The 56,857-nt window shown below is 70.0% G+C and carries 51 protein-coding genes, 1 rRNA gene and 1 other RNA gene (1 of these 53 cut by a window edge); 32 read left to right on the top strand and 21 right to left on the bottom strand.

Annotated features, from left to right (window positions below):
- On the bottom strand, positions 1–316 hold the beginning of the coding sequence (locus EV659_RS02715; protein WP_165878669.1) for a methyl-accepting chemotaxis protein. Its footprint begins 977 nt before the window's first position; 316 of the gene's 1,293 nt are visible here — the first part of the coding sequence; its start codon is at positions 314–316; the stop codon falls past the left edge of the window.
- Between the two features lie 287 nt (positions 317–603).
- Here EV659_RS02715 and EV659_RS02710 point away from each other — a divergent pair, with 287 nt between their 5' ends.
- Entirely contained in the window at positions 604–1,833 is a 1,230-nt protein-coding gene (locus EV659_RS02710; RefSeq protein WP_132707238.1) for an aminotransferase class V-fold PLP-dependent enzyme, read from the top strand.
- Between the two features lie 110 nt (positions 1,834–1,943).
- Here EV659_RS02710 and hemH read toward each other — a convergent pair whose 3' ends face one another.
- Complete coding sequence (gene hemH, locus EV659_RS02705) at positions 1,944–3,041, bottom strand: ferrochelatase (RefSeq protein ID WP_132707236.1); 1,098 nt, start codon at positions 3,039–3,041, stop codon at positions 1,944–1,946.
- A gap of 237 nt (positions 3,042–3,278) precedes the next feature.
- On the opposite strand from hemH, the gene EV659_RS02700 reads away from it, so the two are divergent.
- The 6 genes from EV659_RS02700 (at position 3,279) to eda (ending at position 10,396) form a co-directional block, all read left to right on the top strand.
- Complete coding sequence (locus EV659_RS02700) at positions 3,279–4,340, top strand: LacI family DNA-binding transcriptional regulator (RefSeq protein ID WP_132707234.1); 1,062 nt, start codon at positions 3,279–3,281, stop codon at positions 4,338–4,340.
- Between the two features lie 173 nt (positions 4,341–4,513).
- Positions 4,514–5,992 carry a glucose-6-phosphate dehydrogenase gene (gene zwf / locus EV659_RS02695; RefSeq protein ID WP_132707232.1) on the top strand — a complete coding sequence of 493 codons (1,479 nt, stop codon included), beginning with the start codon at positions 4,514–4,516 and terminating at the stop codon, positions 5,990–5,992.
- A gap of 62 nt (positions 5,993–6,054) precedes the next feature.
- Complete coding sequence (gene pgl, locus EV659_RS02690) at positions 6,055–6,765, top strand: 6-phosphogluconolactonase (RefSeq protein ID WP_132707230.1); 711 nt, start codon at positions 6,055–6,057, stop codon at positions 6,763–6,765.
- Between the two features lie 47 nt (positions 6,766–6,812).
- Positions 6,813–8,639, top strand: coding sequence for a phosphogluconate dehydratase (gene edd / locus EV659_RS02685; protein ID WP_132707228.1), 1,827 nt, complete (start codon positions 6,813–6,815; stop codon positions 8,637–8,639).
- Between the two features lie 17 nt (positions 8,640–8,656).
- Positions 8,657–9,652 (top strand): glucokinase, encoded by a 996-nt coding sequence (glk, locus tag EV659_RS02680; protein ID WP_132707226.1) that lies wholly within the window; start codon positions 8,657–8,659, stop codon positions 9,650–9,652.
- 48 nt (positions 9,653–9,700) lie between these two features.
- Positions 9,701–10,396, top strand: a complete 696-nt coding sequence (gene eda, locus EV659_RS02675; protein ID WP_132707225.1) for a bifunctional 4-hydroxy-2-oxoglutarate aldolase/2-dehydro-3-deoxy-phosphogluconate aldolase — start codon at positions 9,701–9,703, stop codon at positions 10,394–10,396.
- A 102-nt stretch (positions 10,397–10,498) separates the two neighbouring features.
- Here the strand turns inward: eda and EV659_RS02670 are convergent, their stop codons facing one another.
- From EV659_RS02670 to tkt, 3 genes are all read right to left on the bottom strand, one after another.
- The gene (locus tag EV659_RS02670; protein WP_132707223.1) at positions 10,499–11,686 is read right to left on the bottom strand and encodes a phosphoglycerate kinase; all 1,188 of its coding nucleotides are present in this window, start codon (positions 11,684–11,686) and stop codon (positions 10,499–10,501) included.
- An 8-nt stretch (positions 11,687–11,694) separates the two neighbouring features.
- Positions 11,695–12,702 carry a type I glyceraldehyde-3-phosphate dehydrogenase gene (gene gap / locus EV659_RS02665; protein WP_132707221.1) on the bottom strand — a complete coding sequence of 336 codons (1,008 nt, stop codon included), beginning with the start codon at positions 12,700–12,702 and terminating at the stop codon, positions 11,695–11,697.
- A 99-nt stretch (positions 12,703–12,801) separates the two neighbouring features.
- The gene (gene tkt, locus EV659_RS02660) at positions 12,802–14,799 is read right to left on the bottom strand and encodes a transketolase (protein WP_132707219.1); all 1,998 of its coding nucleotides are present in this window, start codon (positions 14,797–14,799) and stop codon (positions 12,802–12,804) included.
- A 275-nt stretch (positions 14,800–15,074) separates the two neighbouring features.
- Between tkt and EV659_RS14625 the strand changes: the two genes are divergently transcribed.
- From EV659_RS14625 to EV659_RS02615, 11 genes are all read left to right on the top strand, one after another.
- The gene (locus EV659_RS14625; protein ID WP_165878667.1) at positions 15,075–15,623 is read left to right on the top strand and encodes a hypothetical protein; all 549 of its coding nucleotides are present in this window, start codon (positions 15,075–15,077) and stop codon (positions 15,621–15,623) included.
- A complete protein-coding gene (locus EV659_RS02655; protein WP_165878666.1) occupies positions 15,598–15,900 on the top strand; it encodes a cell division protein ZapA in 303 nt (100 codons plus the stop codon). Before EV659_RS14625 ends, EV659_RS02655 begins: the two co-directional genes overlap by 26 nt.
- Positions 15,901–15,913: 13 nt before the next feature.
- Positions 15,914–16,073: non-coding RNA, 6S RNA (gene ssrS / locus EV659_RS15190), on the top strand.
- Between the two features lie 164 nt (positions 16,074–16,237).
- Positions 16,238–16,888, top strand: coding sequence for a 5-formyltetrahydrofolate cyclo-ligase (locus tag EV659_RS02650; RefSeq protein ID WP_132707217.1), 651 nt, complete (start codon positions 16,238–16,240; stop codon positions 16,886–16,888).
- Between the two features lie 40 nt (positions 16,889–16,928).
- Positions 16,929–17,744, top strand: coding sequence for a TIGR00282 family metallophosphoesterase (locus EV659_RS02645; protein ID WP_132707215.1), 816 nt, complete (start codon positions 16,929–16,931; stop codon positions 17,742–17,744).
- A gap of 333 nt (positions 17,745–18,077) precedes the next feature.
- The gene (locus tag EV659_RS02640; RefSeq protein WP_132707214.1) at positions 18,078–18,830 is read left to right on the top strand and encodes a YebC/PmpR family DNA-binding transcriptional regulator; all 753 of its coding nucleotides are present in this window, start codon (positions 18,078–18,080) and stop codon (positions 18,828–18,830) included.
- 86 nt (positions 18,831–18,916) lie between these two features.
- Positions 18,917–19,735, top strand: a complete 819-nt coding sequence (locus EV659_RS02635) for a DUF4336 domain-containing protein (protein WP_132707213.1) — start codon at positions 18,917–18,919, stop codon at positions 19,733–19,735.
- A 7-nt stretch (positions 19,736–19,742) separates the two neighbouring features.
- Positions 19,743–20,249 carry a crossover junction endodeoxyribonuclease RuvC gene (ruvC, locus tag EV659_RS02630; RefSeq protein ID WP_132707212.1) on the top strand — a complete coding sequence of 169 codons (507 nt, stop codon included), beginning with the start codon at positions 19,743–19,745 and terminating at the stop codon, positions 20,247–20,249.
- A complete protein-coding gene (gene ruvA / locus EV659_RS02625) occupies positions 20,246–20,887 on the top strand; it encodes a Holliday junction branch migration protein RuvA (protein ID WP_132707210.1) in 642 nt (213 codons plus the stop codon). The genes ruvC and ruvA overlap by 4 nt, the downstream gene beginning before the upstream one ends.
- Before the next feature lie 274 nt (positions 20,888–21,161).
- The gene (locus tag EV659_RS02620) at positions 21,162–22,235 is read left to right on the top strand and encodes a diacylglycerol/lipid kinase family protein (RefSeq protein WP_132707209.1); all 1,074 of its coding nucleotides are present in this window, start codon (positions 21,162–21,164) and stop codon (positions 22,233–22,235) included.
- Positions 22,232–23,155 carry a hypothetical protein gene (locus EV659_RS02615; protein ID WP_132707207.1) on the top strand — a complete coding sequence of 308 codons (924 nt, stop codon included), beginning with the start codon at positions 22,232–22,234 and terminating at the stop codon, positions 23,153–23,155. Before EV659_RS02620 ends, EV659_RS02615 begins: the two co-directional genes overlap by 4 nt.
- On the opposite strand, the gene spt is transcribed toward EV659_RS02615, so the two are convergent.
- The 5 genes from spt to EV659_RS02590 form a co-directional block, all read right to left on the bottom strand.
- The gene (gene spt / locus EV659_RS02610; protein ID WP_184409785.1) at positions 23,121–24,362 is read right to left on the bottom strand and encodes a serine palmitoyltransferase; all 1,242 of its coding nucleotides are present in this window, start codon (positions 24,360–24,362) and stop codon (positions 23,121–23,123) included. The two genes, EV659_RS02615 and spt, sit on opposite strands and share 35 nt — an antisense overlap.
- The gene (locus tag EV659_RS02605) at positions 24,359–24,646 is read right to left on the bottom strand and encodes an acyl carrier protein (protein WP_132707661.1); all 288 of its coding nucleotides are present in this window, start codon (positions 24,644–24,646) and stop codon (positions 24,359–24,361) included. The genes spt and EV659_RS02605 overlap by 4 nt, the downstream gene beginning before the upstream one ends.
- 163 nt (positions 24,647–24,809) lie before the next feature.
- Positions 24,810–25,754, bottom strand: a complete 945-nt coding sequence (locus EV659_RS02600; RefSeq protein ID WP_165878665.1) for an NAD-dependent epimerase/dehydratase family protein — start codon at positions 25,752–25,754, stop codon at positions 24,810–24,812.
- Positions 25,755–25,863: 109 nt separating this feature from the next.
- The gene (locus EV659_RS02595; RefSeq protein WP_132707204.1) at positions 25,864–27,717 is read right to left on the bottom strand and encodes an AMP-binding protein; all 1,854 of its coding nucleotides are present in this window, start codon (positions 27,715–27,717) and stop codon (positions 25,864–25,866) included.
- A 364-nt stretch (positions 27,718–28,081) separates the two neighbouring features.
- Positions 28,082–28,987 (bottom strand): DMT family transporter, encoded by a 906-nt coding sequence (locus tag EV659_RS02590; RefSeq protein ID WP_165878664.1) that lies wholly within the window; start codon positions 28,985–28,987, stop codon positions 28,082–28,084.
- A 177-nt stretch (positions 28,988–29,164) separates the two neighbouring features.
- Between EV659_RS02590 and EV659_RS02585 the strand changes: the two genes are divergently transcribed.
- The 8 genes from EV659_RS02585 to EV659_RS02550 all read left to right on the top strand — a co-directional run bounded on the left by EV659_RS02585 (position 29,165) and on the right by EV659_RS02550 (position 36,338).
- Positions 29,165–29,815: a regulatory protein RecX gene (locus EV659_RS02585; RefSeq protein ID WP_132707201.1), complete on the top strand. Its 651-nt coding sequence runs from the start codon at positions 29,165–29,167 to the stop codon at positions 29,813–29,815.
- A 73-nt stretch (positions 29,816–29,888) separates the two neighbouring features.
- A complete protein-coding gene (locus tag EV659_RS02580; protein WP_132707200.1) occupies positions 29,889–30,911 on the top strand; it encodes a zinc-dependent alcohol dehydrogenase family protein in 1,023 nt (340 codons plus the stop codon).
- A gap of 365 nt (positions 30,912–31,276) precedes the next feature.
- Complete coding sequence (nhaB, locus tag EV659_RS02575) at positions 31,277–32,872, top strand: sodium/proton antiporter NhaB (RefSeq protein WP_132707198.1); 1,596 nt, start codon at positions 31,277–31,279, stop codon at positions 32,870–32,872.
- 250 nt (positions 32,873–33,122) lie between these two features.
- Positions 33,123–33,671, top strand: coding sequence for a cold-shock protein (locus tag EV659_RS02570; RefSeq protein WP_242463617.1), 549 nt, complete (start codon positions 33,123–33,125; stop codon positions 33,669–33,671).
- Positions 33,672–34,090: 419 nt separating this feature from the next.
- Positions 34,091–34,609, top strand: coding sequence for a DUF192 domain-containing protein (locus EV659_RS02565; protein WP_132707196.1), 519 nt, complete (start codon positions 34,091–34,093; stop codon positions 34,607–34,609).
- Positions 34,602–35,102, top strand: a complete 501-nt coding sequence (locus EV659_RS02560; RefSeq protein WP_165878663.1) for a PaaI family thioesterase — start codon at positions 34,602–34,604, stop codon at positions 35,100–35,102. The genes EV659_RS02565 and EV659_RS02560 overlap by 8 nt, the downstream gene beginning before the upstream one ends.
- 32 nt (positions 35,103–35,134) lie before the next feature.
- A complete protein-coding gene (gene folE, locus EV659_RS02555) occupies positions 35,135–35,758 on the top strand; it encodes a GTP cyclohydrolase I FolE (RefSeq protein WP_132707194.1) in 624 nt (207 codons plus the stop codon).
- A 109-nt stretch (positions 35,759–35,867) separates the two neighbouring features.
- Positions 35,868–36,338 (top strand): DUF4174 domain-containing protein, encoded by a 471-nt coding sequence (locus EV659_RS02550; protein WP_165878662.1) that lies wholly within the window; start codon positions 35,868–35,870, stop codon positions 36,336–36,338.
- Here EV659_RS02550 and EV659_RS14810 read toward each other — a convergent pair.
- The 5 genes from EV659_RS14810 to EV659_RS02525 all read right to left on the bottom strand — a co-directional run bounded on the left by EV659_RS14810 (position 36,281) and on the right by EV659_RS02525 (position 42,062).
- A complete protein-coding gene (locus EV659_RS14810; RefSeq protein ID WP_242463618.1) occupies positions 36,281–37,105 on the bottom strand; it encodes a GNAT family N-acetyltransferase in 825 nt (274 codons plus the stop codon). The genes EV659_RS02550 and EV659_RS14810 overlap by 58 nt on opposite strands.
- Positions 37,106–37,274: 169 nt before the next feature.
- Complete coding sequence (locus EV659_RS02540) at positions 37,275–39,872, bottom strand: zinc-dependent metalloprotease (protein ID WP_132707191.1); 2,598 nt, start codon at positions 39,870–39,872, stop codon at positions 37,275–37,277.
- A gap of 272 nt (positions 39,873–40,144) precedes the next feature.
- Positions 40,145–40,774, bottom strand: a complete 630-nt coding sequence (locus EV659_RS02535) for a YceI family protein (protein WP_132707189.1) — start codon at positions 40,772–40,774, stop codon at positions 40,145–40,147.
- 50 nt (positions 40,775–40,824) lie between these two features.
- The gene (locus EV659_RS02530; protein WP_132707188.1) at positions 40,825–41,382 is read right to left on the bottom strand and encodes a cytochrome b; all 558 of its coding nucleotides are present in this window, start codon (positions 41,380–41,382) and stop codon (positions 40,825–40,827) included.
- 50 nt (positions 41,383–41,432) lie between these two features.
- Positions 41,433–42,062 (bottom strand): YceI family protein, encoded by a 630-nt coding sequence (locus EV659_RS02525; protein WP_165878661.1) that lies wholly within the window; start codon positions 42,060–42,062, stop codon positions 41,433–41,435.
- A 263-nt stretch (positions 42,063–42,325) separates the two neighbouring features.
- On the opposite strand from EV659_RS02525, the gene EV659_RS02520 reads away from it, so the two are divergent.
- Positions 42,326–43,738 (top strand): amidohydrolase, encoded by a 1,413-nt coding sequence (locus tag EV659_RS02520; RefSeq protein ID WP_132707185.1) that lies wholly within the window; start codon positions 42,326–42,328, stop codon positions 43,736–43,738.
- 93 nt (positions 43,739–43,831) lie between these two features.
- On the opposite strand, the gene EV659_RS02515 is transcribed toward EV659_RS02520, so the two are convergent.
- A complete protein-coding gene (locus tag EV659_RS02515; RefSeq protein WP_132707184.1) occupies positions 43,832–44,596 on the bottom strand; it encodes a crotonase/enoyl-CoA hydratase family protein in 765 nt (254 codons plus the stop codon).
- Between the two features lie 362 nt (positions 44,597–44,958).
- Here EV659_RS02515 and EV659_RS02510 point away from each other — a divergent pair, with 362 nt between their 5' ends.
- The 3 genes from EV659_RS02510 to EV659_RS02500 all read left to right on the top strand — a co-directional run bounded on the left by EV659_RS02510 (position 44,959) and on the right by EV659_RS02500 (position 50,462).
- Positions 44,959–47,181, top strand: coding sequence for a TonB-dependent receptor (locus tag EV659_RS02510; RefSeq protein ID WP_165878660.1), 2,223 nt, complete (start codon positions 44,959–44,961; stop codon positions 47,179–47,181).
- A gap of 85 nt (positions 47,182–47,266) precedes the next feature.
- The gene (locus EV659_RS02505) at positions 47,267–47,755 is read left to right on the top strand and encodes a Fur family transcriptional regulator (protein WP_132707181.1); all 489 of its coding nucleotides are present in this window, start codon (positions 47,267–47,269) and stop codon (positions 47,753–47,755) included.
- 43 nt (positions 47,756–47,798) lie between these two features.
- Positions 47,799–50,462 (top strand): M20/M25/M40 family metallo-hydrolase, encoded by a 2,664-nt coding sequence (locus tag EV659_RS02500; RefSeq protein WP_132707179.1) that lies wholly within the window; start codon positions 47,799–47,801, stop codon positions 50,460–50,462.
- Positions 50,463–50,753: 291 nt separating this feature from the next.
- On the opposite strand, the gene EV659_RS02495 is transcribed toward EV659_RS02500, so the two are convergent.
- From EV659_RS02495 to EV659_RS02475, 5 genes are all read right to left on the bottom strand, one after another.
- Positions 50,754–52,358, bottom strand: a complete 1,605-nt coding sequence (locus tag EV659_RS02495) for a methyl-accepting chemotaxis protein (protein WP_132707177.1) — start codon at positions 52,356–52,358, stop codon at positions 50,754–50,756.
- A 400-nt stretch (positions 52,359–52,758) separates the two neighbouring features.
- Positions 52,759–53,160, bottom strand: a complete 402-nt coding sequence (locus EV659_RS02490) for an acyl-CoA thioesterase (RefSeq protein ID WP_132707175.1) — start codon at positions 53,158–53,160, stop codon at positions 52,759–52,761.
- A 45-nt stretch (positions 53,161–53,205) separates the two neighbouring features.
- Positions 53,206–54,471: a mechanosensitive ion channel family protein gene (locus EV659_RS02485; protein WP_200288143.1), complete on the bottom strand. Its 1,266-nt coding sequence runs from the start codon at positions 54,469–54,471 to the stop codon at positions 53,206–53,208.
- Positions 54,471–54,698, bottom strand: coding sequence for a hypothetical protein (locus tag EV659_RS02480; RefSeq protein WP_132707174.1), 228 nt, complete (start codon positions 54,696–54,698; stop codon positions 54,471–54,473). The genes EV659_RS02485 and EV659_RS02480 overlap by 1 nt, the downstream gene beginning before the upstream one ends.
- Complete coding sequence (locus EV659_RS02475; protein ID WP_132707172.1) at positions 54,695–55,486, bottom strand: DUF1499 domain-containing protein; 792 nt, start codon at positions 55,484–55,486, stop codon at positions 54,695–54,697. The genes EV659_RS02480 and EV659_RS02475 overlap by 4 nt, the downstream gene beginning before the upstream one ends.
- A gap of 146 nt (positions 55,487–55,632) precedes the next feature.
- Here EV659_RS02475 and EV659_RS02470 point away from each other — a divergent pair, with 146 nt between their 5' ends.
- Both EV659_RS02470 and EV659_RS02465 read left to right on the top strand, forming a co-directional pair.
- On the top strand, positions 55,633–56,061 hold the full coding sequence (locus tag EV659_RS02470) for a CBS domain-containing protein (RefSeq protein ID WP_132707170.1): 429 nt from the start codon (positions 55,633–55,635) through the stop codon (positions 56,059–56,061).
- Between the two features lie 583 nt (positions 56,062–56,644).
- A 16S ribosomal RNA gene (locus EV659_RS02465) occupies positions 56,645–56,857 on the top strand; the annotation flags it as partial.

Genomic DNA, 56,857 nt, shown 5'->3' with positions numbered 1-56,857 from the left:
CGACGCTTTCGGCCACCTGATCGGCAGTGCGGCACGCGGCGTCGGAGGAGTCTGCGATGGCACCGACCGAGCGCGACATGGCCGCCACCTGGTCCACCACATCCTCGGCGCGCTTGCCGGCATCGCCAACCAAGCTCACCATTTCGGCGATTTCGGTCACCCCGGTATTGGCGGTGTTGGACAGCGCAATGGTGCGCTCCAGCTGCCACCGTCGGCGGCTCGCCAGTTGTTCGGCCAAGGCAGCCAGCTTGCGGGTGAGCGGGTCGTGCCCGTCCGGGACGTCCTGGTAGCGCTCGGCCAGCAGGAGATCGAGCATCGCCTCAGCGTCGCTCGATGCTGAAGCCGGAGATGCGCCCGTCGGGGCGGAGCGATCAGTTGCCATGCTACTCTCGTCGATAAAGGAAAGGGCTTGCAGAAAAAACCGGGCTTGGCCAATTTTTACGGAGAGGATGAGTAATATTTTCGGAAATTGTTGCTATTCAGTGAACAATTTCGAAGCCGCACCACATGCCGTCCGGTCCGTGTGCGCCGGTCAGATGGCCTTCGTGCCCCGGGCCGTGTTATCGTGTCGACCACACGTTTCGTTGACCGAAAGCCGTTGCTATGCCGCAGTTTGAGCCGCCCGCTGGCGTGTCGACAGCGGCGCCGGCGACCGCCGACCACGCGCCGGCGGACGCTGACGCGGGCGTTGCGTGGGCTGATGGTGCCTGGGCGCGCGACCGGTTTCCGATCTTCGAACACAGCGTCTATCTCAACAGTTGCTCGGGCGGCGCGTTGTCGGTGGACGTGGCGGCGGCCTATCACGCCTATCTGAGCGGTCGCCATGACCGCGGCGCCGACTGGCCGGCCTGGCTTGAGGTCTATGAGGATGTGCGCGGCCGGCTCGCCCGGCTGGTCGGCGCGGCGCCGGATGAGGTCGCGCTCGGCGGCTCGGCCTCGGCGGTGCTCGGGCCGTTGGCCAGCGCGCTGGAGCCGACGCTGGCGCGCGACCGCATCGTGGTCACCGATCTGGACTTTCCCACCACCGCGCATATCTGGCGCGCCCAGGCGGCCCGCGGCTTCGAGGTGGTGACCGCCGAGGCGCCGGGCGGCCGGCTGTCGCTCGACCGTCTGACCCGGCTGATCGACCGGCGCACCCGGCTCGTGTCGTTGCCGCTGGTCTGCTATCGCAACGGCGCGCTATCGGACGTGGCGGCGGTGGCCGATCTGGCGCGCGCCGCCGGGGCCTGGGTGCTGGTGGACGCCTATCAGGCACTCGGCGCCGTGCCGGTGGACCTTGGCAAACTCGGCGCCGACTTTCTGCTCGGCGGGACCGCCAAGTATCTGCTCGGCAGCGCAGGTCTGGGGTTTCTGGTCGTGCGCCGCGATCTGGTCGCCGGCTTGACGCCCACCCAGACCGGCTGGTTCGGCCAGGACGACATCTTCGCCATGGACCATCGACACCACCGCCCCGCCGCCACCGCCCGGCGCTTCGAGACCGGCACGCCGCCGGTGCCGAGCCTTTATGCCGCCCAGGCCGGCCTTGGTTTGATGGATCGGGTGGGCGTGGCGCGGACGTGGGCCCATGTGGCGACGTTGACCGAGCGGCTGAAGGCCGGTGCCGCCGCGTTGGGGGCCACGCTGGCGACCCCGGCCGCAGCCGATGGCCATGGCGCGCTGATCGCGATCCGTGCGGTGGACGACGCGGCCCTGGTGGCGCGACTGGCGGCGCGCGGGGTGATCACCTCGTCGCGCGACGGCAATGTCCGGGTCTCGCCGCACTTCTACAACAATGCCGACGACATCGACGCCTGTCTGGATGCCCTGGCGGCGGAGCGGGCGCTGCTGGCGTGAGCGCATGGGCCGGCGCCGGTGGGCGGCATGCGGGCGGCGTGCCTGTATTGACCACCGATGGGAGCCGTGCGGGCTGTGTGTGTGGGGGGCGACCGGTGGGACGGCGGCGACTATTCCGCGGCGTGGCGGTGCAGCACGGGTTCGGGCCGGCGTGCCTCGCGTTCGGCCTGGACCTCGGACCAGCCCGACAGTTCGCGCGCGACGATATCGGCAATCATCGCCACATGGTCGGGCCGGGTGTTCAGGCACGGCACCATGGAATAGCGCTCGCCGCCGGCATCTTCGAAGATCTCCTTGCCTTCAAGGGCGATTTCTTCGAGTGTTTCCAGGCAATCTGCGGCGAAGCCGGGGGTGATCGTCATCACCCGCTTGATGCCCCGCTCGGGCAGGGCGGCGATGGTTTCGTCGAAATAAGGCTTGAGCCATTCCTGCGGGCCGAAGCGCGACTGGAAGGTGACCAGGAACCGGTCTTCGGCCCAGCCCAATTCCTCGCGCAACAGCCGCGCGGTCTTGTGGCAGGTGCAGTGATAGGGATCGCCCTTGTCCAGATATTTTTGCGGCAGGCCGTGGAAGCTGGCCACCAGCATATCGGGCTCCCAGCCCTGGGCGTCGATATGGTCGCGCACGCTGTCGGCCAGGGCGCTGATATAGGCCGGCTCGTCGTGATAGGCGGGCGCGGTGCGCAGATAGGGCTGCCAGCGCATGTTCATCAATGACCGGAACGCTTCGTCATAGACGGTCGCGGTGGTGGTGGCGCTGTATTGCGGGTAGAGCCCGAACACCAGAATCCGGTCGCAGCCGGCCTGGCGCAGCGCTTCGAGTTTGTCGGGGATCGACGGCGAGCCGTAGCGCATGGCCCAGTCGACGATCAGCCCGGGCACCTGGCCCGACAAGGTCTTGGCCACCTGGGTCGCCTGTTCGCGGGTGATCGTGCGCAGCGGGCTTTCGTTGAGTTCGTGGTTCCAGATCTTGGCATAGGCGCGGCCGGTGGCGAACGGCCGGCGCGGCAGGATGAACAGATTGAGGATCACGCGCCAGATCGCCGGCGGGATCTCGATCACCCGCTGATCGGACAGGAATTGCTTCAGGTAGCGGCGCACCGACCGATAATCGGTCCCATCGGGTGTGCCCAGATTGACCAGCAGCACGCCGATCTTGGGGGCAGCCAGCATCGGGTGTTGGGCGGGCGGCGTAAAAGCTCGCTTCATCGCAATCGCTCCTTCACATGCGCCCCTTGTACGCACCGGAGTATCATTTGGTCTACCTGCGCGGATAATGGAAGGCCTGAATACCATTTAACCGGACGAAAGATGTCGCAATTGCGAGGCAATGGCGTCAACCGTCAAGACTGGGAAACCCCGCCAGCGCGACGGTTTGCCTGACCCCGGCTGGAGCGGTAAGGTGGCCCGAGGGAGCCGATCGGCGGCCCCGGGACGAGTGGCGCCATGGCCGACGAACCGAAACCGACAACCGAGGCCCCGCCGCCGGCACCGTCCGCCGGCCGCTCGCCGACCATGGCAGACATCGCGCGCGCCGCGGGGGTGTCGGAATCCACCGTCTCGCGCGCGCTTGCCGGCAGCAACCTGGTCAGCGCCAAGACCCGCGACAAGGTGCGCCGGATCGCCGCCGCCCATCACTATCGCATCAATGAGCGCGCGCGCAGCTTCCGCTTGCGGAAAAGCTCGACGGTGGCGCTGGTCACCTGCGGGGTGCGGCGCGGCACCTTGAGCCTGCCGGCCTCATTCCTGATCGACCTGGTGGCCGAATTGGCTGAACGGGCCGGCGGCGCGGGCTATGACCTGTTGATTTCGCGCGATATCCACGAAGACCGCGCGCTGATGTCCGACCTGATCGGCGCCCAGCGCGCTGGCGGTGTGATCGTGCTGGGGCAGGGCGGCCATCATCATCTGCTGAATGCCCTGGCCGACGAGGGCTGGCCGTTCGTGGTCTGGGGCGCCCAGCGTCCCGATCAGCGCTATATCACGGTTGGCAGCGACAATGTGTGCGGCGGCGCCATGGCGGTGGGGCACCTTCTGGCGCTTGGCCGGCGGCGTATCCTGTTTCTCGGCGACCCCGACCAGATCGAGGCCGGCGACCGCTATCAAGGCTATTGCCAGGCCCACGCCGCCGCCGGCGTGGCCGTCGACCCGGCGCTGGTGTTGCGTCACCACAATGCGGGGCTGTTGAACAAGGCGCGGTTACAGGCCCTGCTGGCCGCCGGCCCGGCGTTCGACGCGGTGATGGCGACCAGCGACCTGTTGGCTCTCGGCGCCATTCAGGCCCTCGACACCGCCGGCGTCCGGGTGCCGGGCGATGTGGCCGTGGCCGGCTTCGACGATATCCACAGCGCGCGCCACGCCACGCCGCCGCTCACCACCGTGCGCCAGGACGTCAAGGGCGGCGCGGCGTATCTTTTCGATGCATTGATCCGCCGCATAGCCGGCGATCGCCCGGCCTCGGTGGTGTTGGAAGCTCGGCTGATCCGACGCGCGTCGTGCGGGGCCTAGCCGGCAGCGTCGGGCGGGCTGGGCGGAAGCGCGGGGGGCTATGGGTTTGCAGACCGTGCCACCCTGGCATATGCGCGACGATGGCCCATATCCGCAAACGGGCCCGATGCCCGCGCCATGACCGGTTGCGCCCGCCGCCCGGCCGTCCCCGGGCCGCCAGCCAAGGAGCGCCAATGCCGTTCGACCTTCCCCGCGCCTGCTGCCTGATCCTGTTCGGCGCCACCGGCGATCTGGCCCGGCGGATGCTGTTTCCCGCCCTCTATCACCTGCACCGCGACGGCTTTCTGCCCGACGATCTGACGGTCATGGCCAGCGCGCGCTCGGAGATGGATGCGGCCGGTTTTCGGGCCCGGGTGTCCGAGGCGCTGCACGCGTTTCTGCCCGATGACGACTTTGACCCGGCGGTCGAGGCGGCGTTTTTGGCGCGCGTCCACTACACGCCCGTGGACGTGGGCGACCGGGCGGCGTTCGCGCGCCTGGCGCGTGGGGTGGCGGCCCTGGCGCCGCGCGACAAGGTGGTGTTCTTGTCCACCGGGCCGGCGCTTTATGGCTCGATCTGCCAGCATCTGGGCGCGGCCGGGCTGGTCGACGCCCGCACCCGGGTGATCCTGGAAAAGCCCATCGGTCACGATCTGGAAAGCTGCCACACGGTCAACCGGCAGGTCGGCGCGGTGTTCCGCGAACCCGATATCTTCCGGGTCGACCATTATCTGGGCAAGGAGACGGTGCAGAACCTGTTGGCGCTGCGCTTCGCCAACGCGTTGTTCGAGCCGCTGTGGAACGGCACCCATATCGACCATGTGCAGATCACCGTGGCCGAGACCGTGGGCGTCGAGGGCCGGGCGTCCTATTATGACGGCGCCGGCGCGCTGCGCGACATGGTGCAGAACCATATGCTGCAATTGCTGACCCTGGTCGCCATGGAGCCGCCGTCGGACCTGGACGCCGACGCGGTGCGCAACGAAAAGGTCAAGGTGCTGCGTTCGCTGCGGCCGCTGACCCATGGCGATGTGGGCGCCAAGACGGTGCGCGGTCAGTACGCCGCCGGCGCCATCGACGGCGCGCCGGTGCCCGGCTATCGCGACGAGGGCGAGCGCCAAGGCTCCGACACCGAGACCTTCGTGGCCCTGCGCGCCGATATCGACAATTGGCGCTGGAAGGGCGTGCCCTTCTATCTGCGCACCGGCAAGCGGCTGCCCCGGCGCTACAGCGAAATCTTCATCCAGTTTCGCGCCGTGCCGCATTCGATCTTCGCCAGCCAGGGCAGCGACCCGCTGCTGCCCAACCAGTTGGTGATCCGCCTGCAACCCGAAGAGACGATCCGGCTGCAGATCATGAACAAGATCCCGGGTCTGGACCACGACCGCGCCATGCGGCTACGGTCATTGCCGTTGGATCTGTCGCTGAGCGCCGAGTTTCCGGGCCAGCGGCGTCGCATCGCCTATGAACGCCTGCTTCTGGACGCGATCAAGCATAACACCACGCTGTTCGTCCGGCGCGACGAGGTGGAACAGGCCTGGGCCTGGGTGGACGGCATTCTGGACGGATGGGCCCGGGCAGGCGAGGGCCCGGCGCCCTATGCCGCCGGCACCTGGGGGCCGTCGGCCGCCATCGCCTTGACCGAGCGCGACGGTCGCACCTGGCATGACTAGCCGGGCGGCGGCGGTCCGGTCGGCGGCGCGCTTGGCACGGGCGGGGCACGAACGAGGAGCCGATGGCAGCAGCAAGACGGCAATTCGCCAGCCGCAAGGACCTGTTTCAAACCCTGCGCGAGACGGTGCTCGACCGTTTGCGCCACCGGCTCGACGCCGACGGCCGGGCGTCGCTGGTGTGCGCCGGCGGGTCGACGCCGCGCATGCTCTACCCCAAGCTGTCGGACGCCAAGATCGACTGGGCCAATGTCTGGGTCACGGTGTCGGACGAGCGGCTGGTGCCGGCGCACCACGACGCCTCGAACGAGAAGATGGTGCGCCTGCGGCTGCTCCAGGACCGGGCGTCGGAGGCCCAGTTCGTGCCGCTGATCTCTACCGAGCGCCACCCGCGCGACGCCGAACAGGCGGTCGAGGCGGGCTTGGCGACCATGCCGCAGCCGTTCGCCGTGACCTTGCTGGGCATGGGCACCGACGGTCATACGGCGTCGCTGTTTCCCGGCGACCCCGACCTCAAGCGCGGCCTCGACCCCGAGACCGAGCACAATGTCAAGGCGGTGATCCTGAAGACCCCGCCGGCCGACGCGCCGTTCCCGCGCATCACCATGACCGCGCGGGCGTTGCTCAATTCCGACCTGGTGATCGTGTTGATCGTCGGCGAGGACAAGCGCGCGGTGATCGACCGGGCAATCGCCGGCGAGGCGGTCGACGAGATGCCGATCCGCGCCATCCTGCATCAGAACCGGGCCAATGTGGAGGTGTTCTGGGCGCCTTGACCCGGCGTGCACGCGCGCACCGCGTGCCTGGATAGGGGAGCGAGACCATGCATCCGACCGTCGTCCAGGTGACCGAGCGTATCGAGCGCCGTTCCAGCCCCGACCGGCGCGCCTATCTCGACCGGCTGGAGGCGGCGCGGGCGGCCGGGCCGGGGCGTGGCCGCCTGTCGTGCGGCAACCTGGCCCACGGCTTCGCCGCCTCGCCCGACACCGACAAGCTCCGGCTCAAGGTGGAGGAACGGCCCAACCTGGCCATCGTCTCGGCCTATAACGACATGCTGTCGGCGCACCAGCCGTTCGCCCGCTTTCCCGACCTGATCAAGGCGGCGGCGCGCGAGATGACCGCCACCGCCCAGGTCGCCGGCGGCGTGCCGGCCATGTGCGACGGCGTCACCCAGGGCCAGCCGGGCATGGAACTCTCGCTGTTCAGCCGCGACACCATCGCCATGGCCACCGCCGTCGCGCTCAGCCACAACATGTTCGACGCCGCCCTGTGCCTCGGCGTGTGCGACAAGATCGTGCCCGGCTTGTTGATCGGCGCGCTCGCCTTCGGCCACCTGCCGGTGATCTTCGTGCCCGCCGGTCCCATGCCCTCGGGCCTGCCCAATGCGGAAAAGGCGCGGATTCGCAAGCTGTTCGCCCAGGGGCAGGTGAGCCGCGACCAGTTGCTGGAGGCCGAAAGCCGATCCTATCACGCGCCCGGCACCTGCACCTTCTACGGCACCGCCAATTCCAACCAGATGATCATGGAGGTGATGGGCCTGCACCTGCCGGGCAGCGCCTTCGTCAACCCCAACACGCCGCTGCGCGACGCCCTGACCGCCGAGGCGGCGCGCCAGGCGTGCCGGATCACCGACCGCTGGGGCGACGATTATCGCCCGCTGGGCCGGGTGGTCGACGCGCGCGCCATCGTCAACGCCATCGTCGGCCTGCTGGCCACCGGCGGGTCGACCAACCACACCATGCACCTGACCGCCATCGCGCGCGCCGCCGGCCTGCGCATCACCCTTGACGACTTTCGCGACCTGTCGGCGGTGACGCCGTCGCTGGCCCGCATCTATCCCAATGGCGAGGCGGACGTGAACCATTTCCACGCCGCCGGCGGCATGGGCTTCCTGGTTCGCGAACTGCTCGACGCCCGGCTGTTGCACCGCGACAAGCTGGTGGTCATGGGCGAGGATCTGGGCGCCTACACGCGCGAACCGGGGCTCGACGGCGACCGGGCGGAACTGGTCTGGCGCGCCGCCCCGGCGCACAGCGGCGACCCGGACGTGCTGCGCCCGACAGCGCAACCGTTCCAGCCCACCGGCGGCTTGCAGGTGATGGCGGGCAATCTGGGCCGCGGCATCATGAAGGTGTCGGCGGTGGCGCCCGAACATCGGGTGGTCGAGGCACCGGCGCGGGTGTTCGCCACCCAAGGCGATTTCGAGGCGGCGTTCAAGGCCGGCGCGCTCGACGGGCCGATGGTCGCGGTGATCCGCTTCCAGGGCCCGCGCGCCAACGGCATGCCCGAACTGCACAAGCTGACCCCGCATCTGAGCGTGTTGCAGGACCGGGGCTGCCCGGTTGCCCTGGTCACCGACGGGCGCATGTCGGGTGCCTCGGGGCGCGTGCCGGCGGCGATCCATGTGACGCCCGAGGCCGCCGCCGGCGGGCCGCTGGCGCGGGTGCGCGACGGCGATCCCATGCGCGTCGACGGCGAGACCGGCCGGCTCGACGTGCTGGTGCCGGCGCAGGAGTTGGCCCGGCGCGCCGATGCCGAGCCGGACCTGGCCGCCAACGGCTTCGGCCTGGGGCGGGAACTGTTCGCCGGCATGCGGCGCACGGTGTCGGACGCCGAGGCCGGTGCCAGCGTGCTGTTCCCGGACGGATAGGGGAGAGGGAGACGGCGATGACCGCGCCCGCCTTGATCGCCGACATCGGCGGCACCCATGCGCGCTTTGCGCTGGCCCAGGCTCAAGACGCCGGCACCGCCCGGTGCCACCGGGTGGCGACGTTTCGATGTGCCGATTTTCCCGGCATCGCGGCGGCGGTGCGCGCCTATTACGACCATGCGGGCGTGACCGAGCGGCCACGGGCTGCGGTGCTGGCGGCGGCCGGGCCGGTGCACGACGGGGTCATCGACCTGACCAACCATGTCTGGCGCGACAGCCTCGACCATATCGCCGCCGTACTGGATATGGACCGGGTGATCGCGATCAACGATTTCGAGGCCGTGGCCCATGCCGCCGCCGTGCTGCCCGACGCCGCCTTCGTCGACCTGGGCCAGGTGTCGCCGCCGGCCCAGGCGTCGCGCAAGCGGGTGTTCGCGGTCACCGGGCCGGGCACCGGGCTCGGCGTGGCGATCCTGGTTACCGGGCTTGGCGAGCCGGTGGTGGTGGCGACCGAGGGCGGCCATACCAGCTTTGCGCCGCAAACCGAGCGCCAGCGCGAGATCGCGCGTTTTCTGGCCCACGATTATGCCCGGCTGAGCGTCGAGCGGCTGCTGTCCGGGCCGGGGCTGGTCAACATCCACCGCGCGCTGTCGGCGCTGCACGACCAGGACGCGCCCGACCTGCGCCCCGACGACGTCACCCGGCTGGCGTTCGAGGGCGACGATCTGTGCCGCGCGGCGCTCGACGAATTCTACGCCATCTTAGGCTGCTTCGCCGGCGATCTGGCGTTGATGACCGGCGCGCGTGCGGGCGTGGTGTTGGCCGGCGGCATCCTGCCGCCCCTGGCGCGCGACCTGGCGGCCAGCGGCTTTCGCCGGGCGTTCGAGGACAAGGGCCGGTTTTCCGCCTATACCCGCGCCGTGCCGACCCGGCTGATCGTCGACCCGCAGCCGGGGCTTGCCGGCGTCGCCGCGGTGGCGCAGCGCTATCTGGCCGCCCATGATCCGGCCTGAGCCGCGCCGGTCCTCTGCCGTCGCCCCTCGCTCGCAAGGAGAAGCCCGATGCCCGCCCCCGCCCCGCCGCCCAAGCCCGCCCTGAAGCTGTCGGCCGGCGAGGTGCTCAATCGCTGCCCGGTGATCCCGGTGCTGACCGTCGAGCGCACGGCCGATGCGGCGCCCTTGGCCCGGGCGCTGGTCGCCGGCGGCTTGAGCGTGCTGGAGGTGACCCTGCGCACGCCGGTGGCTGAACGCGCGATCACCGCCATGCGCGCCGCCGTGCCCGACGCCCTGGTCGGCGCCGGCACCGTGCTGACCCCGGCCGACCTGGACCGCGCCCAGCGCGCCGGCGCGCAGTTCGTGGTGTCGCCGGGGCTGACGCCGGCGCTCGAAGCGGCCGCGCGCACGGCGCCCGTGGCGCTGATCCCCGGCGTCGCCACGGCGGGCGAGATGATGAAGGCGGCGGACGCCGGGTTTGCCCATCTGAAATTCTTTCCCGCCGCCGCGGCGGGCGGGGTCGCGGCCTTGCAGGCGCTGGCCGGGCCGTTGCCGGGCGTGCGCCTGTGTCCCACCGGCGGCATCGGGCCCGACAGCCTGGCCGACTATCTGAGCGTCGCCACGGTGGCGTGCGTGGGCGGCTCGTGGATGGTGCCCAAGGCGGCGCTCGACGCCGGCGATTTCCAGCGCATCACCGCGCTTGCCGCCGATGCGGTGGCGCGCGCCGAGGCGGCGCCGGGCCCGGGACGGCGCCGCCCCACATAGAGGCCCCAACGGCACGGGGCGGCGGCGCGACATCCCCAAGGGGTCGCACCGCCGCCCCGTCCTGGTCTCAGCGATGGCTGAGGGTCCGGCGCGCCCGGTGTCTCAGAGCCGGATCGCCGCCACGCCGGGCAGGGTGCGGCCTTCCATCCACTCCAGGAACGCGCCGCCGGCGGTCGACACATGGCTGAACGCGGTCTTGACCCCGGCGTGGGCGAGCGCCGCCACGGTGTCGCCACCGCCGGCCACCGACAACAGCGAGCCGGCTTCGGTGCGCGCGGCGGCGGCTTGCGCGACCGCGTTGGTGGCGGCGTCGAACGGCGGCACCTCGAAGGCGCCCAGGGGGCCGTTCCAGACCAGCGTGCGGATTTCGGCCAGCACGGCGGTCAGGGCGGCGACGCTGGTCGGCCCGATGTCGAGGATCATCTCGCCGTCGTCCAGGGCGTCCACCGGCACCGTGCGGGTGTCCGCATGGGCCTTGAACGCGCGCGCCACCACCGCGTCGACCGGCAGGTGCAGCGTGCAGCCCGCAGCCTCGGCCGCGCGCTCGATGGCGCGGGCGGTGTCCAGCAGGTCGTGCTCGCACAGCGACGCCTTCACGTCGATGCCGCGCGCGGCCAGGAAGGTGTTGGCCATGCCGCCGCCGATGATCAGATGGTCGACCTTGTCCACCAGATGTTCGAGCACGGCGAGCTTGGTCGACACCTTGGCGCCGCCGACCAGCGCGCCGACCGGGCGTTCGGGTGCGGTGAGCGCCTTTTCCAGCGCCGCCACATCGGCTTCCATGCCGAGCCCGGCGGCCGCCGGCAGATGGTCGGCGATGCCGGCGATCGAGGCGTGCGCCCGGTGCGAGGCCGAGAAGGCGTCGTTGACGAACGCGTGGCCCAAGCCCGCCAGCGCCTGGGCGAAGGCGGCGTCATTGGCCTCTTCGCCCGGATGGAAGCGGACATTTTCCAGCAGCACCACCTGGGCGCCGTTGGCCAGGGCGCGCTCGGCCGGTTCGCCGACACAGTCGTCGGCGAAGGTCACCGTCTCGCCCAAAAGCCGGGCCAGGGGCTCGGCCAGGGGCTTCAGGCTCATCTCGGGCACCCGACGGCCCTTGGGGCGGTCGAAGTGCGACAGCACGGCGACCCGGGCGCCCTTGGCGCGCAGGCTGCGGATCGAGTCCGCCGCCTGGCGCAGCCGGGTGTCGTCGGTCACCCGGCCGTCGCTCATCGGCGCATTGAGGTCGGTGCGCAGCAGCACGGTCTTGCCGTCCAGCGCGCCCAGATCCTTGATGGTGCGAAAGCTCATCGCCGCCCTCACGCCTTGGCCAGGGCCACCGCGGTGTCGGCCATGCGGTTGGAAAAGCCCCATTCATTGTCATACCAGCTCATCACCCGCACCAGGCGGCCATCCATCACCTGCGTCTGGGTGATGTCGACGGTGGAGCTGGCCGGGTCGTGGTTGAAGTCCACCGACACGTTGGGCTGGTCCTCATAGCACAGGATGCCCTTGAGCGGGCCGTCCGACGCCGCCTTGACGATCGCGTCGTTGATTTCTTCGACGGTGACGTCGCGCGGCGTGTTCACCTTCAGGTCGACCATGGAGACGTTGGGCGTCGGCACCCGGATCGCCGTGCCGTCGAGCTTGCCGGCCAGTTCCGGCAGCACCAGACCGACCGCCTTGGCCGCCCCGGTCGAGGTCGGGATCATGCTCAACGCGGCGGCGCGGGCCCGGCGCTGGTCCTTGTGCAACGCATCCAGAATGCGCTGGTCGCCCGTATAGGCATGAATAGTGGTCATGTAACCGCGCTCGATGCCAACCGCCTGATTGATCACATGGGCCACCGGGGCCAGGCAGTTGGTGGTGCACGACGCGTTGGAGACGATCTTGTGGTCGGGGCTGATCTGCTGGTGGTTGACGCCATAGACCACGGTCAGGTCGGCATTCTTGCCCGGCGCCGAGATCAACACCTTCTTGGCGCCCGCGTCCAGGTGCAGGGCGGCCTTGTCGCGATCGGTGAACAGGCCGGTGCACTCCATCGCCACGTCGACGCCCAAGTCGCCCCAGGGCAGCTTGGCCGGGTCGCGCTCGGCGGTGATGCGGATCGCCTTGCCGTTGACCACGATGGTGTCGCCCTCGGCGGTGACGGTGCCGGGGAAACGGCCGTGCACGGAATCCCGGCGCAGCAGATAGGCGTTCATGTCCGCGTCGCCCAGGTCGTTGATGCCGACCACCTCGATATCGGTGCGGCCCGATTCCACAATGCCGCGCAGCACCAACCGGCCGATCCGACCGAAGCCGTTGATGGCAACCTTCACCGTCATGTTCTCGTCTCCTTGACCACAAATAAGGGGGGCGGAGGCCCCGGGATCGCCCATCTTTCCCGGGGCCTTTGGTCCGCTGCCGGGGGTTCGGCTTCGCTTCTACAGCCGGGCCGTCACCGCCTCAACCACCGCGTCGGGGGTGAGGCCGAAGTGGCGGTAGAGGTCTTTGTAGGGGCCCGACGCGCCGAAGCTGTCGATGCCGATGGTCAGGCCGTGGACGCCCACATAGCGTTCCCAGCCCTGGGTGCTGCCGGCCTCGATCGACACATAGAGCCGTGCGTCGTGACCCAGCACCTCGCCGCGATAGGCGCCGTCCTGGGCGTCGAAGCGCTCGGTGCACGGCATCGAAACGACCCGCGTACCGACGCCCTTGTCCTCCAGGATGGCGGCGGCGTCCATGGCGATCTCCACTTCCGAGCCGGTGGCGATCAGGGTCACCACATGGGTCGTCGTCTCCTCGCGCAGCACATAGCCGCCGCGCGCCGACAGATTGTCGTCGGTGTGGATGCAGCGTTGCGGCGTCAGGCCCTGGCGGGTCAGCGCCAGCACCGACGGCCCGTCGGTGCGTTCCAGCGCCGCCTGCCAGCATTCCGCCGTCTCGACCGCGTCGGCGGGGCGGAACACATGGCAGTTGGGCAGCACGCGCAGGCTCATCAACTGCTCGATCGGCTGGTGGGTGGGGCCGTCTTCGCCGAGGCCGATGGAATCATGGGTCAGCACATAGACCACCCGCTGGCCCATCAACGCCGACAGCCGGATCGCCGGCCGGGCATAGTCCGAAAAGACCAGGAACGTGCCGCCATAGGGGATGAACCCGCCATGCAGCGCAATGCCGTTCATGGCCGCCGCCATGGCGAATTCGCGCACACCATAATGGATGTAGCGGCCGGAGAAATCGTCGGGCGTCACCGGGGCCAGCGCGCCGGTCTTGGTGTTGTTCGACCCGGTCAGGTCGGCCGACCCGCCGATGGTCAGGTCGAGCGCCTGGTTGATCACTTCAAGCACCGCCTGGCTCGCCTTGCGGGTCGCCACCTTCTCAGGGGTCTCCGCCTGGGCGCGCTTGTAGCCGGCGATGGCGTCGGCGAGGGCCGCGCCGGTCTCGCCGGTCTGCCGGCGCTCGAAATCGGCGCGGGCGTCCTGGGGCAGGGCTTCCAGGCGCTCCGACCAGGCCCGCGACAGGGCAGCACCGCGTGCGCCCACCGCGCACCAGGCGTCGCGGATCGCATCGGGGATCTCGAACGGCGGATGGTCCCAGCCGAGCTTGGCGCGGGCATGGGCGATCTCGGCCTCGCCGAGCGGCGCGCCGTGGGCGGCGGCGGTGCCGGCCTTCTTGTCGGCGCCGAAGCCGATGGTGGTCTTGCAGGCGATGATCGACGGCCGCGGGTCGGCCTTGGCGGCGGTCAAGGCCCGGTCGATGGCGTCCGGGTCGTGGCCGTCGATCGCCTGGGTGTGCCAGCCATAGGCGGCGAAGCGCGCCATCTGGTCGTCGGAGACCGCCAGATCGGTGGCGCCGTCGATGGAGATGCCATTGTCGTCGAACAGCACCACCAGCTTGGACAGCTTCATATGCCCGGCCATCGACGCGGCTTCGTGGCTGATGCCTTCCATCAGACAGCCGTCGCCGGCGATCACATAGGTGTGGTGGTCGGCGATGGCGTCGCCGGTGCGCGCGGCTTCCAGCCGTTCGGCCATGGCCATGCCGACGGCGGTGGCGAGCCCCTGGCCGAGCGGGCCGGTGGTGGTCTCGACGCCCGGCGGCTCATGGGCCTCGGGGTGGCCGGCGCACGGGCTGCCCAACTGGCGGAAATTCTTGATGTCGTCCAGCGTCGGCCGCTCATAGCCGGTCAGGTGCAGCAGCGCATAGAGCAGCATCGAGCCATGGCCCGCCGACAGCACGAAGCGGTCGCGGTCGGGCCATTGCGGCCAGGCCGGGTCGAATTTCAGGTGACGGGTGAACAGCACCGTGGCCACGTCGGCCATGCCCATCGGCATGCCCGGATGGCCGGATTGGGCGCGTTCGACCGCATCCATGGACAGGGCTCGGATCGCGTTGGCCAGATCCGCGTGGCTGACGCCGGCGGGCAGTGTGTCGGTCATGAAAAATATACCCAAGGTCTGCGAGAAGGGCTGTCAAGATGGCGAGACGCGCCGGGACCGTCAAGCGACCGCCCGGCCCGGGCACCCCACCATAGGCCCGGGTTGAAAAATCGCGACGCCCCGCCCCGATCCGCGCGCTCAGCGCGGCGATGCGGCGACGGCCGACGGTTGTGCCGTTCGGTAACTGTGCGCGGCGATGCCGAATCGGCGCCATTGACCGGAGCGCGGGCGCGACCATAGGGTGCGCGCAGTCAGGTTTGTTTTAAGGTGTGGGGATGGCGGACGAAGACGTTGAACGCTTCGGCGCGGCGACCGACCGGTTGCGCGCCGCGCTGTCGGCTTTGGAAGGGCTGGTCGAGGCGACCGCCGAGCGGCTGGCCCGCGAGGCCGGCTTGCGCGCCCGGGTCGACGAGTTGGAGGCGGCGGCGGCGAGCCTGGAGGCCGAGCGCGACGGCGTGCGCGCCGAGCGGGATCGGTTGGCCGGCGAGCGCGACGATCTGCGCCGGCAACTGGCCGATCAGGGCCGCGAAGTGGGCCGCTTGACCGCCGAGAAGGCCGCCCTCGACCGCAGCCGGGCGGCGGCCGAACAGCGCCTCGACGCGGTGATCGCGCGGCTGGAGGACAGTCTGGGCGAAGCCGCGGCGGCCGAGGCACGCGCAGCCCCCGATGCGGTGTCCGAGGCCGATGGCGAACCCGAGGCTGCGCCCCAGACGGCCGCCGAGGAGACCTCCGAGACGGCGCCTGAGCCCACGGCCGGGTCCGAGCCTGCGTCAACCCCGGTGCTGGAGGAAGAGGGTCATGGGACAGATCACACTGCACGTTAACAACCGGCCCTACACGCTCGCCTGTCGCGACGGCGAGGAGGCGCAACTGGTCTATCTGGCGGCCTATGTGGACGACCGGATCAACGAGTTGATCCAGAAGGTGGGCCAGGTGGGCGAGGAGCGGCTGTTGTTGATGACCGCGCTGTTGCTGGCCGACGAGATGCAGGAGATGCAGCGCGGCTATGGCGTGGTCAATGCCGACGATGCGGCCGACAAAGTGACCGATGCCGCAAGATCGGTCGAGGCGCTGGTTGAACGGCTGCGCCAGGCATCCTAGGTAGAGGGCTCGGCGGGTGCTGCCCGGTGCGTGACGGCAGCTTGGTCCCCGGGGCTATACGCTCTCCGAGGGAGCTGTCCCTGCGCCGGCTCGTGGGCCGGAACAAACGGCGCCCACCTGACTTGTCAGGTTCCGGAGGACAACAGAGTCCGCACGGCCATGGCGGCCCCGCCACCGCCCATTCCGCCGCCTCAGCCCCCGCGCCTTGGGGGCCGGGCCGGTACCGCGCGACGGCGACGCTGTTTCCAGCGGCGGTGCCGCTGTCTCAAGTTGTTTCGTCCGAGACGATATTTTGATTGTCCGAGACGAGATCCTGTCGAAAGTTTGGCCGTCGCCCATGACCGCGCCGTCTTCTCACCAGATCGCCGAGGCCAAGGCGGCCCTGCGGCCGTTCGCCCGGGCTCAGCGCCAGGGGGCGGCCGACGCCGCCGGGGCCGATGCCGCCGACCGCATGACCGGCCACGCCTTGGCGTTCCTGGGGCGCATCGGGCGGCTCGCCGACCCGCCGTCGGCGGCGGCCGCGCCGGTGGTCGCCGGCTATTGGCCGACCCGGGGCGAGATCGACCCGCGGCTGTTGCTGCGCGACCTGGACCGGCGCGGCGTTGCCACCGCCCTGCCGGTGGTGGTCGGGCGCGGGCAGCCGCTGGTGTTCCGCCGCTGGGCGCCCGGCGACCCGGTCGAGCCCGGCACGTTCAAGGTGCCGGTGCCGCCCGCCGACGCGCCCGAGGTGCGGCCCGACGTGCTGTTGGTGCCGCTGTTGGCGTTCGACACGCGCGGCTATCGGCTGGGCTATGGCGGCGGCTTTTACGACCGCACGCTGGCGGCGCTGGCCGACGACGGGCGCGCGTCCAAGCCATTGGCGCTCGGCCTGGCGTTCGCCGCCCAGGAGGCGACCAGCGTGCCCCACGACATGTGGGACGTGGCCCTGCACGCGATCGCCACCGAGACCGGCGTCCATGTGCCCGACCCGGCGGCGCTCGCCCACTGAGCGCGCGCCCTTGAAGGATTGACGAGGAAGGAGACCGCCGGTGCGGCTGTTGTTTTTGGGCGATCTGATGGGCCGGGCCGGGCGCACGGCGGCGATCGAGGCGGTGGGCGGGCTGCGCGCATCGCTGAAAGCCGACATGGTGGTGGTCAATGGCGAGAATGCGGCGTCGGGGTTCGGCATCACGGGGAAGATCGCCGATAGCCTGTTCGAGGCCGGCGTCGACGTGATCACCGGCGGCAACCACAGTTGGGACCAGAAAGAGGTCATGGGCTATATCGGCGGCGAGCCCAGGCTTTTGCGCCCCGGCAATTTCCCCGACGGAACGCCCGGTCGCGGTGCCGGGGTGTTCACCGCCACCAGCGGCGCCAAGCTGTTGGTGGTCAATGTGATGGGCCGGGTGTTCATGGACCCGCTCGACGATCCGTTCGCCTATGTGGACCGGGTGCTTGCCCGCCACCCGCTCGGCGGCGCGGTCCAGGCGGTGTTGGTGGACGTGCACGCCGAGGCCAGTTCCGAGAAGATGGCCATGGGCCATTTCTGCGACGGCCGGGCGAGCCTGGTGGTCGGCACCCACAGCCATGTGCCCACCGCCGACGCGCAGATCCTGCCCGGCGGCACCGCCTATCAGACCGACGCCGGCATGTGCGGCGACTATAATTCGGTGATCGGCATGGACAAGGCCGAGCCGGTGCGCCGTTTCACCCAGAAGACCCCCGGCGTGCGCTTCAGCCCGGCGTCGGGCGAGGCGACCGTGTGCGGCGTGTTCGTCCAGACCGACGACCGGACCGGCCTCGCCACCCGGGTCGAGCCCGTGCGCCTCGGCGGCCGGCTCGCCGAGGCCCGGCCGGCTCTCTAACCCATCCCGCTCACCGGCCGCTCACCCGGCTATCGCCATGTCCCCGCCGCTGTCGGCGGAAATCCGACCGGGTCGGGCGGTTGGGCTGGTCGGGTGCCGGTCGCCGGTGCTGGCCATCGGGCGCCGGCGGTGCAGGGCGGGTGAACGGTTCGGGCTCGGCCGCTTAGGGGCTTGGGCGCGGGCGAGAGCACCGCGTTCGCCGTGTGGGCCACCAAACCCTTTTGACCTGACGCCCGCTTGGGCTAGAACACGGCGCAACTTTTCGCCCCGGTCGCGCGGCGCCGCGCGATCGTGTAGGCTTGTTCCCATCGTCAAGGAAAGGAAAAGGCAGCCATGGCCGGCCATTCCAAATTCAAGAACATCATGCACCGCAAGGGCGCGCAGGACGCCAAGCGCGCCAAGATGTTTTCCAAGCTCGCCCGCGAAATCACCGTGGCCGCCAAGATGGGCGCGCCCGACCCGGACATGAACCCGCGCCTGCGCACCGCGATCGCCGCGGCACGCGCGCAGTCCATGCCCAAGGACCGCATCGAACGCGCCATCCAATCGAGCCAGGGCGGCGACGCCGACACGTACGAGGACGTGCGCTATGAAGGCTTCGGCCCCGGCGGCATCGGCCTGATCGTCGAGGCGCTGACCGACAACCGCAACCGCTCGGCCTCGGATATTCGCACCATCTTCTCCAAGAATGGCGGCAATATGGGCGAGACCGGCAGCGTCAACTATATGTTCGACCATGTGGGCCAGATCGTCTATCCCGCCAGCGCTGCCGACGCCGACGCGATGTTCGAAGCGGCGCTTGAAGCCGGCGCCGAAAACGTCGAATCCGACGACGAAACCCACGAAATCTATTGCCCGAACAGCGAACTGCACCAGGTGGCCAAGGCGCTGGAAGAGCAATTGGGCAGCGAACCGCAGTCGGCCAAGCTCTACTGGAAGGCCAAGGACCCCATCGAGGTGGGCGAGGACGACGCCGCCACCCTGCTCAAGCTGATCGACGCGCTCGAAGACAATGACGACGTGCAGGAAGTGTTCGGCAATTACGAGGTCAGCGAGGCGGTGCTGGAAAAACTCAACGCCGCCTGACCGCGCGGCCCGCGCCCGGGCCCCCGCGCCCGTCCGTTACCCCGCCGGCGGGGTGTGCCGGCGCCCCGTGGAGAGGATCGACGCCCATGACGACGGTGACCGAGGCACTGCGCCCCATCGGCCCCGATATCTGGCTGGCCGAAGGGCCGGAGGTACGCTTCTATGGTGTGCCGGTGGCCACGCGCATGACCGTGGTGCGCCTGGCGTGCGGCGGCTTGTGGCTGCACTCGCCGGTCGCGCCGTCGCCGGCCTTGCACGACGCGCTCGACGCGCTCGGCCCGGTGCGTCACCTGGTGGCGCCGAACCGCTTCCACCACGGCGCGCTCGGCGCCTGGGTCGCGGCCTATCCCGACGCGGTGCTGCACGAGGCGCCGGGGCTGGGCGTGCGCCGGCCCGACCTGCGCTTCGACGCCGCCCTCGGCTCCAGCCCCGCCGCCGCCTGGGCCGACACGCTCGACCAGACCATCTTCGGGCCGAGTTGGTACTTTGACGAGGTGGTGTTCCACCACCGGGCCTCACGCACCTTGATCCTGACCGACCTGATCATGAACCTGGACGGCCGCCGCTATGGTCCGGCCTTGCGCTGGCTCGGCCGGCTCGACGGCGCCTTGGCGCCCACCGGCGGCGTGCCGCGCACCTATCGCTGGAGCCTGACCGACCGGGTGGCGGCACGCCGGGTGGCCGAGATGCTGATCGCCTGGGCGCCCGAACGGGTGGTGTTCGCCCATGGCGCGTGGTTCGAACGCGACGGCACCGCGCGCCTGGCGCGCGCTTTCGAGTGGCTGGTCGGCCGCCCCGACGCCCAATCCGGCCCGCGCACCGACGCCAACCCCGACCCCCATCCCGATCACCCATCCGCTGGGCGGTCGCGCGGTCGCGCCTGGCGGCCGGTGGCGTGCGGGTAGGGCGGCGGTGCGGTTGATCGGGCTCGACCCCGGCTTGCAGCGGACCGGCTGGGGGATCATCGAGGCGCGCGGCAGCCGGCTGAGCCATGTGGCCGACGGGGTGATCACGTCGAACGCCGCCGAGCCGCTGGCGCAGCGGCTGGTGGCGCTGTTCGACGGCCTGCAACAGGTGTTGACCGATTGGGCGCCCGACGAGGCCGCCGTGGAAGAGACGTTCGTGAACAAGAACCCGACCTCGACGCTGAAACTCGGCCAGGCGCGCGGCATCGCGCTGTTGGCGCCGGCACTCGCCGGCCTGCCGGTGCACGAATACGCGCCCAACCACGTCAAGAAGGCGGTGGTCGGCGTCGGGCACGCGGCCAAGGACCAGGTCGCCTTGATGGTGCGCACCCTGCTGCCCGGCGTGACGCCCAAGGGGGCCGACGCGGTCGACGCGCTGGCGGTGGCGATCGCCCACGCCCACAGGCGCGGGCGCTCCGGCCTGGGGCTCGGGGCTGCGGGGGCTTGGCGATGATCGCGCGGCTCAAGGGGCTGGTCGACGCGGTCGGCGAGGATTGGCTGATCGTCGACGTGGGCGGGGTTGGCTATCTGGTGTTCGCCTCGGCGCGCACCCTGGGCGCCCTGCCGGGGCTCGGCGAGCCGGTGGCGCTCGACGTGGAAACCCATGTGCGCGAGGACCATATCCACCTCTACGGCTTCACGGGGACGGCGGAGAAGGACCAGTTCTCGCTGTTGACCTCGGTGCAGGGGGTGGGGGCGAAGATGGCGCTGTCGGTGCTGTCGGTGCTGGGCCCGCAGGATCTGGCCGACGCCATCGCCCATGGCGACAAGACCGCCCTGACCCGCGCCAACGGCGTCGGGCCGAAGGTGGCGCAACGGTTGATCAACGAGTTGGCCGACAAGATGCCCGCCTTGCCCGGGTCCATGCCGGGGCTGGCCGGCGGTGCGGGCGGCCCCGGCGGCTCGGCCATGGCCGGCCGGGCGGCGGCGCCGGGCGGCGGGGTGGCCCATGACGCGGTGTCGGCGCTGGTCAATCTGGGGTATCGGCCGGCCGACGCCCAGGCGGCGGTGGCGCGGCTGATCAAGGATGCCGAGCGCGACCCGCCGCTTGCCGACCTGATCCGCCAGGGCCTGCGCGAACTGGCGTCCTAGCCCGCCCCCGTCCGCCCAGCCGGGCGACGCCCGCAGCGGTCATGAGCCCGGCGCCGCGAAAGCCAGCCATGGCTGCCGGGCGGTGTTCCGATCGGGGGTCGGTCGCGGCTGTCGCGGCCCGGGGCTTGCAACCGGCGTCATCTCTGCGTAACCAGACCGTCACGGGCTTGACCCACTGACCCGACCATTGCGGGCCGCGACGACCGCGCCCTCAGGGCGTCGTCGAGGCCCGCGCGCCCGTTGCCCGGCCCGTCCGCTGACCAGAGTATCGTTCATGCTGCAACAACCGATCCGCGAGTGCGGCACCGAGCCCGTCACGCCCCTGTTTGGCGTCCTGTCGAACCCGACCAGCACCCGCAACCGGGCGCATCTGTCGGCGGTGCGGACGGCGGCCGGCGCGCGCTCGCCGGGGCTGCACCGGGCGGTCGACCGGATCGCCGATATCCCGGCGGTGTTGCAAGACTTCGCCCAGGCCGGGGTGACCCACCTGGTCATCAATGGCGGCGACGGCACCATCCAGGCGGTTCTGTCCGACCTGGCGCGGCTGAACCGCCAGCCGGCCTGGCGCCCGGTGATCGCCGTGCTGCCCGGCGGCAAGACCAATCTGGTGGCGCGCAATCTGGGCCTGACCGAGCCGCCCGAGCGGCTGCTGGGTCGGCTGTTCGACCTGGCGGACCGGGGCCGGCTCGACGATCACGTGATCGCCCACCCGCTGATCGAGCTTGACCTGGGCGACGGCCAGACGCCCCATGTGGGGCTGTTCTTCGGCGGGGCTGGGCTGGTCGGCGCGCTGGTCTGGTGTCGCGACAGCCTCTATACCCGTGGCTGGCCCCTGTCGCTGGCGCACGGGGTCGCCTTCGTGACCCTGGTGGGCGGTGCGCTGATCGGGCGCGGCGGCGACTTCCTGCACCGTCCCTTGACCCTGGAAACCCCCGACGGGCGGCGCGCCACCGGCACCTTCATGGTGGCGGTGGGCACCACGCTCGATCGGTTGCTGCTTCGGCTGCGCCCGTTCGACGTCGAGCCGGGCGCCGGCCGCGAACCGGGTCAGACGACCGCAGCCGGCCGGTCGCGCGAGGCGGCGGGGCGGTTGCACATGACCGCCATCGCCAGCCGGCCCGGCGCGATCTTGCGCGCCTTGTGGGCCTTGGGCCCCGGCCGCTTCGGCTGGGGGCGCGGTGTCTATTCGGTCAATGCCGAGCGGGTCTGGCTGCACGACAGCGGCCCGGTGGTGCTCGACGGCGAGATCTTCCACCCGGCACCGGGCGCGGTGGTCACCCTGCGCGCCGGCGCCAGCGTGCCCATGGTGTCGCTCAAACCCCACCACCGGGCGGCCGGCGGGCGATGAGCGCCGATCCCGCCGCCGGCCGATCCGCCGCCGACCCCTTGGTGCACGCGGTCACCGCCCATTGGGACGAGGCCGTCGACCCGGCGATCCGCGTCGCCGCCCGGCGGCTGGCCGAGCGCTATCCGGGCACCGCGGCGGTGGTGTTCTACGGGTCGTGCCGGCGCACCGGCCGCATCGACGGCCAGATGCTCGACTTCTATGTGCTGGTCGACGCCATGGGCGCGGCGCTGCCCGGCCGGCGCGGCCAAGCGCTCGGCGCGCGCCTGGTGCCGCCCAATGTCTATTATTTCGAGAGCGACGAGACCGGCCGCACGGTGCGCGCCAAGGTGGCGGTGATGACGCTGGCGGCCTTTGCCGCCCGGTGCCGGGCGCGCGGCTGGGATACCAGCATCTGGGCGCGCTTCTGCCAGCCCTGCCAGCCGGTCTGGCTGCGCGACGAGGCCGCGCGGGCGACGCTTGCCCAAGCCTGCGCCACGGCGGTGTGCACCATGCTGGCCGAGACCATGGCCCTGGCCGCCGAGCGCTCGGCCGCCGCCCTGTGGAGCAACGCCTTCACCTGGAGCTATGGCGCCGAGTTTCGCGCCGAACGGCCGGGCTGGCGCATGGCGTTTTACGAGCAGGACCGCGCCTATTACGACCGCATCACGCCGCCGGCGCTCGACCGGCTGGGCGCGGACGCCATGGCGGCTGCCCGCGCGCGCCGGCGCTGGCGGCGCCGGGCGGTGACCGGACGGCTGCTGGGCATCGCCCGGCTGATGAAGGCCGCCGCCACGTTCGACGGCGGGCTCGACTATCTGGCCTGGAAGCTTGAGCGCCACAGCGGCGTGGCGGTGGAGATCACGCCGGCCATGCGCCGCCGGCCCTTGCGGGCCGGCGTGCGGCTGTTCATTCGGCTGCGTCGGCGCGGCGCGTTCCGCTGAGGTCGAGCTTGGCCGCCTCGGCGGCGTGGAGGAACGCCGCCACGATGGCGTCGATCTGGTCGGGCCGGTGGGCGGCGCACAGGCTGCAGCGCAGCAGCACCATGCCGAACGGCGTCGCCGGCGGCCGCGCCACGTTCACATAGACGCCGGCGTCGAGCAGCGCCTGCCACATGGCGATGGCGGTTTCCAGGTCCGGCAGCACCACGGCGATGATCGCGCTTTCAGGGCGCTCGGTGCCCAGTTGGAAGCCGGCGGCGCTGAGCGCGCCGTGCAGACGGCGGCTGTTGTCCCACAATTGCTGGCGCTTGTCGGCGCCCCGGGTCTGGATCAGGCGGATCGATTCCGCCGCCGTCGCCACCACGCTCGGCGGCAGCGAGGCGGTGAACATATAGGGCCGGCAGACCAGCCGCAGCACCTCGAACTTGGGGTGGTTGGAGACGCAATAGCCGCCCACCGTGCCGACGCTCTTGGAGAAGGTGCCGACGATGAAATCGACCTGGTCCTCGACGCCCTCGGCTTCGGTGACGCCGCGGCCCCGCTCGCCGATGAAGCCCATGGCGTGGGCCTCGTCCACCAGCACCATGGCGCCGGCATCCTTGGCGACGCGCACCAGATCGGCCAGCGGCGCCCGGTCGCCGAGCATGGAATAGACGCCTTCGAGCACCACCAGCTTGCCGGCCTCGGCGGGCAGGCGGCGCAGCCGGCGCGCCAGGTCCTCGGCATTGTTGTGGCGGAAGCGGACGATGTCGGCCGAGCCCATGGCGCAGCCGTCATAGATGCTGGCGTGGCAGTCGGCGTCCAGCAGGATATAGTCGCCCTTGCCGGCGAGCGTCGAACAGATGCCCAGATTGGCCTGATAGCCGGTCGAAAACACCATGGCATGGGCGGTGCCGTAGAAGTCGGCCAGGCGTTGTTCCAACAGCTTGTGGCCGGCATAGGTGCCGTTGAGCACGCGGCTGCCGGTGGTGCCGCTGCCGAACCGGTCGAGCGCATCATGGCCGGCGGCGATTACGTCCGGATCGAAGGTCATGCCCATATAGTTATAGGTGCCGGCCAGGATGATCGGCCGGCCGTCGACCACCGCTTCGGTCGCCGACACCACCTCGTCCATCACCAGTTCGAACGGGTCGGCGCCGCCATTGCCCAGCACGGCAGCCCGTTCGGCGATCAGATCGTCGAATTTCGAAAACAGATCCAAGACGCCTATCCTTTCAAGATGCTGGCCACTTCGTCGGCGACCTGCTGAACGGTCTCCAGGTCCGGCAACCGGTTGATCGGCAGAATGATGTCGAATTCGTCCTCGATCGCCGCCACTAGATCCATGACGTTGAGGCTGTCCAGATCCAGATCGCCGGCGAAGGTGGTCTGCGGGGTGACCGCCACGCCCTTCTTGTTGAACGGTTCGATCAACGCGCAGATCCGCCGATAGATCTCGTCGGCGGTTGGCGGAGCGGCAGGGGTGTCGGGGCTGGTCGGCGTGGGGTCGGACATGAGGTCGGTCATCCGCTGTCAGGGTCACTGCACTGGGGCTTGGGCATCGCGTCTGGCTTAGCCCCGCGATCGGGTCGGTCGTCGGGGCCGCGTTGCGATCCCATTTCGTCGGTCCCTCAGGGCAGCGCGCATCGGAGCATAAAAACCGCGCGCGCCCCGACGGTCAAGTGTTGGCTGGCGGGTCGTCGGGCAGCAGGCCGGCATGGGTCAAGGTCTCTTTCAGGCCGGCTTCCAGCGAGACGCCGGGCGTCCAGCCGGGAATGGTCGGCCCGCCCCGGTCGGCGGCCGACACCCAGTCGGGGTGGATCGCCTCGCGCGCCTTGCCGGCCGAGAAGAACACCGCCCGCCGGCCGATCCGCCCGAACAGCGTGTTGGCCGAGCCGAGCGCCCAGACGAGCAGGCGCGGCACCGGTACCACCACCGGCTGGCGCGCCACCATCGAGCGCATCAGCGCCGCCACGTCGGCCATGCGATAGCCCTGGTCGTGGCCATCGCCCAGTTCATAGACCGGTTCGGGCAGGCTGGGGCAGGCGAGGGCGGCGTGGATCGCCTCGGCGGCGTCGCGCGCGTGGATCAGCGAGAACCGCCCGCGCCGCCCGGCGGGTGCCGGCAGGAAGCCCGAGCGCCCGGCCTTGAGCAGCCGCAACACCTCCTGGTCGCCGGGACCGTAGATCGCCGGCGGGCGCAGCGCCACCGGCGCCATGGTGGCGGGCAGGCCGGCCCAGATCTGTTCGGCGGCGCGTTTGCTGGCGGCATAGGCCGACAGCCGCGGCGACCGCGCGGCCAGGCTGGAGATCAACACGCAGCGGCGCATCTCGGGCGCGGCCATGCCCACCGCCATGGCCAGGCGCAGCGTGCCCCAGGCGTTGACGGAGAAGAACTCGGCCCGGTTCCAGGCGCGCACCAGGCCGGCATTGTGCACCAGCCCCTGCGCGCCCGCGACCAGCCGGCGCAGCGAGGCATCGTCGTCCATGCGGCCCGGCACCCAGGTGACGCCGGGGCGGTCGGGTTGCGGTCGGCGGGTCAGCGCGCGCACCCGGTAGCCGCTTTGGCTCAGACGGTCGAGGATATAGCCGCCCAGAAAGCCGGTGGCACCGGTCAACGCCACGGTGGCGCCCGGCGGCGGCGGTCCGGCAACCGGGCGGCCGGCCGGTGCCGCCGCCGTAGCGGGCGCCGGCCGGGGCTCGCACGCGGATGTGGTGGGCGGTGGACCGGCGTTAGCTGGCAAGGGCGGAGAGGCCTCCGGCGAGGTATTGCGCCCGCGCCTTGGACCGGCTGAGCTTGCCCGACGAAGTGCGCGGCAGGGTGCGCGGCGGGATCAGCTCGATATTGCAGGCGATGCCGGTGGCGCGCAGGATCTGCTGGCGGACCTCGCGGGCGAACTCGGCCCGCGCCGCCTTGTCGCGCAGCCGGCACTGGACCAGCACGGTGGGCACTTCCTCGGCATTGGCGCCGGGCACCGAGATGGCGGCGATGTCGCCGGCGCGGATGCCGTCGACTTGTTCGGCCGCCCATTCGATGTCCTGCGGCCAGTGATTGCGGCCGTTGACGATGATCATGTCCTTGACCCGGCCGATCACATACAGGCAGCCGTCGAGCAGATAGCCCATATCGCCGGTATCGAGCCAGCCGTCGGCTGACAGCACCCGGCGGGTGCCCTCGGCGTCGTTGAAATACTCGCGCATGACGCTCGGCCCGCGCACGAATACCCGACCGATCGCGCGTTCGGTCAGGGCACGGCCGCGGTCGTCGCGGATTTCGAGCTCGTACTGCGGCAGGGGACGGCCGCAATTGACCACTTCGCGGGTGCGCTTGGGCCCGTGCGCGCCATTATGGCCGTTGTGGCTGCCCATATGGCCGTTGAGCGCACCATGGCCATTATGGTGGCCGTTCGGGTGCGCGGCGTGACCGTTGGCGGCGCTGTGGGCGCCGGTCAGGGTTTGGTCGGAATAGCCTTCGCCGGTGAGGATGCGCTCCTCGACCTCGTCCACCTCGATACCACGGCCGAGCGGCGCGAAGCTGACCGCGAGCGTACATTCGGCCAGGCCGTAGCTGGGCACGAAGGTGGTCGGCTCGAAGCCGGCGCCGGCGAAGGTGGTGCAAAAGCCGCGGATCACGTCGGGCGGGATCATATCGCCGCCGATACCGGCGACCCGCCAGCAGCTCAGGTCCATATCGTCGACACCGCGGTCGCCGAGCCGGCGTGCACACAGATCGTAGCCGAACGACGGGCTGTAGGAGATGGTGCCGCGGTTGCGGGTGATCAGCTTGAGCCACTGCAACGGCCGGCGGGCGAAGTCTTCGGTGGCCATATAGTCGGCCGACACCTGGGCCGCCACCGGGGTCAGCAGCGAGCCCACCAGCCCCATATCATGGTAGAAGGGCAGCCAGGAGACGTTGCGGTCGCCCTCGCGCAGCTTGACCCCGTCCTGGCCGATGCCGGCGCAATTGGCCATCAACGAGCGATGGGTGACCGCGATGCCGTGGGGAAAGCGCGTGCTGCCCGACGAGTATTGCAGATAGGCCAGGTCGTCGGGGCTGGGCAGGCGCAGCGCGGCGTCGGCCGAGGTTTGCGCCTCGAACTGGGCCATGGCGCCGGTAAACGCCACGTCCAGGTCGCGTGCCGCATCCTCCATCAACCCGACCATGGCGTCCGGCCCGATCACCAGGCGCGCGCCGCAACTGGTCACCTGCTGGCGCAACTGGCCCACATAGCCCTCGCGGCCGCCGAAGCTGGTCGGCAGGGGCAACGGCACCGGCAACACCGACGCATATTGGCAGCCCATGAAAGCGACCACGAAGTCCGCACTGGTTTCGGCGATCAAGGCCACCCGCTCGCCCTTGGCCAAGCCATAGTCCACCAGCCGGCGGCCGAACGTCTCGGCCCGGTCGCGCAGATCCCGGTAGGGCATGGACACGGCCAACTCGCCGCGCGCGGAGAAGAAATTGAGCCCTCGTTCACCGGTCGCGGCATAGTCCAGCGCGTCGACCAGGGTATCGAAGTCGGCCACACGACGCGGCAAGGCGTCATGCGTGGGGGTGCCCAGAATATCAGGGAGGGATACGTGCATGTTTACATCAAAACGATCTGTGGCTCCGGCTTGAGTCGCCGTGCCCCGCCGGTTTGGGGGCGGTATGGGGACCGGCGCTCATGTCGGTCTGGACGCCGACAGGATGTTATTCCAAGTTTTCGTGCACCGCGAACAGGCGCCGATGCGTTGGCCTAGTCACGCCGGCTACGTCCCCGCCCATTACCGACTAGCCATGGTGCACGCAAGCCTTTTCTGTCCGTTCGGCGGGGCGTCGGGACGGGTTTGGGGCAGTATTTGCCGGCCCTTTTGGACCCTTTCCACGGTGGCTGTACCCGGCCGGTTCGGCCATTTGACAGAAATGTGAAGCGCCGCGGCGCCGCTTTCGGCCGGTCAGGCGTGACGGTCAGGCGCCGCGCCGGGTGGCGGCGACGCTCAGCAAGACCAGGCCGAGCCCGACCGCCTGGCGTGGTCCCACCGTTTCGCCTAACAGGGCGATGCCGAGCAATGTGCCGACAACCGGCACGAGGAGATTGTTGAACGACACGAACGTGGCCCCGGTGCGGTTCAGCAGCCGGACCATGACGATCGGCGCCAGCCCCGAGGCGAACAGGCCGAGCACGGCGATTGAGGTCACGGCCAGGGTGCCGCCAACCGCGCCCTGTCGCCACAGGTCGACGGCGCCGACGGGCAGGATCGCCAGCGCGGCGAAGACTTGCAGACCCGCCGCACTGACCGGCGCCGGCAGGTGGTCGACGCGGCGCAGGATCAGCCCGGTCAGCGCATAGCACAACGCCGCCCCCAGCACCGCCAGGGCGCGCGGGGTCGGCGGGGCGTCGACGCCGGCGCCGCCCATTAGCACCGCCACGCCGACCAGGCCCAAGAGCGCGCCGGCCAGTCGGCCGGCGTCCACCGGCTCGTCGCGGGCCATGAGCCGGGCCAGCGCCATGGTCCACAGTGGGACGGTGGCGATCAGGATCGCGGTCATCGAACTGGTCACCGCCTCCTGCGCCCAGGCCAACAGGGCGAACGGCAGGACCGCCCCGGTCAGCCCGGCAAGCAGCAGCATCACCAGATCGCCGACGCTGGCCTGTAGATCGCCGACGCTGGCCTGTGGCCGCGGGTCGGCGCGGCGCTGGTGGACGGCGCCGTAGGCCAGCAACGCCAAGGCGCCGACGACGATTCGACCGGCGGTCACCTGAACCGCCGTAAAGCCGTCGAGGGCCAAGTCGGTGAACAGGTATGACGAGCCCCAGAGCAGCGCCAGCGTCGCCAACAGGCCATAATCGGCCGCGCGCGGTCGCCCCGGCATCAGCCGCACCATCCCTGGCGCCCGGCCCGGTACCGAGATCGCAGGCCCCGTCGTTGCGAGGCCAAGGCTTGGGAATGGCCGGCCGATGATGGGCCGGCTTGGGGTCGGCGGGCTTGCGGGCGGCGGCCGGCTCGGGGCACGGTCGGTGCCATCGTCGTTTTCAACTTGAAGAGTGTCATGGGCTCCGATCCGATCGAAACCGATGCCGATGTCAAGGCGCTACTCGACGCGGCTTTTCGCTATCTGGGCCGGTTCGCCGCCACGCGCGCCCGGCTGGTGGCGGTTCTGGCGCGGAAGGCCGACGCTGCGGGCCTGTCCGACGAGGCCGCCGAAACAGCCGTGGCCCGGGTCGTCGCACGCTGCGAGGCGTTGTCGCTGATCGACGATGCCGCTTATGCCGAGATGCGCGCACGCACGCTGGCCGGGCGCGGCAAGGGCGCGCGCGCGATTGCCGCCGACCTGCGCAGCCGCGGCGTCGCGCCGGGGGATGTGGAGGCCGGGCTGGCCGCCCTGCGCGCCGACGCCGGCGGCGACCGCGCGGCCGACCTGAAGGCCGCCGCGACACTTGCCCGGCGCAAGCGGCTCGGTCCGTTTTCGCGGTCCCGGACCGACCGCGCTTCGTCCGCCGGCCGGCCGCGCGCCGACACCCAAGCCGATGGTCGTGCCGAGGCTCGCGCCTTGGGCGCCTTTGCGCGCGCCGGGGTGTCCTATGGTGCGGCTCGCGCGATCCTCGACGCCGCCGACGCCGAGGCGGTCGACGCCCTGATCGACGAGGCTGCAGAACTCGACGGGCCGACCGTGGTGCCCGATGATGCCGACCCGCGATGACGTTTCCGTTTCACGACCCGAAGCAGGATCCCAAGGACGATCCCGCAGACCATCCCCTGGAGGAGGCACGACGATGAAAACATGGGTTCTGGACGGCGGCCTGGGGCTGGCCAACCTGTCGCTCACCGAGCGGCCGGACCCGCGGCCCGGCCCGGGCGAGGTGCGACTGGAGATGGCGGCGGCGAGCCTCAACTTCCGCGACACGCTGGTGGTCAACGGCCTTTACATGCGCGACCAACCGCTGCCGCTGGTGCCGCTCAGCGATGGGGCCGGGCGGGTGGCCGAATTGGGCGAGGGGGTGACCGGCCTGGCCGAGGGCGAGTTGGTGACGCCGGTGTTCAACCAGGGCTGGACCGCGGGCGCGCCCAGTTTCGCCCGGCTGAGCCGCAGCTTGGGCGCCGGCCGCACCCAGGGCGTTGCGGCCGAACAGCTGGTGGTGCCGGCCGCCGCGGTGGTCCGGGCACCGCGCGGCTATACGGCCGAGCAGGCGGCGTGCCTGCCCTGCGCAGGCGTGACCGCTTGGGCGGCACTGGCCGGCGAATTGCCGGTGACGCCGGGTGCCACGGTGCTGATCCAGGGCACCGGCGGGGTTTCCTTGTTCGCGTTGCAGATCGCACGGGCGCTCGGCTGCCGGGTGGTCGCCACCACGTCGAGCCCGGAAAAGGCCGAGACCTTGCGAAGTCTCGGGGCGTCGCACGTGATCGACTACAGGCAGACCCCCGATTGGGGCGGCGCGGTGCGCGCCTGGGCCGGCGGCGAGGGCGTCGACCAGATCATCGAGGTGGGCGGCGCCGGTACCCTTGAACAATCGCTCAAGGCGATACGCATCGGTGGGACCATCGCGGTGATCGGCGTGCTGAGCGGCGCCGAGGTCAAGCTGTCGGTACCGCACATGCTCATGGGCCATGTGCGCCTGCAGGGCATCACGGTCGGCAGCCGCGATCATCACGCCGACTTCGTGCGTTTCATCGAAAACAGCGGGCTGACGCCGGTGATCGACCGCCGGTTCGCGTTCGACGATCTGCCCGGCGCGCTGCAACACATGATCGCGCGCCAGCATGTGGGCAAGATCACCCTGGGCCTCGGTGCCGGCTGACCGGCCGCGGCATCGGTTGCCGGCTCCTGTTGACGCAGCCCCCGCGCGCCTGGCCAGGACGCCCGGCCCGTTCGCTCGGACAGCCCGCGGCCCGTCCGCTGCGGCCGGGCCGGGCAGGCCGGACCGTTGCCGAAACGATCCGGGCCGACGCGGTTTTGTGTCCGCAGCGCGGGGGCTGCCGGCGCCCGGCGTAACCCGCCCGCCCTTGATTCGACGGCCGGCGATGCGTAAAAGCCCCCTGCGACCATCCCGATCCGGCCGCGGTACGCGGGCCCGGGCGTTCCGTTGCCCGGCCGCCCGTTGCCCGACTGTATGCGACGGCTGCCCGTCAATCCGCCGCTGACCGTGAAAGTGAGTTCTGCCCCATGACCACCTTCTCAAATCCGTATGTGCGCAACTTTCTGGGTAACACGCCAGACTGGTTCAAGATCACGATCCTGTCGTTTTTGGCGCTCAATCCGCTGCTGTACTACACGGTCGATACGTATGTGGCCGGCTGGGTTCTGGTCGCCGAATTCATCTTCTGCCTGGCCATGGCGCTGAAGTGCTATCCGTTGCAGCCGGGCGGGCTGCTCGCCATCGAGGCGGTGGCGCTCGGCATGACCAGCCCGGGGACGGTGCTTTACGAGGTCGAGCACAATCTGGAAGTGATCCTGCTGCTGATGTTCATGGTCGCGGGCATTTACTTCCTGAAGAGCATGCTGTTGTTTCTGTTCACCAAGATTTTGGTGGGTGTGCGCTCCAAGCTGCTTTTGTCGTTGCTGTTTTCGTTTACCGCTGCGATCCTGTCGGCGTTCCTGGACGCGCTGACCGTAACCGCTGTGGTGATCACCATCGCGGTCGGCTTCTTTTCGATCTATCACAAGGTGGCGTCGGGCAAGGACTTCACCGCCGAGCACGACTATGGCGACGACGCCAGCGTCAGTAGCCCCAATCGCGGTGATCTGGAACAATTTCGCGCCTTCCTGCGCAGCTTGATGATGCACGCCGCCGTCGGCACCGCGCTCGGCGGCGTGATGACCCTGGTGGGCGAGCCGCAGAACATCCTGATCGGCAACCAGGCGGGGTGGGGCTTCATCGAATTCATCTTCCGTATGCTGCCGGTGACCCTGCCGGTGCTGGTCACCGGTCTGCTGACCGTGGTGCTGCTGGAGACCACCGGTTGGTTCGGCTATGGCGCCAAGCTGCCCGACAATGTGTTCAATATCCTGAGCGACTATGAGCGCTTCACCGCCAAACGCCGGACCAAGCAGGACAAGGCGGCGATCGTCGTCCAGGCCGTGGTGGCGCTGTGGCTGGTCGCGGGTCTGATGGGCCACTTCGCCGCTGTCGGCCTGATCGGTCTGTCGGTGATCGTGCTCGCCACGTCGTTCTCCGGGGTGATCGAGGAACACCGCATCGGCCACGCGTTCGAAGAGGCGCTGCCGTTCACCTCGCTGTTGGTGGTGTTCTTCGTCATCGTCGCGGTGATCAAGGACCAGAGCTTGTTCGCGCCGGTGACCAGCGCGGTGCTCGACCTGCAAGGCACCGAACAGATCGCCGCGCTGTTCGCCGCTAACGGCATCTTGTCGGCGATTTCGGACAATGTGTTCGTTGCCACCGTCTATATGGGCGAAATGACGGCCGCGCTGAGCGAAGGCATGATCGACCGCGACACCTACGATCTGATGGCCGTGGCGATCAACACCGGCACCAACATCCCTTCGGTCGCGACGCCGAACGGTCAGGCGGCGTTCCTGTTCCTGCTCACGTCCGCGCTCGCGCCGCTGATCCGGCTGAGCTATCTGCAGATGGTCAAGATGGCCTTCCCTTACTGCGTATCCATGTCGCTCGTGGCGTTTCTCGGCGTGTCGCTGTGGCTCGAGCCGGTGACCGATCACTTCTACGAACTGGGCCTGATCAACCATCATACCGACATGCCCAGCGAGGTCGCCAGCGAAGGCCATGGCAACGGTCACTGACGTGGCGCCGAGTCTGATCCGATCGAGCCGGGTGGCGCGCGTCGACGCCACCCGGTTTTTTTGTGTGCAGGCCCCGTACCAACTCCATGACCCGGACTGCTTTCGTCATGTTTTTCAAGGCGGAAGCAGTCGTGCCGTGCAGGTTGGGGTTGCGGATCTGGTTCCGGGGGTTGACGGATGCCGGGCATAGTGTTGTCAATGGTTAACAAATTGTGATATTGTTCAGCGTTGTGTCGAGGGGAGATGGGTAATGGCAAGCGACGGGGCAAACGTAAGCGCGATGACGAAGCCCGAGATGGTTGCCGATCGCGTGACCGGTGTGATCAAGTGGTTCGATGCGGTCAAAGGTTACGGCTTTGTGGTGCCGGACGATGGCGGCGGGGATGTGTTGCTGCATTTCTCGGTGTTGCGGGAGATCGGGCGCCGCTCGGTGCCTGAGGGGGCCTCGGTAATCTGTGAGGCCGTGACGCGGGAACGCGGTCGTCAGGCCAGCAAAATCGTTCAGTTGGACCTGTCCACGGCGCTCCGGGCCGAAAACGAACCGCAGATGGCCCGCAACGGGTCGGCCGTCCGTGTCGACGAGGAGTTCGTGGCGGCGTCGGTCAAATGGTTTAACCGCATGCGCGGTTATGGTTTCGTCTCGCGCGGGCCGGGAACGCGCGATATCTTCGTTCACATGGAAACGCTGCGCCGGGCCGGCATCGAAGACATCATGCCGGGCCAGCCGGTCATGGTCCGGGTGGGAGAAGGCGAGCGCGGCCCGATGGTCGCCCAAATCGCCTTGGCCGACGAGGTCTGAGCGGCCGGCCAACGCCCGCTTGATCGAGAGCAGGTGGCACAAGAGCCGCCGGTCAAAAGAGCCACGGTCACAAAAAGGGTCGGGTGGCAAGCCCGGTCATCCGGTGTTTCCCACCTGCGCGGCGGCGTCGGGCACTTTGTCTGTTGTCGCCGTCGGCCGCTGGTGTTGTGGTGACGGTGGACTGGCCGTCGCCGCTATGGTGTGCCGGCAGGGGCGTCTAGCCGCCCCCGCACAGCGCCCGGCGCGCGCAGCTCCGCGCCGGCATCAGCCGATGAACCGACAAGCGGAGCCCTACCGCGCGGCGCCGACGAACGGTGGCCGCCGCGACACCGTGGGGGTCGCATTGAGCGATCGGTTGTTGCTAGTCTGATGGCCGTTGTTCTTGTTCTCTTTCTCCCACCAGACCGGACGACCGATCCATGCGCCTTGTCTCTCTATTGATCGTGGCGACCTTCGTCGCCTGCGCCCTCCTGCCCGGTGCCGACGCCCAGCCGGGCAACCCCGACTGGCACATTCGCACCGCCACCCCGCAAGACCTGCCGACCGAACCGTTGTTGATCGATAGCGGCGACGAGACCGTGCGCCTGGCCGTGGCGCTCGCCGACGACCCGGGCGAACGCCGGGTCGGGCTCATGTTCCGCTCGGACTTGGCCGCCGACGAGGGCATGCTGTTCGACTTCGCCCGCGTTCAGCGGGTATCCATGTGGATGAAGAACACCTTCATTCCGCTCGACATGCTGTTCATCCGCCCCGACGGCACCATCGAGAGCATCGCCGCCAACACCACGCCGCTGTCACTCGACAGCGTGTCGTCGGCCGGCCCGGTGTTGGCGGTGCTGGAATTGAACGCTGGGGCGGCCCAGCGCCTTGGCCTGGAACCGGGCGACCGACTGCGCCATGGCGTGTTCGGCACCGCCGCCGGCGACGGCCATGACTGATCCCACCGCCGCGTCGCCCGCCGCCCAGACTGCCGAGGCTTCCGCCGACCTTGCCGCGCCGGCCGATGCGGTCGCCGCCACCCCGCCGCCGGGCTTCGAGCCGATCCAGTCGTCGAACCCGTTCGGCGGCCGCAATGGCCCGATCTTCGAGCGGCGCACGGACGCGGGCTGGGAACGCGGGTTCCGCGCGCTCGCCTATCACTGCAATGCCGGCGGCGTGGTCCATGGCGGCATGCTGATGACCTTCGCCGATATTCTGCTGGCGCGCGCGGTGCTCGACGTGGCGCCGCCGCCCTTCGCAACCATGCGCCTGGTCTCGGATTTCGCCGGGCCGGCGCCGCGCGGCGCCTGGGTCAGCGGCACCGCCCGGTGCGTCCGAAGGACCCGGTCGCTGGTATTCGTCGACGGTCTGATTGCGGCCGATGGCGCGCCGGCGCTAAACGTGTCGGGCATTTTCAAGCTCCGCCGTCGCCCCGGCGCCGAGCGTCCCTGACAGATCAGTGTGACAGACAAGAGGACCCGACCATGACCGACCAAAGCTCGCGGCCGCAGCCGACCGTGTCCGACGACGGTGCCTTCGACCCCTCGCCCGAGGCCGACCGGGCCCGCGAAGCGGTCCGCGAACTGCTGCGCTGGTCGGGCGACGACCCGGAGCGCGAGGGTTTGCGCGATACCCCGGATCGGGTAATTCGCGCCTTTCGGGAGTATTTCCGCGGCTATGACGAAAACCCGGTCGACTATCTCCAGCGCACGTTCGAGGAAGTGAACAGCTATGACGAGGTCGTCCTGCTGCGCGGTATCCCCTTCGTTTCGCATTGCGAACACCATATCGCGCCGATCGAGGGCAAGGCCCATGTGGCCTACCTGCCGACCAGCCGCGTGGTGGGCATTTCCAAACTGGCCCGTGTGGTGCATGCTTATGCGCGACGCCTGCAGATCCAGGAACGGCTGACCGCCGAGATCGGGGATTGCATTCAACAGGTGTTGAACCCGCAGGGCGTAGCGGTGGTGCTGCAGGCGACCCACGGTTGCATGACCTGTCGCGGGGTCGAGACCCCGGATGTCACCATGGTCACCAGCCGCATGACCGGCGCGTTTCGCGATGACGAGAAAGCGCGCCGCGAAATCCTCGCGCTGATGGGGTTTTGACATGACGTCTGACCGAACCGGGGGGGCATCGCACCGCCCTCCGCCGCCGCACCCGACAGCGCCGTGGGCGCCGTGGCGGCTATTGGCATGGGGCTTGGCCCTGTGTGGCTTGCTGACCGCCTTGCTGACGATTGGCGTCGGCCGGGCGGCTGACCGGCCGGGGTTCGCCGATCTGGCCGGCGACCGCCCAATTTTGGCGATCTTCGCGCCGGGCGACGGCCCCGACGTGCACCTGCAGATGGCCAAGCTGTGCCACCGCGAAGAGGCGCTTGCCGAGCGCGATCTGGCACTGTTCCTGGTGGCGGGCAAGAGCGTTTGGGCCTTGGCGCACCAGGACCTGGCGGCCACCGCGGTGCCCGCCGGCGCCGACCGGCTGCGCGGCGATTATGGGGTCAAGGCCGAGGCATTCGAGGTGCTGCTGCTGGATCGGTACGGTACCGTGATGATGCGCGCCGACCGACCGGTTGAGGCCGAGGCGGTTTTCCGCCGGCTCGACCGCGGCGACCAGCGGCCGGCCCTCGCCTATGCCGGCGATGCGGGCCGCAGCATTTCCACATGCGCGATCCCGTCCTCGTCATAAGCGGCGGACGCGGTGACAAAGCCGCTCTGGCGATAGAACGCCTGCAGGTGTTGCTGCGCGCCGATCCGGATCGCCCGGCCGGGGTAAAGGGCCGTGCACTGCGTCAAGGCCTCGGCCATCAAGGCGTGCCCCAGACCGCAGCCGCGCGCCGCGGCGGTGGTCAGAATGCGCCCGATCGACGGTTCCGCGTAGATCACCCCCGGCGGCACGATGCGCGCATAGGCAAGCAGTGTGCCCGACGCACCCATCCCATCGGTGCCGGCACCGGGCTCCGCGCCGAGCTCGGCGCCGGCCATCGGGGCGGATATCGTCGGTCGGCCGGGGCGCATCGGCTCGCCGGTGGCGGGAGCGCGGGCTAGCGGGCTGCTGGCCGAGGGCGCACCGGTCGAAGGCGTGCTGGCCAAGGGCGTGTCGGCCATGGGCGTGGTCGACTGGCCGGTGCCGGCGACGGGGCCGCTGATTGACGCGGCGCCGCCCGCCTGGCCCCCCGGAGCTTGGCCTGCCGGCGGCAGCGGGGGCTTGGCCGGGCTGTTGGTGGGGTCGTGGATGTTGTCCTGCGAGGGCCCGCCCATCGCTGCCCGGATCGGCGGGTCTTGGTCTGGTCCACCCGAGGCAGCGGCGCCCGGCGCGCTCACCGCATCGGCCGCTCGGACCAGTGGCCGGGCGGTCCGGCCTAGCAGGTGATGGCAGTGCGGGTCGCGGCCGTCGATTTCTGGAAACAAGCAGGTCTGCTCCAGCACGAAGACGTCTTGGCGGGCGCGCAGCATGTCGTGCACGTCCCATGGTGCCAGGGCTGCAAAGGGCTGACAGATCCAGGATGCCGTCGCGGTCATCGGCGTCTCCGGTCTTAAGGGCGGGACGGAACGGTACCGGTTGCGGGCACGACATCCAGGGGGCGTGCCCGCCGCCCGGATGTCGTGCGGCCGCGATCCTTGGTCAGCGGGCCGGGCCGCAATGCCAACAGGTCTCGTAGACCGGCCAGTCCGGCGCAAGGCCGGACCCAGGCGCGGCCGCCCGGAGGGCTGTCGAGACGGCGGCCGGGAGGGGTGCTTGGCCGATCGGGCTGCCGGGCGGGGCCGCGATGGGGGTGAGCGCGGGGACGGTCGGTGCCGGTGCGTCCAGATACTGCGCGATCCGGCGGGTGATGGCCAGTGCGGTGGGGGCGCCGGCGGCAGCCCGATCGGTCAGAGACGCGCGCAGGGCCACAAGCTGCGCCTCGGTCGCCGCGCGCACGTCCGGGCCGCCCGTGCGGGCCAGATCAACCAGCGCCACGACATAGCGCAGCGCCACCCGGTTGCGGATGGCATCGGTTTCGGCGTCGGCCTTTGTGGCATCGTCGTCGGTTGCCGGGGCGTCCCATGGCTCGATCAGCGCTGCGTCGAGGCGGGCGAACACCTGTTCCAGCCCCGGCAGATCGGCGTCGGCCACATGCTGGTCGATCAGTCGTGCGGCGCGCGCGGGGTGCAGAATGGCGTCGAGGGTCAGTCCCGCCGCCACGTCCACCGCGCTCCACCGGTCGAAGATCTCGCCGGCGTGCGACGCGAACACTTCGCGTTCGAAGGGCAGATCCATGGAGCGGCCGTGGCGTGGGGTCATGGCCTTGGCAAGTCGCTGGTCGATGGCGAGCACTTCCGGCGACAGGGTGCGGATCAGCGCGGTGAGCGCCTCATGCTGACGCGCCGCGCTGACCATGCCCACTTCGGGCCGGTCGTCGCCCGCGGTCTTGTAGGCGAAGCGCCGGCCGCCCAGCACCTTGGCGGTCGCCGCCACCTGATAGCGGTGGAACAGGTAGAGCGGCACGAACGCCCGCCGCAGGTCCGACTGGTCGCGTCCGTCGGCGAGCGCGCGGGCGCCGAAGCCGTCGAGTCCGATGCGCCGCACCTGGAGCAGATGGGCCAGTTCGCGCACCGGGTCGGGGCCATTGTCCCACAGGCTGGCCAGCGGATGCGCGGTATCGACCGTGCGCGCGTTGCTGTCGGTCACATAGACCATGCCTTGCGCATGTGCATCGGCGGCCAGGTCGTCGAGCCACGCCGCCTCGTCGCGGCCCGGCGGCACCGGTGCATAAAGCCGGCGGATGGCGAACTTGTCCCACGCGCCGACGCCCACGCCATAGGCGTCGGACAGGTCGAGCGTGCCGTCCTCGGCGATGGCGATCTTGGGCGCGGGGTAATCCATCACCGACGCCCGGCCATAGGTGGAGGCGGCGAAATTGTGCGCCAGGCCCAGGGTATGGCCCACCTCGTGCGCCGACAATTGCCGGATGCGGGCGAGCGCCACCTGCACGGGATCGTTGGCGCCGCCGCGGCCCGATGCCTCGGCGCCCAACAGGGCTTCGAAGATCATCCGGTCCTGGCGCACCCGCAGCGAGCCGAGCATCACATTGCCCTTGACGATCTCGCCGGTGCGCGGGTCGACCACCGCGCCGCCATAGGACCAGCCGCGGGTCTGCCGGTGCACCCAGTTGATCATGTTGTAGCGGATGTCGAGCGGGTGGGCGTCGTCGGGCAGCACCTCGACGCGATAGGCGTCCTCGAAGCCGGCGGCCTCGAACGCCTCGGCCCACCAGGACGCGCCCTCGATGAGCGCGCTCTTGACCGGTTCGGGCGTGGCCGGGTCCACATAATAGACGATGGGCTCTTTGACCGGCGAGCGGTCGGCCGCCGGGTCGCGCTTTTCGAGCCGATGGCGCCGCGCCAGCCGGGTGATCAGCGGCGCGTCGAGCGGCGCTGAATAGTCGGCATAGGACAGCGGCGCGATGCTGCCGGTGCGCGGGTCCCAGGCGCGCGGGCGGAACCCGGGGGCGGGCAGGGCGACCAGCGAATGGTGCACGCCGAGCGTGATCTGCGTGGCGTCGGGGGCGGTTTGGTAGACCTCCGCGCCGGGCTCGTCGGACGTGAAGGTAAGCAGGGCCTGCGCCTCGATATTCTCAGGGAACACCAGCACCCGGTCGGCACGGGCGAAGCTGCGCTCGGGGTCGAGGCTGAACCGGCCCTGGCCGGCCTGCGCCAGGCGCCGGGCGATGCCCACCGCGTCGCGTACCAGAAGCCCCCGGGCGTCGACCAGCAACGCGCCGTCGTCGCGGGTCGCGGCGATCGGGGCGGCCCACAGCACCGAGGTGGCGAAGGACCCCGAGACCGAGCGCGCTTCCATGCCGCCGGCGGTGGCCCGGTAGCGCGGGTTTTCGGCCTCGGCCACCACCTTGTCGCCGATGCGGCTCAAGCGCAGGATGTGGGTCGTTTGCGCGCCGGCGCGGTCGAGCCCCACCGGGTTCGAGCCGAGCCCGCGGGCCAGCCGTGCGGTGTAGAGATAGCGCCCGATGACACCGTCGGCGCCGGGGGCGGGCAGCGCCAGATGCACCGTGCCTTGGGCCGGGTTCGCATAGACGTCGACCAGTCCGCGTTGCGCCGCCTGCCCGCCGACCAGGTCGGCGACGGTCGCCGGGGCGGCGTCGTCGGCTTGGGCGGCGCGGGCGGCGGGCTCGAAGCCTGCCGGCCCGAGGGCTGGCAGGGCCAGGCCAAGGGCAACGGCCAAGGCCAGTGAGCGTCGCAGTCGGGGCTGTCGGGTCGGGGCAGGGGGGTAGGGCATGGAACGGTCCTCCTGGGCTCGTCGTTTGATTATTTATGGCCGAACGATGCCCCGACCGGACCGATCCGGCAAGGACGGAGCGGCAGTGGCCCGGCCAGGCGCGGCGGGAGGCGCTCCGATGCGGACGCACCGGGGCGATGCGCGGCATGGCGGGCGTCGGTCGCCGGGACGTCTGGCCTTCTGTGACGATCGGCGGCGGCACCGCGCGCCCGGCGGCGTCAGGTGCGCCGGGCGATGATATCGACCCGCACGGTCACGGTTTCGCTTACCGTGTCGTCGGCGTCGCCGCCGCCGATGCCGAAATCGTGCCGGTCGAGCGTGGTCTCGCCGGTCATGTGGGCGCGGTCGCCGTCGACGCGCAAGGTGAACGGCAGGGCGAGCGTCTGGGTGCGCCCCTTGATGGTCAGTTGCGCTTCGGCCCGGTAAGCGGTCTCAGTGTCGCCGGTCGGGTTCGGGTCGTTTTCGGCCGGGCGGATGGCGGTGGTCTCGAACACCGCGCGGGGATGGTTGGCCACGTCGAACCAGGGCGCGCTGGCCAGAATGCGGTTGCCCTGCGCATTGTCCACGTCGGCGCTGGCCATGTCGATGATGACCCGGGCGCTGGCCGGGTCGAGGTCGTCGGGGTCGAATTCGATGTCGGCGGTGAAGCGGTCGAAGCGGCCGTCCATGGTGGCGCCCATCTGGCGCACCCGGAAGGTCAGGTGGCTGTCGGCGTCGACCAGCCGCCACCCGGCAGCGTCGGCGGCATGGGCGGCGGTCCGGGCGTCATGCCAGGCGGTTGTCGGCAGGGCGAGGCCCGCAACGACCGTCGCGGCAAGCAGGGCAGAGCGAAAACAGGCGCGCGGCATTGGCGGTCATCCTTTATGGCAAGACGATGGGGCGATCAGGGCCGGCGGCATCATGGCCGTCGGCCGGGCAGCATGCGTTTGAGCACATCCTGGCGGTCGACCAGATGATGTTTCAAGGCGGCGCTCCCGTGCAGGGCGATCAAGCCGGCGAAGACCAGGCCCAGGACCATGTGGGCGCGACCGAACAGGGCTTCCAGCCGCTCGTTTTGTCCCAGCGGGTCGGGCAGCGCGGTCCAGGTCAACACCGGAAAGCTGGACGCCGAGGCCATCAGATAGCCGGTCGCCGGCATGGCGATCATCGCCGCATAGAGCGCCACATGCGCCAGCGCAGCCGTCCGCCGCTGCCAGGCCGGGGCGCCGGCGGGATAGCCCGGCACCGGCCCGCCGATGCCGCGCCACACCAGCCGCCCCCCGACCAGGGCGAGCGCCAACAAGCCGCCCGCCTTATGCCACTGGTAGACGCTCAGCTTGAGCTGCCAGGCGCTGTCGGGCAGCAGGTTGGCCATGACGAAGCCGACCCCCAACAACGCCAGGATCAAGGCCGCCATGGTCCAGTGCAGCGCCTTGTGGGCCGCACCCCACCGGTCGCGGGAATTGCGCCATTGCATGGGCTGGGTCTCCTCTTCTCGCCGCTCCCGGTGCCAGTCGGATGGGGCGATCAGGGCGCCACGGCTTCGGTATTGATCAGCAGCACCACCTCGTTGCCGACCGCACCGGCATACGCGTCCATGCCGAAATCGGTCCGGTCGATGGTGGCGTTGGCGGTGAAGCCGGCCACCATGCCCGATTGTCCAGGCAGCGGGTGCTCGCCCAGATAGTTCAGCCGGGTCCGCAGCGCCACCGGCCGGCTTTCGCCCAGAAGGGTCAGCATGCCGTAAACGGTGGCACTTTGGTCGCTGGTCGGGTCGACGCGCAGGCTCTCGAACGTGATGATCGGGTGGGTGCCGGTATCGAAGAAATCGTCGCCGCGCAGATGGCTGTCGCGGGCGTCGTTGTTGGTGTCGATGCTCGCCGCCTCGATGGACACCGAGACGCTGCTGTCCTCGGGTGCTTCGGGATCGAGCACCACCGTGCCCTCGAACCGGTCGAACTGCCCGACGGTGTTCGACAGGCCCAGATGGTTCACCTTGAACAGGATGTGGGTATGGGCGGGGTCGAGTGTGAGGCGCAGCGGTTCGGCGCGCGCCGCCGGCTGGCCGGCAAGCGACAGGGCGAGGGCCAGGGCAGACAGCGCAGCCAGGGCGGTCGACCGGATCGCGGGCATGGCGAAGGGCAGGGAACGGGCCATTGGGGTCTCCTCTCGGGTCATGGGGCAACGCCGTCAAGCAGATGGGATCGTCGCCCCGGCGCGCCAGCGAGCGGTTGGCGATCGCCCCGTTTCCGATTGGGAAACCGTCACCATTGCCCCGAGCATCGCACACTCCGCGAAACCGCCTCGCGTGACGCACGGGGTGACGCACGGGATGGTACGCCGGCGCGGTCCAGCGATTTGACCGCTCCGGCGTTTCGTCGCACAGTGAGCAGCATTCATACCAAACAGGGAGAGAAACCATGCGCAGGACACGCGCGGTCACGCTGGCGGCGGCATTTCTGTTCACCACGGCGTTGGGCGGCGGCGCCGCCGCAGCCGCCCAGGAGCGCCCGGCCGACGATGGCGCGCTCACCCAAGCGATCGCCAAGGATTACGACTATCTTCGCGACCTCTACACCCATTTCCACCGCCATCCCGAACTGAGCTATCAGGAACAAAAGACCGCCAAGCGCTATGCCAAAGAGTTGAAGAAACTCGGCTTCGACGTCACCGAGAAGGTCGGCGCGTATGCCAAGCGCCCGGACCTGACCGCCTATGGCGTGGTCGCGGTGATGGAAAATGGCGACGGCCCGACGGTGATGCTGCGCGCCGACATGGACGGCCTGCCGATCGAGGAAAAGACCGGCGTGGCGTATGCTTCCACCGACCAGCAGGTGGAACAGACCGGCGAGACCGTGCACGTGATGCACGCCTGCGCCCATGACACCCACATGACCATGGCGATCGGCGCGGCGCGGCGGTTGGTGGACATGAAGGACCAGTGGCAGGGCACGCTGGTGGTCATCGGCCAGCCCGCCGAGGAGCGCATCGCCGGCGCCAAGGCGATGCTCGAAGACGGCCTGTTCGAGCGCTTCCCCCAGCCCGACTATAATGTCGCCCTGCACACGTCGGGGTCGGCGCCGGCGGGCCATCTGGTCTATGCCAAGGGGCCGGCGCTGGCGTCGAGCGACAGCGTCGACATCGTCGTCCACGGCGTCGGTGCCCATGGCGCCTATCCCCACCAGGGCCGCGACCCGATCGTGGTCGCCGCGCACATCGTCACCGCCTTGCAGACCATCGTCGCGCGCGAGACCGACCCGCTGGACAGCGCGGTGGTCACGGTCGGCCGGATCACCGGCGGCACCAAGCACAATATCATCCCCGAAGAGGTGGAGTTGAACCTGACCGTGCGCACCTTCGATCCGGCGGTGCGCGACCGGGTGCTGGCGAGTATCGAGCGCATCGCCCACAACACCGCCCGCGCCCTCGGCGTCAAGGAGGACCAACTGCCCGAGGTCAATCTGCACGGCGAAAGCGTCGGCCCGACGGTCAACGATCCCGAGCTGACCGACCGGCTGGCCAAGCTGTTCGCCGCGCGCTTCGGTGCCGACCGGGTGCACCAGCGCGACCCGGTGATGGGGGCCGAAGACTTCAGCCATTATGGCAACACGCCCGAGGATATCCCGAGCGTCATGTTCTGGCTCGGCGGCACACCGCCCGAGGCGATCCGCGCGGCCGAGGCCAAGGGTGAAAGCGTGCCGTCCAACCACTCGCCCTATTTCGCGCCCGACCCCGAGCCGACCCTGACCACCGGTGTCGAGGCGCTGACCGCTGCGGTGCTGGAATTGATGCCGGCCGAGAGCGGCGGCGAGGGCTCGTCGACCGGGCAGTAGGTCCCGCGCCTTTGAGCCGCGTCGATCGGACGGCCGGCGCCTGTCGGTCGTCCGTCACCTGCCGCGATCGTGGGCGTTGCGCCCGGCTCGGGCCTATAGCGGCTCGCCGTGGCGGCCGGCGCCGGCGCTGAAGGCATCGGCACCTTGCGCCGTTTCGCCCGACGCGATGGTCGCCAGCCCCAGCCGGAACTCATTGGCCTGCGCCGCCGGCCGGTCGAGCGCCCATTGGTCGAGCGCCGAGCGTCGGTCGTTGCGCAGGCAGGTCTGGGGCAGGCGCGCCAGATCCTGCGCCAGCGCGTGCGCGGCGGCGAGCGCCTGACCGTCGTCGACCAGCCGGTTGACGAGGCCGATGCGCTCGGCCTCGTCGGCCGCCACCGCCCGGCCGGTGAGGATCATGTCGAGCGCGCGCGACTGGCCGATCAGGCGCGGCAGGCGCACCGTGCCCAGATCGATCAACGGCACGCCCACGCGTCGGCAATAGACCCCGAACACCGCCGAGCGCGCCGCCACCCGCAGGTCGCACCACAGCGCCAGTTCCAGCCCGCCGGCCACCGCCGGTCCCTCGACGGCGGCGATCACCGGCTTGGCCAGATCGAGCCGGGTCGGTCCCATGGGCGCCGGTCCCTCGGCCGACAGCCGGTTGGCGTCGCCGGCCGCCAGCGCCTTGAGATCGGCGCCGGCACAAAATGCGCCGCCCGCGCCGGTCAATACCGCCACATGGGCGGCCGGGTTCCGGTCGAAGGCGGTGAATGCGTCGTGGAGCGCTTCGGCGGTCGCCCGGTCGACGGCGTTGCGGCGCGCCGGCCGGTCGATGGTGACGGTGGTGACGCGGTCGGCGGTCTCGACGCGCACGGTCATGGCGGCTCTCCCGTTTGCCATTGCTTGCGTGACCGAGCTTAACAGGCGCCCGGGATCGGGGCAGCAGCCCCGGCGGCTGCCGGCGCTGTGACGCTCACGGCTGTCGCGGCGGCCGTCGCCCGGCGGTCATGGCCGCCCCGATGGTCGCGGGCGTTCGCCGGACGCGGTCGCGTCGCTGCCCGCAGCCCCTCGGGGCATCACCGCACACACAGCCCCTTGTGGCCGCGTTACCGGCCTGATATGAAACGTTATAACGTTTGTTTATGGACTGAAAGAACGCCGTGGCCGGACCGATCGCCGGCCGCGCGAAACAGGGGATTGGCATGGCTTGGAGGCTGTCTGGGAGGCTGTCTGGCGACGCGATGGCGGGGGTTTCGGTTCTGGCGCTGGCGACCGCTGCGGCGCTGTCGTCATCGACGGCGGCGGCCGAGACGGTGGCCGGCAGGGCCCCCGGTACAGCCCAAGGCACGGGCGACGGCGCGGACGAGCGGGCGATGGTGGTGGCGAACAACGCCATCGTCGAAGAACTGGTGATCACCGCCGCCCCGGTGGCGCGCACGGCGTTCGTCAATCCGGCCCAGGTCAGCGTGCTGGCCGGGCCGCGCAAGCGCGCCGAGCAGACCGCAGGCCTTGGCCAGACGCTCGACCGGCTGGCCGGGGTTGCCACCATCGCCACCGGCCCGCAGGTGGGCAAGCCGGTGATCCGCGGCCTGTCGGGCAACCGCATTCGCATCCTGTCCAACGACGTGTTCCTCAACTTCCAGCAATATGGCGTCCGCCACCCGGCCAATGTGGACCCCTATCTGGCCGACCGGATCGAGGTGGTGCGCGGCAGCCAGTCGGTGCTTTATGGCAGCGACGCCATGGGCGGCGCGGTCAATCTGATCGTCGAGCCGCCCTATGCCGGCACCGACGCCAAGCCCGACCTGTCGGGTGTGGTGACCGCCGAATACGCCTCGGCGTTCGACGCGGTGACCACGGCGGTGGAGATGGCCGGCGTCGCCGGGGCCTGGGGCGCGGACGGGCGCTTCGTGTTCCGCGACAGCACCGGCATGACCGTGCCCGATACCGCGACCGCGCTGGAGACCGGCAACAACCGCGACCCGCTGGTGACGGGGAAGCTGCCGTTCACCGGTTTCGACCAACTCAACGGCTCGTTCGCGCTCGGCCGGGCCGCCGACTGGGGCGGCGTGTCGCTGCGCTGGGAAGGCTGGCGCGGCGACCAGGACTATCTGGTCCCCGACCCGCCGCCGCCCGACGGCGACCCGTTGCAGCCCGGCGGCATCGGCCAGCGCCTGGTCAACGACTTGGTGCAACTGCGCGCCGATGTGGACGTGGCCGAGGGCCTGCGCCTGGCCGCCAATCTGACCTATGTGCGCAACCACCGGCGCGCCAATGCCGGCCCGCCCGAGCCGCAACCGGTGCCGATCCGCGACCCGGCGGTGATCGACATCGCGCGCGAGCAGGTCAGCGGCCGGGTGGTCTTGCACCACGACCCGCTGGCCGGCCGGCTGAGCGGCCAGGTGGGCGTGCAGATCGACCGCGAGTGGCAGACTTCGCGCGGCACCACCGCGCTGACCCCGGGCGGCGACGTGGAGACCTATGCGGTGTTCGCGTTCGAGGAATTGGACCTGGGCGCGCTCAAGCTCGACGCCGGCCTGCGCCTGGACCGGCGCGAAACCCGCGCCGACCCCGACGCCACCGACGATGTGTCGGGCATCCCGGGGCTGTCCGACCTGCCCGGCGTACCCGACGACCCGGCCTTGCAGCGTCAGGCGTTCACCGCCGTCACCGGCAGCCTGGGCGCCAGTTACCGGCTCAGCGAGCGGCTGGTGCTGGCCGCCAACATGGCCAGCGGCTTCCGCGCGCCGGGTTTGTTCGACCTGTTCGTCAACGGCGTTCACGGCGGCGTCGCGGCGGTGCAACTGGGCGACCCGACCCTGTCGCAGGAACGCTCGCTCAGCACCGACCTGTCGGCGCGCTGGCAGAGCGACTGGCTGAGCGTCGAGGCGGCGGTCTACCGCAACCGCATCGACGACTATATCTTCCCCGGCGGCACCGGCGAGACCGACCCCGGCTCGGGCAACCCGATCTTCCGCATCCAGCAGGACGACGCCACCTTCTGGGGCGGCGACATCGACCTGACCGTGCGGCCCACCGGCTGGCTCGACCACCGGCTGACCTATGAGCGGGTCGAGGGCAGCCTGGCCCGCGCCGATACCGAGGCGCCGCTGTTGCCCGCCGACCGGCTGACCAACGCGCTGACCGCGCACCGCGACGCCTGGGGGCCGTTCACCGACCTGCGCCTGGGCGGCGAGTTGGTCTATGCCTTCGCCAAGGACGCGGCCGGGACGCTCGAACCCTTCGCCCAGTTCGACGGCCCGGGCTCGGCGTTCGGCACCGCGTCCACCGACGATTATCTGCTGGTCAACCTGTCGGCGGCGGCGACCTGGAAGCACACCACCTTGCAGGTGGCGGTGACCAACCTGACCGACCGTGCCTATCGCGATTTTCTGGATACCTATAAGACGATCACCTGGAGCCCCGGCCGCGATGTGCGGTTGACCCTGTCGACCCGGTTCTGACCGGCGCGGCCGTCGCCGGTCCGGTGTGTTGGATTGCCACCGCCCGGCCCAGGCTTTAGGGTCGGGGCAAGGGAAAGGATCGGCCATGGACGGCATCGAAACCGACATTCCAGGCGCGCCCCACGATCATGACGCGTGCGTCTCGGCGGCCTTGGAGACCGCGGCGGAGTTGTGCCGGCGCCAGGGCAGCCGGCTCACGCCGGTGCGCCGCCAGGTGCTTGAGATCGTTTGGGAATCGCACCGGCCGGTCAAGGCCTATGACGTCCTCGCCCGGCTGTCGGACCACGGCCGGGCGGCCAAGCCGCCGACCGTCTATCGCGCGCTCGGCTTTTTGATCGACCAGGGCTTGATCCACCGGATCGAAGGGCTGAATGCGTTCATCGGCTGCGCCCGGCCCAATGACGCCCATACCGGCTATTTCCTGATCTGCGAGCGCTGTCGGGCGGTGACCGAAATGGCCTCGCCGCGGCTCGAAACGCTGCTCGGCCAGGAGGCGGCGGGCCTCGGCTTCACCGTCAAGGCGCAGACCGTGGAGATCTTCGGCCTGTGCGCGGCCTGCGGCGGCGGTCGATGAGCGCTGCCGGGCGCAGCGCGGCGCCTGGCGCGCGGCGGGCCCGGTGCGGGCGCTGAGCCCCGTCCCCTGGCAGCCATTGGCCCGGCTGCTGCTTCTGCCGGCCCTGTTGCTGGCCGCCGGGCTGGTCGCCTGGGTGACCGACGGGCCGCCCCGGCCGCTGCCCGCCGACGCCCCCGCCAGTGCCTTTTCCGCCGCCCGCGCCATGGATCATGTGCGCGTCTTGGCCGAACGCCCGCGCCCGGTGGGCAGCCCGGCCAACGCCGCCGCCCGCGCCACCCTGATCGAACGGCTGCGGGGCCTCGGGCTCGACCCCCAGGTGCAGCAGCGGCGCAGCGTGCGCACCGTGCCCTGGGGCGGCGGGATGGTGTTCGGCGCCGACGTGGCCAATATTGTCGCCCGGCTGCCCGGCACCCCGGCGCCCGGCGCGGCGGGCCAGGACGGGGCGGGGGCGGGCGAAGATACGGCGGGCCAGAATACGCCTGGGCAGGGGGCGGCAGCGCTCGGCGCCGATCGGCCGGGGGCCGCCGAAACCGATGGCCCGACCGGGGGCGCGCTGCTGTTGATGGCCCATTATGACAGCCGCGCCCATGCGCCGGGTGCCGCCGACGACGCCGCCGGCGTGGCGGCGATCCTGGAGACCGTGCGCGCGGTGATCGCCGGGGGCGGCGTGGCGCGCGACCTGATCGTGCTGTTCACCGACGGCGAGGAGGCCGGCCTGTTGGGCGCGCGGGCGTTTTTCGAGCACCACCCCTGGGCCGACCGGGTGGGCCTGGTGCTGAACGCCGAAGCGCGCGGCAGCCGCGGCACGGCGGTGATGTTCGAGACCAGCGCCGACAATGCCGCGTTGATCCGCACCTATGACCGCTCGGTCCGGCCGCGCCAGGGCAACGCCCTGACCGGCGCGGTCTATCGGCGCATGCCCAATGACACCGACCTGTCGGTGGCCCTGGACCATGGCCTGGCGGGGCTCAATTTCGCGTTTATCGACGGGTATGCCGACTATCACGCGGCGACCGACACGCCGGCCAATCTGGACCCGGCCTCGGTGCAGGCGCTGGGCGCCCAGCTTCTGTCGGCGACCCGCGCCTTTGGCCAGGGGGCGTTGGGGCCGCCGCCGGGCACGTCGCAGGCCGGCGGGTCGGCGGTCTATTTCCAGATCGCCGGGGTGTTCGTGCACTATCCGGCGGCCTTCGCCTGGCCGTTGACGGCGATCGCCTTGGCCGGCGTGGCCGGGTTGGTGGCCTGGGCGTGGCGTGCTGGCCGGGTGCGCGGCGCCGACCTGGTGCGCGCCATGACCGCACAGGGTCGCAATGCCCTGGTCGGCGCCGCCTTGTTGATGGCGCTCGCCGCCCTGTTCAGCGGCGGCTTCGACAGTGTCGGCCTGCGCCGGGCGATGGCGGTGAGCGACGGATTGGCGCTCGGCTACACGCTCGCCTTGCTGGCGGTGATGACCGGTCTGGGCGCGCTTGACGCCCGGGGCGGCGGCCGCCCGGTCCGGGTGGCGCTGGCCGTGCTGGTGGTGGCGGGGCTGGCGCTCGGCGGTGTGCCTTGGTGGGCGGCGGCGGCCGTGGGCGCGCTGTTGGCCGCGCTCGGCGTGCCCGACCGGCCGGTGGCGGCGCGCGCCTTGTGGCTTGGCGGCTTGGTGTGGCTCGGCGCCTGGGCGCTGGCGTTTCAGATCCTGTTGGGGCCGGGCAGTTATGTGCTGGTCTGGCCGTTGCTGTTGGCCACCGGGGCGGCGGCGGTGACCTTGCGCCATAGCTGGCCGCACGACGATTGGCGCTGTCTGGCGCTCGCGGCGCTTTCCGCCGTGCCGGCCTTGTTGTGGGCGGTGTCGATCGGTCACTATCTGTTCCTGGCGCTCGGCGTGCCGGTGGCCGCCGTGCTGGTGGTGCCGGCCTGGTTGCTGGCGCTGTCGGCGACGCCGTTGGTGGTCGCTGCGGGGCGCGCACTGGGCGGGGCCTTGGCGTGGAGTGCGGCGGGTGCGGCGGCGCTGACGCTCGCCTGGGTCGCCATCACCGCCGGGTTCGACGCCCGCCATCCGCGCCCGGCCAGCCTGATGCTGCTGGTCGACCGCGCCACCGGCAGCCAGCACTGGGTCAGCCGCCGCGCCGACCCCGGCGCCTGGGAGGCCGGCGTGCTGGGTGCTCGGCCCAGCGCCCTCGACACCCGCTTGTTGAAGCTGTTCGGCCGGTCGCTGACCCTTTATGGCCGGCCGGTGGACGAGCCGATTGCCGGGCTGGCACCGGGCCCGGTGCTGGACGCCGCGCCGGGGCAGGGGGACGCCACCGACCTTGTGCTGCGGCCGAGCGGACCGGGGGCGACCTTGATCCTGTCGGTGGCGTCCGAGCGCCCGGTGCGCCCGGTGGCGGTGGGCGGGGTCGCGCTCGGCGCCGACCGCGCCCTTGGCCTGGGCGAGGCCGGCCGGCTGCAATTCTTCTATCAAGGGGTGCCGGAGGATGGGCTGACGATGCGCCTGGGCCATGACGCGCCGCTCGACGTTCAGGCGTTCGAGCTGCGCCATGGCTGGCCGCCGCCGGTGGCGCGGCGCCTGCCGGCCCAGCCGGCCGACGTGATGCCGGCGCCGTCGGGCTTCTCCCATGGGGTGCTACGCGCGGTCCGGCGGCAGGTGGCGCCGCCGCGCGGCGATGACCCGGCCGACACCGCTGACACAGCCGGGCCTGCGGGCGCCGGGCCGCCGATGCGCTGACGCAGACGTCTTGACCTCGACGGCCCGACCGCGAAGCGTCGGCGCCGACGCCCGGTTCCGGGGCGACCGGGCGGTGTTTGGGCGGGGTTTCGAGCGCCTGGGGGTGAGCGCGGGGGGGGGGCACGCACCCCGCCGCTCGATTCCTGGTCTGACGTCTGGCTTGGCGTCTGGCCACCCTTGCCCGCCTCGCCAGCCACCGCACGCCGCCCTGGGGGACGGCCCGTCACGGGCGTTGCCCCCAGGGTCGCGGCCCGGGCCTGAGCGGCTGGGCGACCGCTCCGGATCGGGCGCTCAGCCGGCGGTGGTCACCAGGTCTTCTGCGGCCGCTTCGATCTTGTCTTCGAGCCGTTCGGCCTGCTGCTTGATTTCTTCGGTGAAGGTGTCGCAGGCCTTGTCGAGGCGTTCGTTCTGTTCGCCGAGCGCTTCGGCCACATCGTAGCCGGTTTCGGCCGACTGGCGCACCGAGCCGACGATCTCCAGCGCCTCCTTGACCTGTTCCGAGACGTTTTCCAATTCCTTCGACGTGTGCTGCACGGTCCGCGCGATCTCGCGCGAGGCGCTGTCTTGTTGCTCGACCGCCGCCGAGATCGAGGTCGAGGATTCGCTGATCCGCTCGATCGTCGCGGCGATGCCGGTGACCACGTTGACGGCGTCGCGGGTGATCGATTGCATGTCCGACAGCTGCACCGAAATCTCGTCGGTGGCCTTGGCCGACTGGGTGGCCAACGACTTGACCTCGCTCGCCACAACGGCAAAGCCCTTGCCCGCTTCGCCGGCGCGCGCCGCCTCGATGGTGGCGTTCAGGGCCAACAAGTTGGTCTGTTCGGCGATGTCGCTGATCATGTCGACCACACTGGTGACCTTTTCGGCCTGCTCGGACAGGGTGGTGATGGTCTTCTTGCTCTCATTGACCTGGGCGAGCGCCGCTTGCGCGGTCTGGTTGCTGTCGGTCACCTGTCGGGTGATCTCGCTGCCCGAGCTGGTCAGCTCTTCGGTGCCGGCGGCCATGCTCTGGGCGTTCTGGATCACCTGTTCGTTGGCGCCGACGGCCGCCGACAGCATGGCATGACCGCGTTCCGCCAGTCCTTTGAGCTCCTTGCTGTCGTTGATCAGGGTCGTTTGCGCGGCCTTGATTTCTTTGACGATGCGGCCGACGCGGTTGTCGAAGCCGTCGGCCAGTTTGGTCGTCCGGCTGCTCATCTTGGCGGCTTCGGCCTGCTGGGTTTCGGCCTGTTCCTGGCGCGCGGTCTCGATCATCTTGGCATAGGCCTTGGCTTCCTCGATCGCCGACTCGGCTTCGGTCTGGGCGGCTTCCGCGCGTTCGGCTTCGGCATGGGCGCGGGCGGCCTCGCGCTTGGCGTCGCGTCGCGCGTCCTCCGCCGCGCCGATGGCCTGTTGCGCCATGGCGATGACCCGGAACAGCAAGACGCTTTGGCCCAGCAGCAGCCCGGCGTGCAGCGCCAAGCGCCACAGGCTGGCCGCTTCGGAGAACAGCAGCGATGGCGCCGCCAGGGTCAACAGGCCGTAAGCCGCCGCGGTCACGACCGCCGCCGCGGCGATGCTGCGTCGGTCGAGCAATCCGGCAACGGCGGTCAACGCGACGAACCAGAGAATGTGAAGATCGACCTGCCACGCGGCACCGCGCGCGGCCATGATCACCAAGCCGGCCTGCAGCATCAGCGCCCCCGCCACGCCATAGCGCGCCTGCGCGTCGTCGGGGCGGGTCGCATTCAAGCCCAGCGCGGCCAAGGCCAAAGCGGTCGACCCGGCGACCGCCCAAATCAGCCCCGGTTGGCCGAGCCAAGCGCTGACCCCGCCGACCAGCACCGGCGCACCGAGTTGCGAAACCGCGAGCGCCTTGGTGACGGCGCGACGGAACTCATTGATCTGTGACATACGGTGTCCCCTTGAACCAAAACGCGGTCTGTCCGCACCGACCGCCTTCTTTTTGGGTGCAAAACGGGCGCGTCGAGGATCTAAAACGCGCATAATCAGGGCGATTCGTATATCCTCGGCGCCTGAGCAGTAAGCCACTATCGATTTAACAAATAATTACAGTCTATAGTTACTGCCAAAAGAGTGTGTCGTAACGCCGTCGGCGGATCTGTCATCGAAGAATAATCAAAAAATCGCCAAAGGAGGCACGGCTCTCGCGTGAGGGCCGGGAAATGATACAAAAAGAGACGCCCCGGCCGTTCCAGACGACCGGGGCGCACCCGATAGCGTATCCTTTGCCGCGCAGGCGATCCGGGCGGCGCGCCAGAGCGTCGGCGCCACCCGTTGGCCGGCGTCCCGGTCAGGCCGGCGGTACGGCGCGTTTGGCACCTGAAGCATCGACGGCAACGAAGACGAACCGCCCTTCGGTCACTTTGATCGGTTCGGGCTCGTCCATGCGTTCGGCCAGGACGTCGATGGCGACGGTGATCGACGTGCGGCCGATCTGTGCGATGTGGGTGTACAGGCTGACCAGATCGCCGACCAGGATCGGCCGGTGGAACTTCATGCTTTCCACCGCCACGGTGGCGACCGGTCCGCGGGCGCGCCGGGCGGCGGTGATGCCGCCGGCCACGTCCATCTGGCTGAGAATCCAGCCGCCGAAGATATGGCCATTGAGGTTGAGGTCCGCCGGCCGCGGCGCGGTACGGATGACCGGCTCACGGTGATCGGTGGCGGCTTGGGCAGCGGTCGTTGCGGTCATGTGTCGGGTCCGGATTGGCGTCAGCAGGGGGACGGGCGGGGACGCTTATGGTGAGGCTTCGCCCGGATCGGGATCGGCGGCGGCGTCAGCGGCGGGGTGGCGAGCCGGGCGGGCGGCGCCGTCGAAGGCGGTCTGGCCAGGGCCACGCTCGGGCAGCGTCTCCACATAGACCGACTGGCTCGGGAAGGCAAACCCGGCGCCGGCCGCTTCGACCGTTTCCTTGATGTGCAGGGCCAACCGCTCCTTGGCGCCGAGCCAGTCGCGCCACACCGTCGACTTGGTGAAACAGTAGACCAGGATGTCGATCGAACTGGCGGCGAAGCCGTCGATGCGCACGAAGGTGTTGACCCGGTCCGAGATCTCGAAATCGCCGCACTCGGTGATGTACCGCTCGATGCCGTCGCGGATCGTCTCCAATTGTTCGCGGGTGGTTGCGTACTCGACACCGATGATCCAGCGGATGCGACGGAAGCGCATGCGCGAGAAGTTGATCACCGCGCTGTCCGACATCTGGGCGTTGGGCACGTAAACCGGTGCCTGGTCGAAGCGTCGGATCATCGTGGTGCGAAAGCCGATCAGTTCGACCGTCCCCTCGGCGACGCCCTCGACCAGCACCCAGTCGCCATTGTTAAAGCGCCGTTCCGAGATCAGGAACAGCCCGGCGATCAGATTCTTGAACAGATCCTGGGCGCCGAGCGCGATGGCGACCCCGAACAGGCCCAGACCGGCGATCAGCGGGCCGACCCGAATGCCCCAGATCTCCAGCACCGCCGCCAGGCCGATCAGGATGAACGTGGTCCGCACCGCGCGCGAAATCCACGACAGCATGGCTTCGGGCATGCGTCGGTTGCGGCGCTCGATCAGGGCCGCAACCGGGGTGACAAGATTGGCCAGGGTCCAGAACACCAGGATCGCCGCGAGGGTCTGGTTGATATTGCGCAACACCGTTTCGACGGCGGGTTGAGCGGCCAGATAATCGGTGGCGATGGCGAAGCCGATCAGCGCGATGGCCATGCGTAAGGGCCCTGCCAGGGCCTCGGCGACCACCTGACCCAGCGTCCAGCCGCGTCGTTCGGCACGCCGGGTGATGCGGCCGACGATGAACGCCGAGATACGTCCGCGGATCACCAGAAACCCGACGAAGATCCCCAGCGCGATCAGCACGCGGCTGATGTCGACGCCAAAGAGGCCCTGGTACCAGATTTCGCTGAGCGCGCGCATGGCATCGTTCAGGCGTGTCTGCCAGGCGTCGGGCTGCCACAGACCGGTTTGGGCCAGCGGGGCGGTGGGGCGGAGGGGAGCGAAAGACATCATAAGCGTCCGTCCTGGTCGTCGTCATATCCATGGCGATGGCTATGGTAGGAAAGCGCCATCAGCCCGCCGCCGAGCGCGACGCTGATCACGATGCCGAGGCCCAGAGCGATCAGCCCCGGTCCGCTGATCAGCGACATTGGCATATCGGCCAAGACGGACAGGGCGAAATAGCCCGCGGCGGCCAGAATGGCCAGAAGGGCGGCGATTAAAACAGCGGTTTTCATGGTGCCGGCTCCTGGGGGGCGGGCTGCTCGGGGGCGAATTGGCGGGCGGTCAGGCGGTCTTGAAAGCGGCGAAGCCGGGCGGCGTTCTGCCCCAGATCGCTGACGCCCAGCCGCGAGACCGACCGCATGTCCACGCGGCTGCCGCCGTCGCGGGGCGTGATTCGGATCGCAATCTGGTCGGTGAAGCCGAACCAGCCGGTGGTGGCCGTGGCTTCCAAATGGGCGCCGGTCGCGTCGCTTTGGCTGGCGGCGATCTGCCAACCCATGGCGTCGGCGGCCCGGCGGACCCGGGCGAGCGCGTCATCTGGCGCGGTGGACAGCGTCACCGGCTCGATATCGGCGTAGAGAAAGCTGTGCGCCCGGGCCCAGGCAGGATCGGGATAGGCGGCTCGGGCGGCGCGGCTGTCGGGCTCATAGGCGCGCGGCGACAGAGTGCGGAAACGCGGTGGATCGGCCATGTCGCTGGTGACGTCGTGCAGCGGATGGCGGCCGGCCCGGTCGCGCAGCGCATCGATCTGCTGCACCGTGGCCAGGCCCGCACCGCCGGCGACCAGCAGCGCCGCCGCCATGCGCGCGCGACCGCTGCGGATCAACAGGGTCAGCGCGCCCAATCCGGCCAGTCCGGCCGCTGCCAGGCCGGCGAAGGCGGCAAAGCGCAACGATCCGAACGCGGTCGTGAGCGACAGCCACTCCGCGCGGTAGAGCGGACCCGGCAAAACGGCTGCCAGGGCGGCCAAAGCCGCAGCCAAAAGCGCAGCGGCGGTGATCGAGCGCAACAATCGGTCCATGGGGGCGTTCCTTGCGGTCGCGGGGCGGTAGACGGTCCATGTAATGCATGCGGCCGTCTGCGCCAACCAGCCCGCCTTGCTGAGAGGTCGCGACTAACGGTACATTACCAATTGAGCGAACGATGAAACATAAGGGGGGGTCTACCATGACTGTCGCTCATATTCTGGCTGACAAGTCGGCCGAGGTGGTTAGCGTCTCGCCTGACGAAAGCGTTCTGGCCGCCGTCGGTCTGCTGCATGAACGCCGTATCGGTGCGGTGCTGGTGTGCGAAGGTGAAACCGTGCACGGCATTTTCTCCGAGCGCGATGTGGTCCGCGGTTTGGCGCGCGAGGGCCCGGCATGTCTCGACCGGCCGGTGGCATCGCTGATGACCGCCGACGTCCAGACGTGCCGGCCGGACCAACCGATCGTCGAGGTCATGGGGCTGATGACCGATCGGCGGATCCGCCATCTGCCGGTGACCACTGACGACCGGTTGGTCGGTATCGTGTCGATCGGCGATCTGGTCAAACGTCGCATCGCCGAAGCTCAGGACGAGGCCGAGGCGCTGCGCACCTATATCACTGCCGGGTGAGGGGCGTGGTCGGGGGGATCCGCCAAGCCTGGCAAACCTGGCAAGCCTGGCAAGGCGTGTCGGTCAACGCCGCGGCTCGGGGCGTCACGCGCCCGCGGGCCGCGGGCGGGAGATGCAGGTGGTCGTTCGCCTCAGGGGCTTTGACGCTCTGGCTGCCTTGAAATTTTTTCGTCAAACCCCATCTCGTATAGTCGGCGCTGACGGGTTGGGGCGCGTTGAAACCCTGGTTTTCCGCCGCTGCCGGCGAATGTGACGGGGCGATGAAAAAAGGGTTTGACAGTTTGGCGATCCGGCCCCTATAAGCCGCCCCACACCGCAGCGAGGCGCTGCGGCGCAAGACAAACGAAGACGACAGCGGTAACGCTGAAGACGACGGGAAGTCTTGTTGCTCTTTGACATGGTAGAAGATGGAAGGGAGATGCCGGCGGCGGTTCTGGTTTATCTGGGATCGATGCGGTATCTCTTTGAAGCGCAAGTGTTTGGCGCTTGGTTCGGTTCGCGGTAGCGGGTCGGGTTGGGCGCTGAAGCACAGGCAGACTTTATGTGAGATGGTGCATTGGTCTTTTGGACCGAGTGTCCACGTCAACATGAGAGTTTGATCCTGGCTCAGAACGAACGCTGGCGGCAGGCCTAACACATGCAAGTCGAGCGCACCCTTCGGGGTGAGCGGCGGACGGGTGAGTAACGCGTGGGAACCTGCCCAGGGCTCTGGGATAACTGCTGGAAACGGCAGCTAATACCGGATACGCCGTATTGGGAAAGAAATTCGGCCTTGGATGGGCCCGCGTTGGATTAG

This window comes from Rhodothalassium salexigens DSM 2132 (genome assembly GCF_004341375.1).
Taxonomy (GTDB): Bacteria; Pseudomonadota; Alphaproteobacteria; order Sphingomonadales; family Rhodothalassiaceae; genus Rhodothalassium; species Rhodothalassium salexigens.
This window is presented reverse-complemented; position numbering and strand designations above follow the sequence as displayed.

Bases quoted from the DNA above. Each gene is read 5' to 3' on its own strand.
- EV659_RS02490 (WP_132707175.1), bottom strand. From the start codon at position 53,160: ATGACCGCAACGACCGCTGCCCAAGCCGCCACCGATCACCGTGAGCCG.
- EV659_RS02475 (WP_132707172.1), bottom strand. From the start codon at position 55,486: ATGGACCGATTGTTGCGCTCGATCACCGCCGCTGCGCTTTTGGCTGCG.
- EV659_RS02605 (WP_132707661.1), bottom strand. From the start codon at position 24,646: ATGTCCGACCCCACGCCGACCAGCCCCGACACCCCTGCCGCTCCGCCA.
- edd (WP_132707228.1), top strand. From the start codon at position 6,813: ATGCATCCGACCGTCGTCCAGGTGACCGAGCGTATCGAGCGCCGTTCC.
- EV659_RS02620 (WP_132707209.1), top strand. From the start codon at position 21,162: ATGCTGCAACAACCGATCCGCGAGTGCGGCACCGAGCCCGTCACGCCC.
- EV659_RS02595 (WP_132707204.1), bottom strand. From the start codon at position 27,717: ATGCACGTATCCCTCCCTGATATTCTGGGCACCCCCACGCATGACGCC.
- zwf (WP_132707232.1), top strand. From the start codon at position 4,514: ATGCCGTTCGACCTTCCCCGCGCCTGCTGCCTGATCCTGTTCGGCGCC.
- EV659_RS02515 (WP_132707184.1), bottom strand. From the start codon at position 44,596: ATGACCGTGCGCGTCGAGACCGCCGACCGCGTCACCACCGTCACCATC.
- EV659_RS02495 (WP_132707177.1), bottom strand. From the start codon at position 52,358: ATGTCACAGATCAATGAGTTCCGTCGCGCCGTCACCAAGGCGCTCGCG.
- EV659_RS02700 (WP_132707234.1), top strand. From the start codon at position 3,279: ATGGCCGACGAACCGAAACCGACAACCGAGGCCCCGCCGCCGGCACCG.
- EV659_RS02535 (WP_132707189.1), bottom strand. From the start codon at position 40,774: ATGCCGCGCGCCTGTTTTCGCTCTGCCCTGCTTGCCGCGACGGTCGTT.
- EV659_RS02585 (WP_132707201.1), top strand. From the start codon at position 29,165: ATGGGCTCCGATCCGATCGAAACCGATGCCGATGTCAAGGCGCTACTC.
- nhaB (WP_132707198.1), top strand. From the start codon at position 31,277: ATGACCACCTTCTCAAATCCGTATGTGCGCAACTTTCTGGGTAACACG.
- EV659_RS02580 (WP_132707200.1), top strand. From the start codon at position 29,889: ATGAAAACATGGGTTCTGGACGGCGGCCTGGGGCTGGCCAACCTGTCG.
- EV659_RS02510 (WP_165878660.1), top strand. From the start codon at position 44,959: ATGGCGGGGGTTTCGGTTCTGGCGCTGGCGACCGCTGCGGCGCTGTCG.
- pgl (WP_132707230.1), top strand. From the start codon at position 6,055: ATGGCAGCAGCAAGACGGCAATTCGCCAGCCGCAAGGACCTGTTTCAA.
- EV659_RS02470 (WP_132707170.1), top strand. From the start codon at position 55,633: ATGACTGTCGCTCATATTCTGGCTGACAAGTCGGCCGAGGTGGTTAGC.
- glk (WP_132707226.1), top strand. From the start codon at position 8,657: ATGACCGCGCCCGCCTTGATCGCCGACATCGGCGGCACCCATGCGCGC.
- EV659_RS02480 (WP_132707174.1), bottom strand. From the start codon at position 54,698: ATGAAAACCGCTGTTTTAATCGCCGCCCTTCTGGCCATTCTGGCCGCC.
- EV659_RS02635 (WP_132707213.1), top strand. From the start codon at position 18,917: ATGACGACGGTGACCGAGGCACTGCGCCCCATCGGCCCCGATATCTGG.
- gap (WP_132707221.1), bottom strand. From the start codon at position 12,702: ATGACGGTGAAGGTTGCCATCAACGGCTTCGGTCGGATCGGCCGGTTG.
- EV659_RS02570 (WP_242463617.1), top strand. From the start codon at position 33,123: ATGGCAAGCGACGGGGCAAACGTAAGCGCGATGACGAAGCCCGAGATG.
- EV659_RS02655 (WP_165878666.1), top strand. From the start codon at position 15,598: ATGGGACAGATCACACTGCACGTTAACAACCGGCCCTACACGCTCGCC.
- tkt (WP_132707219.1), bottom strand. From the start codon at position 14,799: ATGACCGACACACTGCCCGCCGGCGTCAGCCACGCGGATCTGGCCAAC.
- EV659_RS02615 (WP_132707207.1), top strand. From the start codon at position 22,232: ATGAGCGCCGATCCCGCCGCCGGCCGATCCGCCGCCGACCCCTTGGTG.
- EV659_RS02710 (WP_132707238.1), top strand. From the start codon at position 604: ATGCCGCAGTTTGAGCCGCCCGCTGGCGTGTCGACAGCGGCGCCGGCG.
- EV659_RS02670 (WP_132707223.1), bottom strand. From the start codon at position 11,686: ATGAGCTTTCGCACCATCAAGGATCTGGGCGCGCTGGACGGCAAGACC.
- EV659_RS02590 (WP_165878664.1), bottom strand. From the start codon at position 28,987: ATGCCGGGGCGACCGCGCGCGGCCGATTATGGCCTGTTGGCGACGCTG.
- ruvA (WP_132707210.1), top strand. From the start codon at position 20,246: ATGATCGCGCGGCTCAAGGGGCTGGTCGACGCGGTCGGCGAGGATTGG.
- EV659_RS02565 (WP_132707196.1), top strand. From the start codon at position 34,091: ATGCGCCTTGTCTCTCTATTGATCGTGGCGACCTTCGTCGCCTGCGCC.
- EV659_RS14810 (WP_242463618.1), bottom strand. From the start codon at position 37,105: ATGCTGCGCGCCCGCCAAGACGTCTTCGTGCTGGAGCAGACCTGCTTG.
- EV659_RS02530 (WP_132707188.1), bottom strand. From the start codon at position 41,382: ATGCAATGGCGCAATTCCCGCGACCGGTGGGGTGCGGCCCACAAGGCG.
- eda (WP_132707225.1), top strand. From the start codon at position 9,701: ATGCCCGCCCCCGCCCCGCCGCCCAAGCCCGCCCTGAAGCTGTCGGCC.
- hemH (WP_132707236.1), bottom strand. From the start codon at position 3,041: ATGAAGCGAGCTTTTACGCCGCCCGCCCAACACCCGATGCTGGCTGCC.
- EV659_RS02640 (WP_132707214.1), top strand. From the start codon at position 18,078: ATGGCCGGCCATTCCAAATTCAAGAACATCATGCACCGCAAGGGCGCG.
- EV659_RS02485 (WP_200288143.1), bottom strand. From the start codon at position 54,471: ATGTCTTTCGCTCCCCTCCGCCCCACCGCCCCGCTGGCCCAAACCGGT.
- EV659_RS02525 (WP_165878661.1), bottom strand. From the start codon at position 42,062: ATGGCCCGTTCCCTGCCCTTCGCCATGCCCGCGATCCGGTCGACCGCC.
- EV659_RS02520 (WP_132707185.1), top strand. From the start codon at position 42,326: ATGCGCAGGACACGCGCGGTCACGCTGGCGGCGGCATTTCTGTTCACC.
- EV659_RS02650 (WP_132707217.1), top strand. From the start codon at position 16,238: ATGACCGCGCCGTCTTCTCACCAGATCGCCGAGGCCAAGGCGGCCCTG.
- EV659_RS14625 (WP_165878667.1), top strand. From the start codon at position 15,075: ATGGCGGACGAAGACGTTGAACGCTTCGGCGCGGCGACCGACCGGTTG.
- EV659_RS02505 (WP_132707181.1), top strand. From the start codon at position 47,267: ATGGACGGCATCGAAACCGACATTCCAGGCGCGCCCCACGATCATGAC.
- EV659_RS02560 (WP_165878663.1), top strand. From the start codon at position 34,602: ATGACTGATCCCACCGCCGCGTCGCCCGCCGCCCAGACTGCCGAGGCT.
- folE (WP_132707194.1), top strand. From the start codon at position 35,135: ATGACCGACCAAAGCTCGCGGCCGCAGCCGACCGTGTCCGACGACGGT.